This is a genomic window from Crocosphaera sp. (assembly GCF_030064895.1).
Classification (GTDB): Bacteria; Cyanobacteriota; Cyanobacteriia; order Cyanobacteriales; family Microcystaceae; genus Crocosphaera.
The window spans coordinates 1-57,671 of sequence record NZ_JASJEB010000061.1 but is presented as its reverse complement, the minus strand read 5'-3'; the positions used below and the strand labels follow the sequence as shown (position 1 = coordinate 57,671).

Genomic DNA, 57,671 nt, shown 5'->3' with positions numbered 1-57,671 from the left:
ATAATTCCTCAATTCTTGGTAAACCCTGAATAATATCCCCAGTTTTTGCCCGTTCGTACACCAGTAATACCAGGTTATCCCCCCGTTGGACCAGATCCCCATCAGCAATGTGTAAAATGGCTCCAGCAGACACCCGATAAGGACGGGCTAAGCGTAATTTAAGCTCATAACCCTCATCAACTTGGTTAATAGCCACCACTAAACTAGACTCAGTAGCCGCCACCCCAGGGGCTAACTCCTTACCAGCAACAATCAAATCACCGATGGCCACCGTTGGTTGATCTTGGACAATAATATTGTCTAGGTCTTCCTCTCGCACAACTAACACCCGACGAACCGCCTCGGCACCGCTTTTAATGCCTCGAATTTGTCCCTCTTCTTTACACTGAATTTCGGTTTTGGCTACCACTGCACCTGGAGCAATTTGATCCCCATCTGTCACTAAAACACTGGTGTTAATGATGCCACCGTGAGGATCGGTGTCGAGATCCCGACGCAAAATCAAAGACTCCAGGATAACTAACTGTAGCCGTTGACAATCTTCCTCTTCGTCGTTTTTTAGCTCAATATCCGCGGCCAAATTAGCGGCACTTTGTTCGCTTCCTGTGTCAATTTCTAGGACTAATTGGGTGCTTAAAAGAGGAATGCCGTCTACAGATTTTACCCGTTCCCCATCCTTATAGAAGAGACGTTGCACCGATCGCAGTTCGATCTGTCGTCCACCGTCTTCTTCGTTGATGGAACCTTGGGAGGGAGCGGCTGGTTCGTTACTAACAGGGTATTCTTCCACAGGACGTAATAACAATCCCATCCCCTCCGTACTTTCGATCCATTCTGCTTGACGCATATCCGTTGTCACCACCCCGGGTAAGACTTCGGTGCCTGGGGGAATCAAGTCCTCGTTTTTAAAAGAAACTTCATCGGGGTCCACATCTAAATGAAATTCTCCGGGTTTAACAATAATTTCTCGGAGAATATCGTTTTTCTGCACCACCTCGATCGCCCCTGAACTTTGGCAGAAGATATCTTTAACCACTTCGGTTCCGGCTTCTACATAAGCCCCATCTTCTACAACTAACAACGAAATATCTTTGTTGACTTCGTGTGTTTCTTCGGGAACCCAGAGTAAAGTTCCCCCTTCCACCACTTCATAACCAGTTTTACGGCTACCTTTAGCCACTTCGATGCCACCGTAGCGCAATATTCCGCCGGTGCTGGTTTGATAGCGATCGTCAATTAACTCGGCGATAATGGCGTGGTTTTGTACTTTGGTGTCGGGGGTGGCTTTTAATAAAAACTGTTGACCATCGGCTGTATCAATCACATATTGTTCATGACCTGCGGTACTTTCTTTGCGCACCTCAGCTTGATCCAACAACACAGAGGCGGTAATAATATCGATTTCACGGCTTTGGGGTTGATAACGAACCACCCCTCCATTTACGGAAACTAACTGAGTTTCTGCTAAGACAGTGCCTTCTGTAACTGTCTCTTCGTTATCTACCACCGCTTCGGCCCCTGGGGGTAAGTTATAAACTTCCCCTGATAACACCCAAACCAGTCCCCCTCTTTGGGCGATATGGGTGGTATTACCTTGGCGATCGGTTTTTTCTTCGGCGATCAAGTTAGCAAATAAGACTTCCCCGGCTAGATCGGTTGATACGTCTTTTGTTGCCCGTTCTGTGGAACGGGTTGACTTAGCTGCGGTTACCTCAGCTAACATCTGTTCTTTTTCTACTTTATCCCCGTCTGCTGCGAAGAGAACGGAACCTGGTGTAACTGAGTAGGTCATTTTCTTGCCACTACCCGAAGGAGTCCAGACTAAGTCTCCTGCCAGTTCAACTTGGAAAGCGTCTTCCCCGTGACGGGTTCTGACTTTACGGGTACTTAAACCTTTACCCCATTTAACGGTTCCTTCGTCGGGGGCTTTAATCTGTTCGGCAACTTCTCCGGTGAAGACCCCTCCTGTGTGGAAAGTCCGCATGGTTAGCTGGGTTCCGGGTTCTCCGATGGACTGTGCTGCAATAATACCGACCGCTTCTCCCAGGTCTACGGGTCGTCCTGTGGCTAAACTCCAACCGTAACAATAACGACAAACGGAGCGTGCTGCTTCACAGGTTAGGGGCGATCGCACCACCACCGATTCTACACTTTTGCCGATTTTAGCGGCTAAAGCTCCGTCGATATATTGGTTACGAGTGGCAATGACTTCATCTCCTGCTACCACATCTTCTGCCAAAACCCGTCCTAAGAGGCGATCGCCCAGGGCGATTTTCACCCGTTCACCGTCTTTCATGGCGGTTACTTTCAGGCCGCGATGGGTGCCACAGTCGATTTCGCGAACAATCACATCTTGGGAAACGTCTACTAAGCGTCGAGTTAAGTAACCTGAGTCTGCTGTCCGTAGGGCTGTATCTACTAACCCTTTACGCGCTCCATAGGAAGAGATGACGTATTCTGTTACGGTTAGTCCTTCGCGGAAGTTGGTTTTAATGGGTTGGTCGATAATTTGTCCTTGGGGATCTGCCATTAAGCCGCGCATTCCCACTAACTGACGCACTTGGCTCATGTTACCCCGCGCCCCGGAAAAGGCCATCATATAGACAGAGTTTAAGGGGTCGGTTTGTCGAAAGTTCTTTACTACCTCGTCTTTTAATTCTTCTGAGGTACTATTCCAGGTATCGATTACTTTTTGGAAACGTTCTACTTCGGTAATTTCTCCCCGGGCGTATTTCGCTTCTGTGGTGTTAATTTCTTTTTCTGCACTATCGAGCATTCCCCGTTTTGTGGGAGGGACGGTTAGATCGTCAATACTAATAGAAACACCGGCTCTTGTGGCGTAACGAAACCCTAAGTCTTTTAAATTATCCGCTACTTGAGAGCTACGGGCTGCACCATAATTACGATAGGCCCAAGCTACCAATTTTTTTAAACGGCCTTTGTCAACAATTTGGTTATAGAATGTCATCGCAGTTGTTAATGGATAGTTGATAGTTAATAATCGATAATTAATAGTTAATAAATGACGGTTAACTTTCACCATTAACTATTAATTATTCACGGGTCATTGTTAACTGTTTACGCTTCTTCTTCTTCGAGTTCCTCGTTGTTCAAAGATTCGTAGGTGGGACGGTTCGGGGCGCGACGTTGACTATCAATCATCAGGTCAACTTCTACATCTCGACTGCTTCCGTCTTCGGCAGTTTCTACTTTATGGACGGCGATATCCAAGCCTAAAGATTGTAATTCTCGCATTAACACTTTAAAGGACTCGGGGGTTCCTGGACGGGGAATGGGTTTCCCTTTAACAATGGCGTTTAAGGCTTCGTTACGTCCCTGCATATCGTCGGATTTCACCGTTAACAGTTCTTGTAGGGTATAGGCTGCTCCATAAGCTTCTAGGGCCCATACTTCCATTTCTCCGAACCTTTGTCCGCCCTGTTGTGCTTTACCACCAAGGGGTTGTTGGGTCACTAAGGAATAGGGACCGGTGGAACGGGCGTGGATCTTATCATCTACGAGGTGAACCAGTTTTAACATATAGGCTTCACCAACGGTGACGGGGCGATCAAATTTTTCTCCGGTTCGTCCGTCGTAAACGTCTATTTTCCCGGGGTGATCGGTGTTATAAACCCAATCTTTACGAGGTTTTTTGGAGGCTTTTTCCAATAACCCATGAACGGTTTTTCTTGATGATTCTTCGCCGTACATTTCGTCAAAGGGAGTAATTTTAAAGCGTACTCCTAAGTTTTCTCCTGCCCAACCGAGAAGACACTCAAACACTTGTCCCACATTCATCCGTGAGGGTACACCCAAGGGGTTGAGGACGATATCCATGGGGCGGCCATCGGGTAAATAGGGCATATCTTCGATGGGTAAAATACGGGAAATAATTCCTTTATTTCCGTGTCGCCCTGCCATTTTATCCCCAACTTGGATTTTGCGTTTTTGGGCAACATAAACCCTTACCACCATATTGGCACCTGGGGGTAATTCGTCTCCCTGTTCACGGGTAAACACGCGCACATCTACAACCCGGCCTTTTTCTCCGTTGGGAACTCTCAAGGAGTTATCCCGTACGTCTCTGGCTTTTTCCCCGAAAATAGCTCGTAAGAGTTTTTCTTCTGGGGGTTGATCGGATTCTCCTTTAGGGGTCACTTTACCCACCAAAATGTCTCCTGCTTCTACCCAGGCCCCAATGCGGATAATTCCTTGTTCATCGAGGTTTCTCAGGGAATCTTCCCCTACGTTGGGAATCTCACGGGTGATTTCTTCTGGTCCTAGTTTGGTTTGACGGGCTTCGATTTCAAATTTTTCGACGTGAATACTGGTATAAACGTCGTCATAGACCAATCTTTCACTAATCAAGATTGCGTCTTCGTAGTTATAGCCTTCCCAGGGCATATAAGCCACTAAGATATTTTGTCCTAAGGCTAGTTCTCCTCCTTCGGTGGCGGAACCATCGGCTAATACTTGACCGGGTACTACGTCTTCTCCTACATAAACCAAGGGACGTTGATTTAAACAGGTATCTTGGTTGGATCTTTGATATTTTTGCAGGATATATTGAATTTCCTGACCAACTTTTTCGTGGCCTTCGGGTCCTGTAACTTTAACGCGAATTTCGTTGGCATCGGCATAAGTAACAATACCTTCGGTTCTGGAAACAATAACCATCCCTGAGTCTCTGGCTGCTTGTGCCTCTAAACCGGTTCCCACTAAAGGACGTTCGGGACGTAATAAGGGTACGGCTTGCCGTTGCATATTAGATCCCATCAAGGCGCGGTTAGCGTCATCGTGTTCCAAGAAGGGGATCATTGATGTTGCTACAGAAATAATCTGTACGGGGGAAACTGCAACATAATCCACTTGATCGGGGCCGGTAATGAAGAATTCTTGCCGATAACGGGTCGGTACGGCGTTTCCTAATATATTGCCTTCTTCGTCGGTGCCAATGTCTCCTGGGGCTACCCGTAGATCGTCTTCTTCGTCTGCTGTTAGGTAAACTGGGTCTAAGTCTCGTCTTACCCGACCATTTTCCACACGGTAGTAAGGGGTTTCAATAAATCCGTAGTTGTTGACCCTTGCGTAGGTAGCCAAGGAACCGATTAAACCGGCGTTGGGTCCTTCTGGGGTCTCTACGGGGCAAATACGTCCATGATGGGAGGGGTGGATGTCTCGGACGGCAAACCCTGCTCTTTCTCTGGTAAGTCCTCCTGGTCCCAGGGCAGAAATACGCCGTTTGTGGGTTAATTCTGCTAGGGGGTTGGTTTGGTCCATAAATTGGGACAATTGAGATGAGCCAAAAAATTCTTTGATGGCTGCTACTAAGGGTTTGGGGTTAACCAAAGAGGCCGGGGTGAGACTATCGGACTCACTGACGGTCATTCTTTCGCGGATAATGCGTTCTAGGCGGTTTAATCCTACTCTGACTTGGTTTTGTAGCAGTTCTCCTACGGATCTCACCCGACGGTTACCTAAGTGATCGATGTCATCGACGGTACCGATATCAAATTCTAGGTTAATTAGATAGTCGATGGCTGACAAAATGTCTTCTGAACGCAGTGTCCGCATGGTATCGGCTGCATTCAGGCGTAATTTTTTGTTGAGTTTATATCTTCCTACTCGCCCTAAGTCATAGCGTTTACTATCAAAAAAGCGAGATTCTAGGAGTTGTTGTCCACCACTGACTGTGGGGGGTTCCCCTGGTCTTAGTTTGCGGTACAATTCCAGTAAGGCATCTTCTTCTGTGGGGTTGCCTTCTTTATCTAGGGTTCTTTGATAAAATTCGGGGTGACGTAGGGAGTCTAAGATTTCGTTATCACTGAGTCCTATGGCTTTGAGTAGGACTTGGGCGGATAATTTACGGGTTTTATCGATTCTCACCCATACTAAACCGTTTTTGTCTGTTTCAAATTTTAACCAAGCACCTCGGTTGGGTATTAAAGAAGCTGAGTAGGTTCTTCTACCGTTTTTGTCGGTTTCTGCTTTATAATAAACCCCTGGAGAGCGCACAATCTGATTAACGATCACCCTTTCTGCACCGTTGATGATGAAGGTTCCGCGATCGGTCATTAGGGGTAAATCACCTATAAATACTTCTTGTTCTTTGATTTCTCCTGTTTCTTTGTTGATTAAACGGGTTGGAACGTACATCTGCACGGAATAGCTGGCATCCCGTCGTTTGGCTTCGTCAACGTCGTATTTTGGCTCTTTTAGTTTATAATTTTCTCCTAAAAAGTGTAGTTCTAATTTTCCTGTATAGTCTGAAATTGGGGAAAAGCTATTGAGTTCTTCTATTAGTCCTTGTTCGAGAAACCAACGAAAACTCGCGTGTTGAATTTCAATTAGGTCTGGTAGCAGGTTATAGTTATAGATCAGATTTGTAGTCATGGGTTGCTCTATTGGCTGTTGTTATGGGGTATCCTTGTTAACCTGAGTTCGGAATTCAGAGTTGAGTCTTTTTTTTAGGAGACAATGGGTATTTGATACTCCTGATGTTGACAAGTTGTCTTAAAAATTCCCTTATATCGAATTCAGGTTATTAGGGTACAAGGGATAATTTAAACAGTTGACAAGCGTTCTGGGTTGTTTGTTGGGCTAAGTTTTCTAAGGGAACGTTACGTAATTCTGCCAAAAATTCGGCAACATGGCGAACGTTGGCTGGTTCGTTGCGTTTTCCTCGTTTGGGAACAGGGGCTAAAAAGGGACAGTCTGTTTCTACTAATAGGCGATCGCTGGGGACTATTTTGGCACTTTCTTGAATGGTTTTGGCGTTCTTGAAGGTGACAACTCCACTGAAACTGATGTAAAATCCCAGGTCTAAGAACCATTTTGTTTCTTCTGGTGTTCCACTCCAACAGTGCATAACTCCTCTTATTTGACCGATTTGCTGCCAAAATAATTCTAAAACATCTTTGAGTTTTTGGGCCGCGTCCCGGCAATGAATAATGACTGGTTTTTGCAGTTGGTGGGCAATTTTTAGTTGTGCTTCTAGAACTTCTTGTTGTTTTTCCTGATTACTAGCTTTGTAAAAGTCTAGCCCCATTTCTCCGATGGCTACTACTCGATGGTCCGATTTAGCATAGTCTAATATCTCTTTTCCCATGTTGTTTGTCCATTTCTCTGCGTCTAAGGGATGCAACCCCACGGCAAAGGATAGGTTGCCAAAGCGATCAGCCAATGCTTTAATGCTTGGAAATTCGCTAGGTTCGACACAGGAATGGACTAGGTGAACAACTTCTGCTTCTTGCCAACGAGTTTTGATGTCTTCGAGATCAGGCTCAAACACATCAAAATTAATATGAACATGGGTATCTATCAGTTGCATTGGTCTCCTCTGATTTGGTCTTATGCTAGTAATAATTGATAATTTATGGTTGAGATTGTCTCCTTATTCCCATTTAATTATCTCTTATTCGTAATTTAAGAGGCCCAACCGTGAGACATTTACATCTCATTACAGCTTCAAAAATGACCTATTTAGGGAGGTTTGACCGATTTTAAGAAGCTGGAGCAACTTTTTTTAGAGCTTTAGCTAAGCGGGCTTTTTTTCTGGCTCCGTTATTACGGTGTAAAACATTCCGTTTTACTGCTTTATCTATCTTACTGTAAGCGGCTGACATGCTTTGCTGTACCACTTTTCCTTTTTCTTCCTTTTCTTCGGTGGAAGAAGCAGCGTATTCCTCTACTGCTTGGAAGTATTTTTTCATTAGAGTTCTAACTGCCGACTTATAGCTTTTGTTGCGGAGTCGGTTGCGTTCGGCTATTTTAATACGTTTCAGTGCAGACTTTGAATTGGCCACAGTCTTTAATCCAGAAGAGGTTTGCTAGTTACAATGATAATTATTGCTATCGGATTTAATATCATAGCAAGTTTCTGGCTACTTTGGCAAATATTTTACGGTTTCTTTTGTCATCCATCATACTGTACTTTGACCTTTGACTTCTCCCCGTGATAAATCAACGGGGATTCTAAAAGGATACTCCGCAATGGGTTAAAACCCCCTTGCTTTACTCCTTGAATGATTTGAACGACTCCGCAACACTTCTTAATATTTTTTGTGCTGCTTGAGAGTATAAAACTTGATAATGCTTGTTGCTTTTATACTCTTTCTCTAAATCAAATTTACCAATAATTTTATAGGTTTTGAAATAAAGTTGACGAGCATAATAAATCCCACAGTTAGTTAGTTTATGAGACTCAGAACAAATAAATTCAAGGATAGCTTTTAGCTGTTTGTCTGGACTAATTAGATTTTGCTGGCATCCATACATCATATTTTTCCCTCCTGATGTTATACTAACACTGATGCACTAAATATGTATGTATGAAAACAAAGTCATTAACAATTCGTTTGTCTGAGCGCAGGAGAAATAAGCTATATTTATATGCTGCCCAAAAAGATAAAACAATCACAGCACTTATTGAGGATTGGATCGATAGTTTAGAATTACAGGAGAAGAATATAGATTAATGAAATGAGTAAAAAATTGTCTCTTTGGCGTAATCGTTTAATCTGTATTGGTTTAACTCTTGTTATCTTAGTGTTTCTCTCTGTTTCAGAATCAGTGTTTTCTTCATCAAAAAATGTGGTGACATCTCCTAATTTTCAAGAGAGACGAGGTGTGTGGTTAACTAATGTTGCTAGTGCGGTTTTATTTGTTCCTGGTAGCAGTCGTCGTGCGATTAAACAGTTAGCTGAACATAATTTTAATACGGTTTATCCTGTTGTTTGGAATCGTGGTTATACTTTTTATCCTAGTTCTTTGGCGAACGAAATGATTGGTAAACCTCAAGAACCTTTTCTAAATTGGACAAGGGGTAATGTCGATATTTTAAAGGTTATTATCGAGGAAAGTCATCGCAGAGGATTAGATGTTATTCCTTGGTTTGAGTATGGATTAATGATTCCTAAAAGTTCCCTTTTGGCTCGAAAACATCCAGATTGGTTAACCCAAAGTAAACAGGGTTCAGCTAATACATTATTTCAAGATGAGTTAGAGGCTAAAAATAAAAAAGAATCAGATAATTTAATTCAACGTTGGCGAAATTCTGCTTATCAAAAGCAAGTTAGTCAGTTAGTATGGTTAAATCCTCTTCACCCTGAAGTACAGCAATTAATCAAAGGATTAATGCTAGAAGTTGTTATGAATTATCAGGTAGATGGTGTACAGTTAGATGATCATTTTGGATTGCCTGTAGAATTAGGATACGATCTTTTGACGGTGAAAATTTATAAACAAGAACACAGAGGAAAAAGTCCACCAAAAGATCCCCATAATAGTGAATGGATGAGGTGGAGAGCAGCTAAACTTACCGCATTTATGACAGATTTAGTGAAAACAATAAAAACAGTTAATCCTGATATTATTGTTTCTTTATCTCCTAATTCTCATTCTTTTTCTTATCAAAATTATTTACAAGATTGGAAAACTTGGGTAAGACGGGGATTGATCGATGAATTAGTTTTACAAGTGTATCGAAATGACATCAAGAGTTTTAATAGAGAATTACATAAACCTGCTGTTAAATTAGCTCGTCAAAAAATTCCTGTTAGTATTGGCATTTTATCAGGAACTCTGAATAATACTGTGAAAATAGAACAAATTAAACAGCAAGTTGAGACAGTGAGAAAACAAGGATTTGATGGTGTTTCTTTTTTTTATTGGGAGTCTTTATGGGGTTATTTAACTCCTGAGTCTCCTTATAAACGTCGTCGTATCTTTGATGAATTATTTTCTGAGTAGGAAAAGATTTTTTTTCCTATTACTGTAGCACAACAGTTATAAACAGTTATAATAAGAGCGATCACAGTTTACTAATCTCGATAAACATCCCTACGATGACGACAACTTACCAGGATAATAATTAGTTCTGAATCATTAATTTCATATCGTACTCTATAATTACCAATTCTAATACGATATTCATTATTAAATCCTTTAAGTTTTTTAACACCTGCGGGACGGGGTTCATCTGCTAATTGTGATATTTTTGTAATTATTCTCTGATAAATTTCAGGAGATAATTGTTTTAACTGCTTTTGTACAGGTTTAGGAATGATGACAGTATAAGGCATTAACTTATCTAAGATTGACCTGCTATAAATTCTTCAAGAGTTAAATAATCTCCTGATTGATAAGCTTTTTTAGCTTCTTCAACTTCGGCAATAATTTCTGGACTATTTTCCCATTTTTCTTCTGATTCAAAAATTTGTTCTTCTAAAATTTCTAACACTTGTTGCTTTTGTTCTAAATCAAGGGATTTAATAGCTTTAACTAATGCTTCAAAGGGAATAGATAAATTAACACTGGTCATTTTTGTTTTATTTAAGTTTATGTTATCACCTCTAACTTATTATTACACATCATCAAAACCCGTAGGGACATAATATTATTATGCCCTCACACCAACAGAAATTAACCCCGTTTAACTCGTTTACTCAACAATAAACTACCACCAACCATTGCTAAGGAAATAATGGTACTGGGTTCAGGGACAGACTGAGCTACAGAATCTACTGATATAATGTAGATAAATTTGCACATAAAACACATTAAATTAAGCCATGCGAACCAATATTGACTTTGATGATCGCTTAGTGGAAGAAGCGTTTAGATTAACGAATTTGCGCACTAAGAAAGATTTAGTCAATTTTGCTCTTAAAGAACTGATTAGACATCATAAAAAGCGTAATTTGCTAGATTTAAGTGGTAAAATTCAGTTTTCTGATAATTACGATTATAAATCTACACGAGAAAATCAAAATGTTTCTGAATGTAATTAAGATCACAGTGATGATAGCAATTAACTAATACTATAGCAATAAAACTGTTTTTCTATGAAGATGAAGTCTAGTATAATCATTTCTGCTCCTCATATTGTTGTTCCTCAAAGTTATTGGAAACCCTTATTGGGAGAAATTTTACGGGATGCTGATTTAATTACAGAAGCACAACTACAAACTGTTTTAAGGGATCAACAAGAATATAAAGATCAAAAAATTGGTGAAATTTTAGCCTTACGAGGATGGTTAAAACAAGAAACAGTGGATTTTTTTGCCGAAGAATGGACTAGTTGTTTACAACAAGGGCCGAAATATCCTATTGGTGAATATTTAAAACAAGCTTCTTTATTAAAACAAAAAGATATTGAATATATTTTAGAATTACAACAAAAAATACCAGTTAAGTTTGGAGAAATCGCAGTTCATCAAGAATTAATCAAAGAAACAACTTTGAATTTTTTTCTTGATAATCTCTTTGGTCAAGCTTCTATTAACACTCTATTTTTAAGCTGATTTAATTGCTTTGATTTCCAAGGAAATCAAAGTTAAACATATATAGCAATCAGTTGTCAGTTTTGAGACAATGAGGAGAAGATAAAAATATAGTCAAATATGATACGTACTTATTTGGCAGATGTTCCCCTGACTGGTGAACCATAACACTACCTCAGTTATTTTAAAAATGTTTTAATTTTTTGTTATACTTAGTTCTCAAAACTGACGACTAACTGATATGGTCATTCAAGATTGACGATAAGAGATATCTTATCAATAATCACAGGTAACTTAACAATAATGTCTCAAAAAAACACATATTTTTCACAAATCAGAAAAGAAATCACTACTTTTTTACCTCATAAAGTTAACACAGTTCTCGAAATTGGATGTGGTGCTGGAGAAACATTGAAGTGGCTCAAAGATAATAACTATGTCACTCATACAATAGGTATCGAAATTAGCAAAGCTGCTGCCACTCAAGCAAGTTTGAAATGCGATGAAGTTATTGCAGCAAATATTGAAGAGTCAATTAATGTTTTAAATAAATTTGAAAAAAGTATTGATATACTCCTTTTGCTAGATGTTCTGGAACATTTGAATGATCCTTGGAGAATTTTAAGTCATTGTCAAAAATTACTTTCCTCAGAAGGTATTATAATTGCCAGTATTCCAAACGTTAGAAGCATTAAGGTTTTAACTTCCTTCATATTTTATGGGAAATGGAATTATCAATCTTCTGGTATTCTTGATAAAACACATCTTAGATTTTTTACAAAAAAAACCTGTATAAACCTATTTAAAGATACAGGCTATGAATTGGACGAGGGATCTAGAAAAAACAACAACTTCTGATGACTCGCCTTACTAATTTTTAGGAAACAGAGGGATTTAGATATTGATAGCTAACATCGGAGTTTTCCCATACTTTGCCGTCTAAAGCCATTTGCTCGATGGAACTGGCTAAACGCAAGGCTTTTAACGCCTGAGTTCCTCCGACAGAGGGTTGATCTCCTCCTCGCACACAATGAACAAAATGCTCCAATTCTGCGTGTAAAGGTTCTATTTTGGTGGTATGAACTTTTTCAATTAAACCGTCTTGACGATATAATACTTGCCCATAGTCGGTGCTGTAATTTGCGGTGGTTTGTCGATGAATTAAAATATCGTTGTTGAGAAAATCTGCTTCGGTTAAACAATTTTTGCAGTGGGCAGATAAACGGCGGATTTTACGATGAGTTACTTTACTGGCTGTTAGGGTAGCGACAATACCATTGGCAAAGCCTAGTGTGGCGGTTACATAATCAAGATGACGAGAATTTGAGCCACAACTGCCACTGGCGGTTAATTTAACTACTGGTGACTTAACTAACTCTAATAATAAGTCAATATCGTGGATCATTAAATCCAAAACCACAGACACATCATTAGCCCTTTGAGAATAAGGACTCATGCGATGGGCTTCTAGTGCTAAAACTTCTTCCGTTTTTAAGACTTTACTCAGTTCTTGGAAAGCAGGGTTAAAGCGTTCGATATGACCTACCTGTAAAATGCCATGAGAACTAGCAGCCTCGTTAACTAAAGATTCAGCTTCGGTGATACTAGCAGCGATGGGTTTTTCAATAAGGGTGTGAACACCAGCTTGTAAACATTCCATCCCAACGGAATGATGCAAACGAGTAGGAACAGCAATACAGACTGCATCGACATGAGGCAGCAGATCCTGGTAATGTTCAAAAAAACGGACTCGATACTTACTGGCAATATCGATCCCCCGTTCCACATTCACATCAGATACGCCGACTAACTCCACATCTTTGAGTAGGCTAAGAATTCGGCTATGATGTTGCCCCATGTTACCGACTCCGATAACACCAATGCGGATGGGGTCAAAGGTGCTTCGTTGGGATGTTAGGGGTTGTTGTGTCTCTGACATTTTTCGGGTTGCTCCTGTAAACTCCACCACCAATTTTGATTGTCTCGCCTCTAGGTAATTTTCTTTATTGAGTCAATCATCCAAGATATTAACACAGTTTGTCAAAATGTGAAGAATTTTATTAGTGAGCAGTTATCAGTTACCAGTGAGCAAATGCCAACATTGTTGAGCGATCGCCCAATCTTCTTCTGTATGGATCACTAAAATACTAATAGATGAGTCTTCGGTGGCGATGTCTTGGTCAATGGGGAAGGATTCATTTTTGTTTTTATCTAATTTGAGTCCTAGAAATTCAAAGGCTTCACAGGCTTTTTCTCGCACTAAAGCGGCATTTTCTCCCACTCCTGCGGTAAAAATCAAAGCGTCTAGTCCCCCTAAGACGGCTAACATGGCACCAATCTGCGATCGCAGGCGATGAATATACATATCAAAGGCTAATTGGGCGCGAAAATTATTTTCTTCCATTCCCTGTAATATGGCTCGCAGATCGGCTGAAATGCCGGAAACTCCTTTTAACCCGGATTCTTTGTTTAACAAGGTGTTTAAGTCTTCGGGTGTTAGGGCATATTTTCGCATTAAATAGAGTAAAATGGCTGGATCAATGGAACCGCTACGGGTTCCCATCATCAATCCTTCTAGAGGAGTAAATCCCATTGTTGTATCTAAACTTTTGCCGTCTTTGATAGCTGTTAATGAGCAACCATTACCGAGATGACAGTTAATTAATTTTAAGGAAGATAGGGGTTTATTTAAAATTTCGGCTGCACGATTAGCGCAATATTGATGACTAATGCCATGAAATCCATAACGACGAATTCCTTTTTCTACCCATTCAAAAGGAATGGGATAAGCTGCGTTTTCTAGAGGAATGGTCTGATGAAAAGCGGTATCGAACACTGCCACTTGAGGCACATTTTCTAAGACTTTTTCTATGGCTTCTATGCCTTGAATATGTGCGGGGTTATGATTGGGAGCAAGGGGTATTAATTCAGCAATTTTGGCTTTAACTTCAGGTGTAATTTTAGTGGCTTTGCTGTATTTTGTTCCTCCATGAACCACCCGATGACCAACTATATTAATATCACTCAATTGCTCAATAACTTTTGTTTCTCCTGTGATTAAAGTAGCCAGCATTTTAGGAATTGCTTCTGCTTTATCGGCAATATTAATGGTTATTTTTTGTTTAATATTATTGGCTTTTACTGTTAAGATACCGTGATCTTTAGCTGCAGTCCAATCAATATTTCCTGTCCATAGAGGTTCAGGGGAATGTTTGGGTAAGATGTTTTCTTCTATACTATATAAACAGGTTTTTTGACTGCTCGATCCTGCATTGAGTACCAAAATTTTCATGATCTTTTCTCATTAAAATCATGTTTTTATAATACCTCGGAAATTGGCGAATCGAGAAAAAATCAAGTTTTATATTGTTGACACGCCCTGGAGGACTTGAACCCCCGACATCAGGTTTTGGAGACCTGCGTTCTACCAACTGAACTAAGAGCGCATGGGAAGAGTCATGGTCAAAGACTATGCTCTAATCCTTAACTATTATAGCGCACTTTGTTACTTTTTCGCGTGATTATGTGCGCTATTTTCCAAAGTAATTCTAAACAGGACGATCAAAACGCTGACGAATTCTGGTCGCTTTACCCACTCTATCACGTAGATAATAGAGTTTTGCCCGACGAACTTTACCACGACGCATAATTTTAATATCGGCAATGCGTGGAGAATGGATAAGGAAAACCCTTTCTACACCTACACCTTGAAAGGTTTTGCGCACGGTAATGGTTTCGTTGATACCACCGTTACGCATACCAATAACGGTGCCTTCGTAGGGTTGAACCCGTTCTTTTCCACCTTCTCGGATACGTACACCGACTCGGACGGTATCACCAACATGAATAGTTGGTAAGTCCTTCTTTATATATTCGGATTCTATGTCTTTGATAATTTGTTCAGCATTCATGGCCTTAGCAAAAATTCACAATTTCCTATTATAGCCCAATTTTGATAACAAATCAAGTCTTTAGAATTCAATGCCGGGTTGAGCTTTGATCCCTTGTTCTTTGAAAGGATGTTTAATTAATTTCATTTCTGTGACGAGATCAGCGACTTCAATTAATTCGGTTGGCGCACCTCTTCCTGTTAAGATAACATGGGTTTGTTCTGGTTTTTGTTTAAGGGATTTAACGACGGTTTCTACCTCTAAATATCCTAATTTTAAGGCGACATTTACCTCATCGAGTAAGACTAATTGATAGTCAAGATTATTAATAAAAGCAACGGCTTTTTCCCAAGCTTGTTTGGCTTTTAAAATATCTCTTTCTCTATCTTGAGTTTCCCAGGTAAAACCTTCTCCCATGGCTAAAAATTCTAGTTGGTTTTCCCAGCGACTTAAAACTGCTTTTTCGGCAGGTTCCCAAGCTCCTTTAATAAACTGAATAATAGCTACTTTATACCCATGGCCGAGGGAGCGCATTACCATTCCTAAAGCTGCTGTAGTTTTACCTTTACCGTTCCCTGTATTAACAATAATTATTCCTTTTTCTTTGGATGCTTCTGCAAGACGTTTTTCTTGTATTTCTTTCCGTCTTTGCATTTTTTGTTGATATTTTTCTGGAGAGAGATTAGTGTCAGTGATCATGTTATTAAGTGATTGAATATTTACTAAAATACTGAGTGCATTAGTCCTCAGTAAAGATTATAACTGAAAGATTAGGTTTCTTCACCTCTAGTAGCTGTATCTAGCTCAGGTTGGTTGATATCTTCAACCTCTGATTGAACTTGGTTCAAATGAATATCATTAACTCGGTTAATAAAGGCTGCGATCGCTTGTTTTTCTATTGCTTGCTTTTCTTCTTTGCTTTTTTCTTTTTTCTCTATGTTTTCTCCTGTTTTTATAGATTTCATATCCAATTTTGTGATTTTTAGTATGAATTTTTCTTGTTCTGCTTCGAGATTTTCAACAACTTTATTGGCTTCTTTCCACCTATTTTCTAAGGGGAATGATGTTGCAAAACTGGCAAAAATCGAAGCAAATGCTGGTAGAATAACTGGTAACCAGTTTAACCATTCTGGACCAGTATCTAGCTTATCTACTAAGACTAATACTGGGGTAACACCAGAAAAAATAATGGTAGAAATTTGTAAAATATAGTAAAAGTTTCTAGAATTCTTTCTGGTACTACTGTAGTCTTCAACTAATTGTTGACAGTAGCGTAGAGCGTTTTCTCTTTCTAGTTGAAGTCGATTATCTGATAACTGTGAACTTCCCAAAAGTTCCTCATATTTACTTTCTCTTTCTGCTCTATCCTTGGCAGAAAAGTATTGAGAATTGAAGAGTAGCAAAAAAGTAAACCCCGCTAAAAATACCGCATCTAGGGTAATAAATAGTTGTTTATTCTTTGCGACAAAAGTAATGATAACAGTTGCTGCAAAAGCATCCAGAAATATGTATTCTAATACCTTTAGAAATCGACGAAGGCCAACCAGTGAACTTGGTTTTTCTTCTGGATTATTAGGAAGAGAAGATTCACTTAAGTTCATGACTAATCTGAGGTTTGCTGTTAACAGGAATAAGAATCAATTGAGTTAAAAAAGTATTTTTCAATCATATCAATTCTACCAGACTACCAAAAACTTTGAATAGAGTAATCGAGTTTTTGTAACATTTTTCTTAACAATGGTAAACTTAAACCAATAACATTACTGTGGCAGCCTTCTATTTTTTCAATAAACAAACTTCCTTTCCCTTCTAAGGCAAAACTTCCAGCACATTTTAGGGGTTCTCCTGTGTTAACATAAGCTTCAATTGTCTGATTATCGATATCAGCAAAATGAACTTTTGTTAGACCATAAGATATTAAAGTTTTTTGTTGTTTTCCATCTAACAATGCGTGACCGGTGTACAATTCTCCGTAGTTATTTCTCATGATTTGCCAACGGGCGATAGCTTCTTCTGGAGAGTGAGGTTTACCATAAATTTTACCATCAATAGCTAACACAGAATCACACCCTAATACTAAACAATTTTCGTATTTTTGAGCGACAATTTCTGCTTTACATTGTGCTAGAATTTGCACTAATTTCAGGGGATTGGTTTCTGTTATTTGAGACTCATCATAATTGCTAGAACAAACAATAGGTTCTATCCCTACAGTTCTCAGAAGTTTGAGACGTGCAGGGGAAGCGGAAGCAAGTACAAAAGGTGGAGATTGTTGCATTTTTTTGTCCTGCTATAGATACAATTAATAGACTGAAAAGGAATTGACTGAAGTTGTAAACAAGTCTTTAACTTTGTCCCAACGTTTTTGTACAGTGGATAAATTAAAGGTAAAAAGTTTGCCACGACTGACAGCAATACTAGCAAGATTATGGCGTTTTTGTTGATTGGGTAAAGTTACTTCATATTCTAAATTATAATAAGTGTTTCCTTCTACTTCCCGTGATTCAGCATTAATTAAATCTACTTCGCGGCCACTTTCTTCCTTATTATTCATTTGTTTTAATAAATAATAGCCTACTTCTGTCGGGGTTCCTAATGAGGTTAATGTTTTTTCTTTGTCTACATCACTGACGATAACGCTTAAGTTTTCACTCTCTTCTATGATATCTCGAAAAATTACATCAACCCCTTGAGAAGACTGTTTGACATCTACCCCAACCCAACCATTAGGATAAAGAAATTGATAACCATCAGCAGCATCGATATAGCTTTGTAAACCAGCTACACCTGTGGAACAACTAATTAAGGTTAAACTTATTAATGTAAGGACAAGGATTCTTAGTGACTGATACATGGATTTTTCATAATTGGATTATATCCATTGTCTCATTGTAAGGGTCATCTTGTCATATTAATTTATAACCAGTCAATCTCTTTAGCTTTTTCTGATAATTTTGCTGTTTTTTGTCCTTGACTTCTAGCATGAAAATTGAATAAATCAATGGGCATTTTTATTAAATCAAGGGGTATTGCTTTACCTTGTAAAATTTTAATACTATCTCTCGGTATTTCTTTTAATAACCAACGTGCGCAGCGATAAATAGCTTCTTTTGTGGTAAAGTCTCGCATTAAATCTACTCCATATAATTCGTGTAAATAAAGATTAGAACGCCCATAACGTTGCCATTGACTTTTCAATTCTTTAAAGTTAGAACGATGGCGATGACGAATAATTCCATTGGGTGTAAAGGTTAATTTATAGTCTGTTTGTTGTTGAATTCTCCAGCAAATATCGGCATCTCCTCCTGTGGTTAAATAGGGACGAAATAAACCAATATTTTTGAAAATAGTGCTTCTAATTGCTAAGTTTGCTGTTTGTCCGTAGGGTAAAAAAGGATGTTCTAATAAGAATTTTTGGGATAATACACTATTTCTTTCTGCATATTTTTCTAAAAAACTATTGCCTGGCAATGCGTCAATTTCTCCTACAACAATTCCTATTTTTTCGTCAACAAATGGTTTAACTAATTCTTCGAGCCAATTATTTAATGGTCGACAGTCAGCATCGGTAAAGGCTAAAATTTCTCCTTTTGCTTGGCGAATTCCTTGATTACGGGCAGCATAAGAACTTTGAATATTATTCTCATTTAATTCTTGTAAGTTAATGCCTATTTTTTGTGCCTCAAGGGTTGCTTGATTAAGAATTTTAGAGGTAGTATCTTGACTATTATTATTCACTAATAAGTATTCTACTTTATCTTTAGGATAGGTTTGATTTTTTATACAACTAATTAAATCTGGTAAGTCTTCTTCTCCGTTATAGATAGGTACAATGACAGAAACTTGAGGTAAAAATTGTTTATTTTGGTTCATAGTTTTTGAGTTTATCAATAATAAAAAATAGTGGAATTACACAAAAATATATAGTGTTTTTATTTTAGTAATCCATAGTTTAACACAAGTATTGTATTTATTACAGCCTGGAAGGTTGTGCTACTGATTTTGATATTATTTATTGTGTTAGTCTTTGTTTTAAAATAAACTCTGCGATCGCTAAATCTACAGGGGTAGTTACTTTCAAATTAGTTTCTTCTCCTTGTACAATTTTAACTGGTAATTGACATTTCTCAAATAAAGCTGCATCATCGGTGACTTGCCAACCTAGTTGCTTCCCTTTTTCATGACATTCTTTTAATAGATTGACATCAAATCCTTGGGGGGTTTGTGCAGCCCATAAATTGGAACGATTGGGAGTATCTTTAATAAATTGTTTACTATTAACAATTTTAATGGTATCTTTGACGGGAATGGCAGCAATTAATCCTTGACTATTTGCAATTTCTTCTGCACATTTATCGAATAAATTAGGGGTTACTAAACATCTAGCCCCATCATGAATTAACACACTTTCTGCTGTTTTTGGTAATGCTTGTAAGCCATTATAGACTGATTGTTGACGGGTTTCTCCTCCTGTAATTAATTCCACAGGTTTGTTAAGAGAAATTGTCTCTAAAATATTTTTAAATTCAGGGAAATCATAGGGTTGTCCGATAATACCAATCCACTCAATTTTTTGTGCTTTTTCTGCTGCGATAAGTGTCCAACTTAATAAAGGTTTTCCTAAAAGGGTTAGCAATAGTTTATTGCGATCGCTTCCCATTCGTTTACCCATTCCTGCTGCTGGAATTAATAGATACATACTCTAATATTTTAATAACTAACTCATTATATTTTACCAAAGAAGTGACCTTAAGCAGAACTAATAATTTTCTTGATTTCTGCTACTGTTTGATAATAGTTATTATCTTCTATTACGGGATAACTTTCTGACAAGGAAATATCCTGATTAAGTTCAATCCAAGAACGACACCCACTATAGTTTGAGTCATAAGGAATAATCACGGGGTTTGGTAACAAAAAAACACGCAATAATAAAACAAAAAGAGGTTGTTTTGGTTTCCAGTTAAATCGTTCTTCAACAAAGTTTTCAGTCCAGATATGATAAGGATAAAGTTGCTTAATTATTGAAAAATCTTTAACCTGAACAATATTAGTAATTTTAGCCCAACTACTAATATTAATAGTTTGAGGATGCCAACCGGAAGTAACAGAATTAACAAAAGTAGTATACTCTGATTTTAGGAGATTGGGTTTTTGATGTTCATAAGTAGGGTATAATAACACAGGATTATGATTAACTTTAAATTGTCCTAAACTTTCTTTGATTCCTCCTTTACGTAACAGTAAAATTGTGTTACCTTTTTCTAGTGCTTTAACAGCAATATTCCACTCTTTTAAAGCATCACTTAGGGTAGTTAACATAAGACAAAATACTCAATAATAATGATTGTTCAACAGTCAATAATTGTAGGTGTTTATGCTGTGATTACATATATTTTTATCACACTTAATCCATTAAAAACATCCATATTGTTCTAAAATATATCTATGAATAACATTGCTGCCGTCATCTTAGCAGGAGGATATGGAACTAGAGTTAAACATCTACTTCCTAATATTCCCAAACCTATGGCTTCCGTAGTCAATAAACCTTTTCTAGAATGGATAATTTGTTATCTTAAACAACAAGGAATTACCCAACAAATCATTTCAACTGGCCATTTAGGAGAAGTGATTGAGGAACATTTCAAAACCCATCAAGTCAAGGGGATAGACATGGATTGTTGCCGTGAAAATGAACCATTAGGAACAGCAGGAGGGTTTATCAATGCAGTGCAACAAGTTAAGTTATCTCCCAAAGCATGGTTAGTGATGAATGGGGACTCTTTAATTGTAGCCAATTTTGAGCAATTAGTTAATTATTTAGACGATCAAGAAGTTGGATGCGTCATTTTAGGGGTGTCAGTTGATGATGCTTCTCGTTATGGTTCTTTAGTTTTTGATCAGTCAAATACTCTGATAAACTTTGCTGAAAAAAGGGCTGGTAAAGGTGTTATTAATGGAGGGGTTTATTTATTTCGCCATGAAATTTTAGAACAGTTTCCTTCACACTTTCCCTTGAGTTTTGAATACGATGTTTTTCCTACTTTGCTCAACAAAAATATCAAAATTAAAGTGCATCCTGTTGAGGCACCATTCCTAGATATTGGAACTCCAGAAACCTTACCACAAGCTGAAACATTTATCAAAGAAAACTTTACAAATTTGTTAGAACAATGTTAATTTCACGTGCGCCAGTTAGGATTAGTTTTTTTGGAGGCGGAACAGACTATCCAGAGTATTTTTTACAACATGGAGGGGCTGTTTTAGCTACAGCAATTGATAAATTTTCTTATGTTACAGCTAGTCCTTTTCCTAGTCATTTATTTGACTATTTAATTCGAGTTTCTTACCGTAAAGTTGAGTTAGTCAAAACAGTTGAAGATATTGAACATAAAGTATATCGTGAGTGTTTAAAATTTTGCGGTTTAGATAAAGATATAGAACTGCATAATGTAGCCGACTTACCAGCATTTACAGGGTTAGGTTCATCCTCGGCTTTTACTGTATCAGTATTACAGGCATTACATAGTTTTAAAGGAGAATTTATTAAACCCTTAGACTTAGCTTATGAAGCTATTTATGTCGAACGTCATCTAGTTAATGATCGAGTTGGATGTCAAGATCAACTAATGTCAGCAATGGGAGGATTCAACTTAGTTGAATTTAGAACAGAAGAAGATATTATTGTTAACCGTGTTGCTATTTCTCCCCAAAGATTAGCAGAATTTGAGTCCCATATTTTTATTGTTTTCACAGGAATTAAAAGGCGTGCTGCTAAAGTTGTTGAAAAGCAATTAAAACGGGTTGCTGATAATACCGAAACCCTCAAAGAAATGAGAAAAATGGTGGATCAAGGTTGGAATATTTTAACAAGTAATCAATCTTTATGTGCTTTTGGTGAACTATTAGATAAAGCTTGGGTAGCGAAAAGAAGTCTAGATACGGTCATTTCTAATCCAGAAATTGATAATATGTATCAACTAGGACAAGAAGCAGGTGCTTGGGGTGGTAAACTATTAGGTGCTGGTGCAGGGGGTTTTATGCTATTTTTTGCACCCCCAGAAGTACATCCTAAACTAGCAAAAGCGTTTGCTAATCATCAGGTACTTTCTGTTAAAATTAATGCCCCAGGTTCGCAAATTATTTTTTCTTAAATTGCTTCAAAATAAAAGTTTCTTCCATGATAATTTTTGCCTATTTTTATAGTGAACCTTTACTAAAATCTGATTTAGAAGTATCTATTAATCACTTTAAAATAGAGCGACTTTATCATGATATAGGAGGCAGAAATGAATTAGAAAAACTACTTAAAGATTGTGAACAAATCACTCCAAATTATTTGTTAATTCGTCGCATTGAAGAGCTAGGAAATACCAGTGAAAGTGTCAAGAGTAATTATCAGAATTTAACAAAATTAGGAATTAAAATTATTGTTTTAGATCATCATAAATTCAAAAATATAGACGAATTAGGATGCTTAGAAAACACAATAGAAATTGATATCAATGATCCTAAACTATTAGAAAATATCAGTAAAAATAAAAGAGATGTATCACTTGAAAAAGGACAAGCTTTAAGAAGAATTAAAGCATTACCACCTCCAGGAAAAGCACCTTATGGATACCGTAGAGGAAAAGAATCTTATCTTATAGATCGTAGTACCTCCCCTATTATTAAAGACTTTTTTGAGCAATTTTTATTATTTGGTTCCTTAAGAGGTGCAGTTAATTATTTAGCCAAAAGATACGGTAAAAAAATTTCTGTTTCTACGGGAAGTCGCTGGTTAAAAAATCCAGTTTATCGAGGAGATTTAAGATATAAAAATAACGAAATTATTTCTAACACTCATTTACCCATTATTTCACGGGAAGAAGCAGCACAAATTGATCGTTTATTAGGTAGAAATAGAAAATTATCCTCAAAAACTGCCAGTGCAAAATATTCTTTAGTAGGTTTAGTAAGTTGTCAAAAATGTCATAATTCAATGATAATTAATCAGGTAACACAAAGAAACAAAAAAAAAGAATATCTCTATATTCGTCCTCAAAAATGTCCTTTAAAACCCCAATGTAAAGCCATTGCCTATCAACAAGTTTTAACAAAAACTATTGAGTATATTTGTGATCATTTTCCCAACAAAGTAAAAAAATTTGATCCTAAACAAATAGAAGCTTATAAAACTAATATTCAAGAGCAAATTACCGAAAAACAAGATATTATTAATCAATTATCGTCTTTAGTTCAATCAAATATCCTTGATGAACAAACAGCACAAATTAGACGCTATAATTTAAACATAGAAATTAGTAAATTAAGCTCTAAACTAGAACAACTTCCCCCAGAAAACTTAAAAAACATTGCCGAAGCTGTTTCCTTACCCAGATTTTGGCAAGATTTATCAGAAGCAGAAAGACGGTTTTATTTTCGAGAATTTATCCGTCAGATTTATATCGAACAAACTTCAAAATCGGAATGGAATTTAGAGATTACTTTTATTATTTAATTCCTTGGAAAATCGCTTAAGGATATTCTGAAAAATCCAACTATTTGTGAATATCCCTTGTTTTGTTATAGCACTACAAAAATTGCTTAAAACCTTACTGTAGGCCGATGCACTCCCCACCTTACTAACTAGGTTTCTAACTCTCTTGTTTATTTTACTTTCCCTACTTTTGATATACTATACATAGTTACTCTGTTGTTAGCTACCTGAGTTCGATATAAGGAAATTTATAGAAAACTAACTCAAATGAGAAGTCTGAAAAGTTCATTCTCTCATTAAGAAAATCATAACTCCGAACTCCGAACTCCGAACTCCGAACTCCGAACTCACGTTAGCTACCCTCGACTATAAACGACTCTCCAAATTAAATTGATAATGTCTCTTAAATAAAATATTATGTCATCAATTCCTATAGGTAGATTAATAGGGACTATCGCCAGTATCAGCAGTCCAATTATTAAAAATAAAGCAGAACGTAGTCAAACTGTCATCAAATTATTAAAACAATTTAATCTTGAACCTGATCATCCCCCTAATGATTTCACAGGTGTTTATGCTTATGCTTTGGTAGAGTACGGTGTTGGTAAACCAAAGCAATTTTTACAATTGTTCGAGCAAGAAACAATCAAAAAATCTTTTCGTAAAGCATTTGATCATTGCAATTCCTCAATTTTGCTCTCCGAGGTTGATCATTATGTGGAAGGTTATGCATTAGGAGATGAAGTTAAAAGTTTAGGCATTAATATTAAGCGAGAAATTGCAGCATTTCTCGTAATATTTATAAACGTCGTCAAATGCAGCCGAACTCCTGCTGACGTACTAACGAATCACAAAATAGACTCTTTGCACCAGACTATGATCAGTCTTCATGAAAAACTTGAAAGACTGCCAAATATAGAAGCTATAAGAACGGAAATAGCTCGATTGACTCTAGCAGAAAACGTAGATAAATTAACTCCATCCATACAAACAAATAAATTTCAAACGATCGCCCTTGCTCAAGAAATGCGTAGTTGGTTTGAAACCTTGGGTTATCGCTTTGAAAAAGATGAAATTTGGAGAGAAAACTTTTTTGAGTGGATTATTAATATTCCTGTACGGCGCAATCGATATGATCGGGTTCTTGTGCGAGGAATTGAAGGTGAGGTTGGACTCCGAGATGTAATGTGTTTACGTCAGTCAGTAGAAGAGCGACAGACTGATGAGGGGTGGTTGGTAACTACTCGTCGTATTGCACCAGCAGCACTTCATGAAGTTGAGAAAGAAGAAAATGATTTTTTAAGTTGCTATACCTTTGATGAAATTTTAGCCCAGGATGCCGACTTTAGTGGCTATCTTGACTGGTTAGAGAGAGAGATAGAACGGAGAAAAATTGACACAAAGTATGTTCCTCTTGCTTGTACTAAAGAAGAAATAGACATCAATACTCAAAAGAAAATTGCAGTCAGTTCTTATGGAGAAAAAGATGGTTGGATAGATGGTTATATCGACCGTTGGTTAGACGATCCTGTGAAAGAACATATCTCGATTTTAGGTGAATTTGGCACAGGAAAAACATGGTTTGCTCTACATTATGCCTGGGTTACAATACAACGCTATCGAGATTGTCAAAAACGCGGGGTTACACTTCCTCGTTTACCTTTGGTTATTCCTTTGCGAGACTATGCAAAAGCTGTCAGTGTGGAATCTTTGTTTTCAGAGTTTTTCTTTCGTAAATACAAAATACCTTTGCCTCATTACGATGCTTTTGAACAACTCAACCGTATGGGCAAATTACTGCTTATTTTTGATGGTTTTGATGAAATGGCAACACGAATTAGCCGTCAAGACATGATCAACAATTTTTGGGAACTAGCAAAGGTTGTTGTTCCAGGAACAAAAGTTATTCTCACCTGTCGAACAGAACACTTTCCAGAAGCGAAAGAAGGACGAGCTTTATTGAGTGGTGAATTACAAGCATCTACTACTGCTTTGATCGCAGAAGCTCCTCAATTTGAAGTGCTGGAACTTGAGAAATTTACCGAAGAACAAATCCAGCAAGTTTTGTCCTCTGAAGCTGAGCCAGAAACTGTTGACAAAGTGATGAGTAATCCCCAACTATTAGAATTAGCTAGTCGTCCGGTGATGAGCGATCTAATTTTGGAAGCATTACCAGATATTGAAGCCGAGAGACCAATAGATATATCACGAGTTTATCTCTATGCAGTTAAACAGAAAATGCAAAGAGATATCAAAGCTGAACGAACTTTTACTTCCCTATCAGATAAGCTTTACTTCTTGTGTGAATTGTCATGGGAGATGCTTTCAACAGATGCTATGAGTTTAAATTATCGGCTTTTTCCAGAGCGAATTCGTCGTCTTTTTGGTTCTATTGTGCAGGAAGAAAAGGACTTAGATCACTGGCATTATGACATGATGGGGCAAACTATGCTAATTCGTAATGCGCAAGGAGATTATAGTCCGGCTCATCGTTCTTTGTTAGAGTTTTTTGTTGCTTATAAGTTTGCGGCAGAGTTAGGAATTTTAGCACCAGATTTTATAGAACTAGCACAAGCAAAATCTAATTTGGGTGTAAATACTACGCCACAGAATTATAGTTGGTCATCCTATTTTCTGCCAGAATCAAAGAGAAATAATGCTAATCTGCAAGAGTTTGTGGCTGAAGATATTTGTTTATTGGCAGAAACTTTTGGCAAGCAAAAGCTAACTCCAGCAATTATTGTTTTAATGGAGGATATGCTTATTTCAGATCAAGAAGAACTTAAGATAAGGCTATTAAAAATAATTGAAAATACACGGGGCAAATCTGCAAAAGAAGTAGGATTTGTTGGAGGTAATATTATCACTTTGCTTTCTTTTATCAATCCAGATTCATTAAAAGATAATGACTTTTCAGATACAAATTTAACTGGTCTTGACCTCAGTTTATTAGATAATTATGACTTAAGAATTTACAGAGAGATTGAATTAGACTTATCAAATACTCGTTTTGAAAGGGCTAATTTAGAAGATTCTAACTTTGGTGATGTAAAAATTGCCAATTCAAACTTTCAATATACCAATTTAAGTGGAGTTGAATTTCAGATTCGTCAATTTGATGGAGCCTTTTCTCTTCATCCACATAAACCTCAATTGGCAATAGTTTCATTTGATGACATTATTTTATGGGACTTAAAGTTACAGTCAATAATAACGAGAATTGAAACAAAGATTACATGGAATGGGGATATAAAACATAGTCCAGATGGAAAATTTTTATTCAGCAGTGGATACAATAATTTTGAGATTAGAGACTCACAAACACTAGAAAAAATATCAACTATTCAAATTTCTGATGTAGAACTTAACTTAAATGGATTGACATCAGATTTTACTTTTACGTCTAATTCAAAATTGTTGTTTTTATTGTGTCAAAATTCTGATATTTATGTATACGATGTCTTGTTAAATAAAGAGATCAAAGTTCTCACAAAACACCAGGATACTATAACAAGTATTGCAATTATTCCTGATAAAAATCTATTAGCTAGTTCGAGCAGTTCTGAACTTATAGTATGGGATATTGACAGTTTAAAAGTAAAATCAAACAGAGCATGGAATAGATTCAATTCTAAAAATATTCTGTTTCATCCTTCAGGAAAATTGGTGGCTGTTCAATATTATTTCTTTAACAGAACTAATAAAGAAAAAGATAGAATTTTATTTTTAAATCCAAATGACCTTAGTATCATAGATGAACTTGCTGTTGATGGAGTAAGGAAAATTGCTATTAATGACGAGGGTTCATTAATTTGTGCGGCTTCTCATACATCATTTGTCTTGATTGATTTTATAACTAAACAAATTATTTATGATAGTAAATATAGTGATTGTGTAAATTTATATCACCCTAATATGATAGTCTCTGGTGTTAAAGAAGTCTTTTTTGATGTACCTACTCAGAATGTATTTATCTTACTTAGAAGCGGTCATGTGATAATATTTGACATTATTAAATTTAAAGTTGTAGATGTAATTCACCATTTTCAAAATGTTCTTAAAGCTGATTTTAGAAATGCAACTGGAATAAAACCAGAAATAGCAAAATGTCTTGAAAAACATGGTGCAATTATCTAGATTTTGCTAGAAAAATCAAAAATTAGGACATTACTGTAAGGTGGGGAGTGCATCGGCCTACAAGGTTTTGCTTTTGAGCTTTTTTCTATACTATTAAAAAGTAGTAGAAATAGCTTGTACTGGACAAGCAGGAATACACTGTTCACAAACGATACAAAGAGAACGCCGAAAGGATAACTTAAAGGTGTCTGGCTCAAGTATTAACGCTTCTGTAGGACAGACTCCAGTACACAAACCACAGTCAACACATTGTTCCTCATTAATGGTAATTTCACGACTAGCTAAAGAAACACCAATCTCTTGAGATTGCATCCAATCAATAGCTGCTTCGATCGCATCAATATCCCCCAACAATTCTAACACTAACTTTCCCACTTGATTGGGAGCAACTTGGGCGCGAATAATGTTAGAAGCAATATTAAAATCTTTAGCTAAACGATAAGTTAACGGCATTTGTACCGTACGCTTGGGGAAAGTAAGAGTAACTCGTTTTTTCATGATTGAATTTATGCCTAAGAATTAATATTAAGTTCACAAATAGATAAAATATTATAAAATAGATAAGAAGTTAAAATGCTTTTTGTTTAAAAACTTATATGTCTGAAATTGTTAATGCAAATCGTATCAGAAATACACTCATCGCTTTTGCTGCCATTACCCTTAGTATAGCGATATTTTTTGGCTTTCAAACCCAAACTGGTTCCGTTTCTCTAGAAAGCCAAGCCAAAAACTCAACCCCCATAGAAGTAGCGATCGCCAACGGTAAACCCACCTTAACGGAATTTTACGCCGATTGGTGTACCAGTTGCCAATCTATGGCCCCAGAATTAGCTCAATTGAAGCAAAAATACGCTGATTCGATCAACTTTGTTATGTTCAACGTAGATAATAATAAATGGTTGCCCGAGATTTTGCGTTACCGAGTGGATGGTATCCCTCATTTTGTCTTTATCGATGATCAAGGAAAAGAGATTGCCCAAGCGATCGGCGAACAACCTTCATCAGTTATGGAAGCCAACTTAGAGGCATTAATTGACCATCAAACCTTACCTTACGCTGCTGCTACGGGACAAACTTCGGAGTTAAAAAGTCCTAATAACCCTATTAGTGATCCCCGTAGTCATAGTTCTCAAGTTAAGTCTAATTAGAATTAGTTAAACCAAGGATTTTTGATACTGTTTTCATCAAAAATCCGACTCTCCTAAAGTTAAGTTACACATTTTTGTAGGGGTCAACGGCCGTTAACCCCTACAACGTTAATATTATTAATTGCTGAACATAACTACGAAATAGCAGATATTGATATTTGATTGCCCAATAGTAACCAAAAGACGAAGATTAATATTAAACTCATAACTCCGATCAAATGCTCAAACTGTTCAGCTACACGAGGCAGTTTAATAACTATTCGTTGTACAATCAAACTATAGGTTAACCATGCCAAAAAAATCGTAGCCAAAGGTTTAATAATATTACCGAGAGTATAGGCTTGATAATAAACCCCATTGGCGATCAATAAGCCAGTTAATAATATAATAATAGCTGGCCAAAATCCTTTTTTTATTTTACTTCCTCCATCTTTTTTGTGGGGCAAGAAAATAAATTTAGCAAAGGCTGTAGCCGTACCTAATGCAGCCACATTCATAGCAAAAACTTGCCAATCTAATAAGTTTTTCATGGTCAATACCTTAGCACCAAACCCCGATAATAAGGGAAATCCTGAAATTGAAAAACTGGCTATAACTAAAGGTATCCAAAGAGCAGTATTCATGGGTTTATTTTTCAGTTCTCTAAGGTTACGACTGGGTAAAGTTCCCGCCATCAAAAATAAAGAAGATTTCACCAAACCATGAGTCAAAGCATAAAATCCACCTACTTCTGGGGCTGCTAAAATAAAGCCTAATTGGGAAACAGTGGAAAAAGCTAACATTCGTTTGGCATCTTGTTCAAAAATGGCATAAAAAACACCTAATAATGCCGTTCCTACGCCAAAAATACGGACAATAGGATCAACTTCAGGAACCATTAATGTACAACGAACTAAAGGATAAATAGCCGCTTTAACTACCACTCCTGATAACATAGCAGAAACAGGAGTTTCTGATTCAGAATGGGTCAATGGTAACCATAAACCTACAACAAAAATACCCCCTTTAGCTAACAGTCCCAAAAAAATTAAAGCCACTGCTTCGAGGGGCGCACCTTTTAAACCTTCAAAGCTAAAAGAATGGTGTGCCTGATAGACTAAAACAGTACCTACCAGATAAAATAACATAGCAGTATTACTGACAAAAAGATAACGCAATGCTACCCAAATTGAGCGATCGCTTCTCGGATAAGCAATGAGTAAAAATGCAGCAATACTAATTACCTCTAAAGCGACATATAAACTGATAAAATCAGCACAAATAAAAGCAGCATTAACGCTTCCATGTAAGATAATTACTTGAGTATAAAAAAAGCTAGTTTTATCACTATGCCAACAATAAAGAATAACCCCTAATGTGACTAAAGCATTGGTTAAAATAAAAAAGCCGCTTAATTCATCAATTAATAAAATTACCCCGAAATTATCCAGTAAGTTTATATCTAGGGGGGCAGATAAGATGGATGTGTTTAAACCGTAAGCTAGGGAAATTATCCCTACTCCGAAAGCAAGATAGCGACATATTGAGGGAAGCAAATAAATACTAAACCCAATAAATAATGGTAAAGCGATCCAAATAATCGTTAAAGCATTCATTATATGTATAATTGACAATGGACAATGAACAATTAATAATCAATTATTAACACCTCGACTACCCTCGGTGTTAATAATACAAAAAATGTCCTGATTAATTTTTGTCCTAGTACAGTATGGATTATAGCATAGTCTAAAATCAATGGTAAATAAAATACCATTTATTTATATCAATGGAGGCTGCAAATTAATTTCGCGTAGCGGTATAGCTGACTATCAACCAGCCAGACTTAAAGAGGTTCCTTCGTTAGGCTCTGTCTGCAAACTATTAGAATATTAAAAATAAACTAATTTCCCCCTCTGCTTCCTCTGCTTTCTCTGCGTCCCTCAACTAAGATTTTTGAACTTTGCAGACAATCCCTAGTTTCCTCCGGATAGCGGTTTAATTTGATAGGGGTATTAATGTACAATGAAATATAAAAAAGTAAACGACTTATCTCTTAGGATAAATCATTAGGAATAATTTATTGATTAATGCTATATCTCAAAGATGTTATTTATCATCCCCCTGCAACAATTGAGCCGATTTTAAAGCCTACTAATTTAGAATTAGGAACACAAGAATTAGGACTTGTTGTCGGTCCGAGTGGTTCAGGAAAAACAACCTTATTAGAAATTTTAGCAGGACTAGCTCAACAAACAAAAGGACGTATTTTTTGGCGTGATCAAGAATTAACTTTTTTAGAATTACAAGAACTCTGTGGGCTAGTTTTTCAGTTTCCTGAACGTCATTTTTGTGGGAGTAATATCTTAGAAGAATTACGCTTGGGTCATCCAGAAATTACCACAGAAAATATTAGAAATGCTCTGGCAGAAGTTGGATTGCAAGACATTCCTCTTAATACCTCTCCCCATCGCTTAAGTGGAGGACAACAACGACGTTTGGCCCTAGCGGTTCAATTAATTCGTCAACCCAATTTATTGCTATTAGATGAACCTACAGCAGGTTTAGATTGGTCAATGCGACAACAGTTGGCTAAACTTTTGTCTAAATTAAAGCAACATTGGACTTTATTGATTGTTTCCCATGATCCCGATGAACTATTGGCGATCGCTGATCGATGTTGGCGCATTAATAAAGGGGAATTAGCCTTGGTTAACTAACCAATTATAGCGTTCATATTCTAACATCAGGAGACTGCTTTTTAGAGTCTAGAAGGCTATGTTACCATTTTTTCAAAAAATTTGGTATTTACTGTGATTCTTGTTAACAAAATGGGCATACTTTCAGTGTGTTCCCGTTCTTTGTGCGTATTTTAACTATCACGGACAGTTTCTAGATGGTAAATTTTTTTTAATCGCACTTGACTTCTATATAATACATAAGTATTATATGAATGTTGACTAAAAAATCAACATTTAAGCAAGACAAAGTGGGTCATTTCATTTATCATTTATCATTCGTTTGGAAGTAGGCTTGAAACCTCTCCCAAACTTCTTTCTCCCTTTAGGGAGAGGCTTGAAACCAAAATGTTCAATGTTCAATGTTTGGTCAACTTTTGCTATGGGTTGCTCAACTTTTCAGCACTTTTATCGAAGAAAATTAAGATTATGACACAAGAGACATTTCCAGAGACTAAAGAGCAAATTTTGTCTAATTTCAATCAATTTTTAGACAAATATAATCAACAAGAATCGAGTATTATTACCAAAGAGGAGGAATTAGAAAAGGAAAAAAATCAGCAATTACTAGACAAAGCAGGGGAATATACAGTTAACAATATTGTTAATAGTATGGCTTCTTTGCAACTAGATTTTGGCCAAATCATTCAAAATTTATCCGATAATTTAACAACAGAATCTACCAAATTAGATGAACTAAAAAAAGCTATTACAGTTAAACAAGAAGAACTTCAAAAATTACGTCAAGTTAGATTAGTAGCGGATTCTCTTTATATTCTAAGACAAGAACATCAAGAAAAATTGAGACGATTACGAGAAGACAGTAATCAGCAAAAAGAAACCATAGAAAAAGAACAAGAAAAAACTAGAGCTATTTGGGAAAAAGAGAACCAAGAAGTTACAACTAGAATAGAAGAGGAAGCTGAATTAATCAATAAACAACGGGAACAAGAAATAGCTAATCATCAATATGAAATTCAACTACTAAGAAAAGTTGAAAATGATGAATATGAGGAAAAAAAACGTAAACAAGAAAGAGAATTACAACTGTTGAATACGGCAAAAGAAAAAGCTTGGAACGAGCGAGAAAATGTCTTAAATCAACAAGCTACAGAATTTACAGAAAATGAGCAAAAAATTACTCAATTAGAGGAAAAAGTTAAAGAAGAATACAATAAAGCCAAAGGAGAAGCCATTAAAACAGCTGATAGAGATGCTCAAGTTAAAATTAACTTAATTGAAAAAGAGTGGGAATTAAGCAAACAAGGATATGAATTAAAAATCCAATCCTTAGAAACAAAAATAAACCAAAATAATGAACAAATTACCGAGTTAACTACCCAGTTACAAAATACAACAGAGCAATCACAAAACTTGGCTTTACGGGCATTTCAAGGCAATAACTAAAGATAATTTCACTAATTAAGAGGTAAAAATCATGGCTCAAAAAATCAACTCTAAAAGTACAAAAGCACAAATATTGGAAGCTTATGACGAACTAATGCAAGAAAAATCAGCATTAGAAAAACAAGTAAAACAACAAACACAAAAGTCTACAGTCAAATCAACAGTTTCTCAAGATAATAAACCCGATAACTCCTCTCAGAAAAAGATAATGAAAACTCAAACCGAAATCCCTAATAATAATATTACTTTAACCATTGAAAACTTAGAGAAATTACAAAGTAATTTTGGTAGTGCAGTTAGTCATTTATCGGAACAATTAATGACAGAAGCTGACTTATTAGCAGAACTCAATAAATTTTCCACAGAAGAGTTAGCAGAATTAGCAGAATTACATCAAATAGAAACCATTGAAAATGAAACTTTATCTCGCTTAGTAGAAGAATATCAAACTACAGCAAAAACCAATGAAGAAGAGTTTAATAAACAACAGGAAATTTTAACGAAGGAAATAGAAGACTTACGAAAAAATTGGCATAAAGAAAAACTAAATCGTAACCGAGAAATTCGAGAACGAGATCAGGAATATTTGACCAATAAAAAACGAGATGAAGAACAATATATTTATAACTTAGAACTCGAAAGACAAATAAATAAAGAAGAATATGAAGCCGAAAAACAAAACTTATATCAAGAATTAAAAGAGAGTAAAGAAACCCAGGAAAAACAATGGAAAGAAAGAGAAGATAGTATTATTGAACAAGAGAAAAAACAAGAAGAAGCAAAAGATAAAGTGAAAAAATTAGAAGAAGAATTAGAACAAAAAATAAAACAAGGTAAAGAAGAAGGTAAAGGTATAGGAAACTATCAAGCTAAAATAAAATCAGACTTAAGAACCAAAGAAATAGAAGGAGAAAAACAGAATTATGAATTAAGAATTGCTGCCTTAGAAGAAACCATACAAAATCAAGAAACTCGTCAACAAAGTCTCTCTCAACAATTAGAAGCATCCTTGAAACAAGTACAAGATTTAGCTGTGAAAGCTATTGAGGGAACCTCTAATCGAAATTCCTTTGAAGCGATGAAAGAAATAGCTATGGAACAAGCTAAAAATCAACAAAAAAGTAAATAAGACATGGAGAAGGCAAATCGACATAAAATACCATAACAAACCAATAACATAATTTGATTTGCCCCTCTTATTTAAACCTCACCGTTAACGGTGGGGTCTTATTAAACAGCAAAACCTCTTGATAAAAGTTCAAAAGATACTGCATAGTTTGGATTTTTTTTAAGTTGTAATTCTGATAAATTTTCTGTAATGGTGTTGTGTTTTAAGTAAGTTCCAATTACTCTAGTTTCGCTAAATCTTGCATTGGTAAAATCAGCATTTTCAACAATCGCGTTCGTTAAATCAGCCCCTTCTAAATCCGTATCCCTTAAATTTGCCCCTTGTAAATTAGCCTCACGCAAATTAATATAACGCAATTTAGCCCCTTGAAGATTTGCCCCTTGAAGATTTGCCCCTTCTAGGTTACTATAGCTAAGGCGCGAATTTTGAAAATTAACTTGTTCTAAGTTTGTATGTCTTAGATCGGCCTCTTTAATAAATGCAGAGCTTAAATTGCTGCCAAAAAATGATGCCTTTTGTAAGATAGTACAACTAAGACGGGCTTTAGATAGATTTGCCCAATTAAAATTAACCCCTGTTAGATTGGCTTCTCTCAGGTTAATTTGGTGAAGATTAGCCCCACAACAATTAGCATAAGATAAATTAGCAGCCCGAAAATTGCTATAAGATAAATTAGCCCCACTTAACTTAGCCGACTTTAAAATAGATTTAACCATAAACGCCCCGGTTAAATTAGCTTTAGTCAAATCTGTGTCAATCAATTGAGATTCACTCATTTTAGCGTAGGTTAAATCACTCCAATTCAAACTAGCTTGGCTTAAATTAGATTTAGTAAGAAATCCACGACTAAAGTTAATTCCCATTAAGTTTGATTTGGTTAAATTAACAGAAATCAACATGACTTTAGATAAATCAACCCCAGCTAAATTAAGTTCTGGGAAGTCTCGGCGGCCTTGTTCATATTGTCGTAGTAAGTGACTAATATTCATAATGGGGTTAGACACACTCAAAGATGGTAATTCACTAGAAGGCAGCAAATCGTACGGCTTGATTAATAGCAACTCAGATGCTTATCTTCGTTAAGACAAGAGGATAAAAGTGTTCATATATCTCATTCTACTCCCCAGAAAACAAGATTAGTGTCACCCAGTACCATTTGTTAAAAAACTTATTTGTTATTGAGTTTTACTCACATTATTTTGTAAAGTATTTTATCTAATTATGCGTATTCATATCTAATTTTTGACATCTCCTTGCAATAAATTTATGGAGATTCTAAAGGTATTCTAAAAAGGTGAAAACTTTGACAGGGAGATGGATAGATGGTTTTGTGGAAGCTTGGCGTACCAGAGGTAGTTTCATTCAAAGCTGACTCAGCTTTAGACAGTTCTTCTTTCGCTTTGCTAACTGCTTTATCTGCCTCTTCTCCCTCTTTAATAATTTGATTTTCTCGCTTAATCGCAATTTCTGCTGTACTAATTTCTACAGCTTTATCTTTGAGCAGCAGGAACCAAGCAGCGGCCTCTGTTTGTAGCTCTTCAAGGCTCAATGGTTTCACCAATAATTCTAGTTGATCCACTGGGATCTTAAGGTCTTCCACCGTCACTGCTTCTAATGGGTCAACATCCTCAGTAATAGTTGATTCGATTAAAATTGATTCTTCTTCTTTTTTTTGGGAAAGGGCAGGAGGACTTAATATAGCTATGATTGACACCATTCCTGCCATTATAAGTGTTTGACATCTCATCAAAATTACATTATTCATTGAAGGTCTTTTAGTTATTATCAATGTTAGTTTTAGCAAATTTTCAACTAAGTGATCAATAATCAGTAAAAATTAATAGACTATTATTATTTTCTAATTTGCAAATTAGAAATTTTTCCTAAAAGAAAATTTTTGGAAAAACTCTCTATAGTATTGGCTCATTATTTCCTATTTGTGGCACAATAAAAATTCTAGGTGTTCACTTCATCCATGACCATGGCATCAGAAAACCCCGACTGGATACGTTTAGATAAAGCTCTTTCTATTGAAGCTGAAAGAGGGTTTACCAATTTACAGGGTAATCAATATCAATTTAATGAATTTTTGTGCTTTAGTTTTGGTCAAAGTCCTCCCAGTGGGACTCCTATTAGCGATCGCCGTCGTTGGCAAGATTTCGCTACACAATACGCTAATTATTCCAACCTAACTGTTGCACAAAGAAAGACCCTAATTAGCCAAACCCGTCAATTTTTATATTCACTGAGAAAAACCTTAGAAACCCCAACGGAACCCCCATCCCCAAAGTTACCAAAAACCAAAGCTATTAAGGATAAAACATCGTCACTTCGTCCTATTACTTTAGATCAGTCTTTAAGCACCTTAGCAGAAGTAGGTTATTCCAGAGGAGACTTATTAAAAAAATTGGGTTTATATACAGTTAAAGATATTTTATTTTATTATCCCCGTGATCATATTGATTATGCGCGTCAAGTCTCTATTTGTCATCTAGTAGCCGGGGAAACAGTGACCATAATAGGAACAGTGAAACGCTGTAATTGTTTTACCAGTCCCAAAAACAAAAAATTGAGCATTTTTGAATTAATATTAAAAGATAATACCGGACAAATTAAACTAAATCGTTTTTTTGCTGGTGCTAGATTTACTAATAGGGGATGGCAAGAAAGACAAAAAAGATTGTATCCTATGGGTGCAGTGGTAGCAGCATCAGGATTAGTGAAACAAAACCGCTATGGAGTAACATTAGAAAATCCAGAAATTGAAGTTTTAGATAGCTTAGGGTCGAGTATTGATTCCCTAAAAATTGGTCGAGTTTTACCAGTATATCCCTTAACTGAAGGGGTTGGTGCTGATTTAATTCGTAAAGTAATTATTGCTAGTTTAGAAGCAATTAAACAAATTAGAGATCCCCTACCCAGAATATTGAGAGAAGAATATGGATTAATGGGATTAAAAGAAGCTATTAATAACATTCATTTTCCTGAAAATCCCGAATTATTAGCTCATGCAAGACGCAGGTTAGTATTTGATGAATTCTTTTATTTACAATTAGGATTTTTGCAACGTCGTCAAGAACAAAAACAGATCCATAATAGTGCAGTCTTTACCCCTCAAGGTAAATTAATTGAGCAGTTTAATAAGATATTACCCTTTAGTTTAACCAACGCTCAACAACGAGTTATCAATGAAATTTTAGAAGACTTAAACTCAGTTACGCCGATGAATCGCTTAGTACAAGGAGATGTCGGCGCAGGAAAAACAATTGTCGCAGTTTTTGCCATTTTAGCCGCATTACAATCTGGGTATCAAGCAGCATTAATGGCACCAACAGAAGTATTAGCAGAACAACATTATCGTAAATTAGTACCTTGGTTTAATCAGTTATATTTACCCGTAGAACTGTTAACTGGTTCTACAAAAAAAGCCAAAAGAGAAGAAATACATCGTCAATTAATCACAGCAGAATTACCTCTTTTAGTGGGAACCCATGCTTTAATTCAAGACCCCGTAAACTTTCAAAAATTGGGCTTAGTCGTCATCGATGAACAACATCGCTTTGGAGTACAACAACGGGCAAAACTATTAGCAAAAGGTAAATCTCCCCATGTTTTAACTATGACTGCAACCCCTATTCCTCGCACATTAGCTTTAACCTTACACGGGGATTTAGATGTTAGTCAAATTGATGAATTACCCCCCGGAAGACAAGCTATCCAAACTACAGCATTAACAGGAAAAGAACGTACCCAAGCTTATGATTTAATTCGCAGAGAAGTCGCCCAAGGAAGACAAGTTTATATCATTTTTCCCATGATTGAAGAATCCGAAAAATTAGATGTAAAAGCAGCCGTAGAAGAACATGAAAAACTCTCAGAAAAAGTGTTCCCAGACTTTAATATTGGACTGTTACACGGACGTATGACTTCAGCAGAAAAAGATGAAGTTTTGACCGCTTTTCGAGACAATGAATATCAGATTATTGTCTCAACAACTGTCATAGAAGTAGGGGTAGATGTCCCCAATGCAACCGTAATGTTAATCGAAAATGCAGAACGGTTCGGACTTTCACAACTCCATCAATTAAGAGGTAGAGTAGGAAGAGGTTCTCATAAGTCTTATTGTCTATTGATGAGTAGTAGTAAAACACCCGATGCTAAGCAAAGATTAAGTGTTCTAGAACAGTCCCAAGATGGCTTTTTCATATCAGAAATGGACTTAAGATTTCGTGGACCAGGAACAGTCTTAGGAACTCGTCAATCTGGTTTACCAGACTTTGCTTTAGCTAGTTTAGTCGAAGACCAAGAAGTGTTAGAATTAGCTAGAGTAGCAGCAGAAAAAATCATTGTAGCAGATAAAAATTTAGGGGGTTTACCCTCATTGAAAAAAGAATTAGAAAGTCGTTATAAAAAGTTAATGGGAGGAGAAATATTGACTTAATTATCAACAATTTTCCAGATAAAGTATTAATTAATTTAGAACTAATCATATTAACAAAATTATCTGTTGAGATAGGGATGGAGATGGTGAGACTGGGGGACGGGGATACTGGGAGATAGAGGATCAAAATATCACAAAATATAAATGTTTCTATTCTTCCCATACTCCCCACACTTCCCACACTTCCCACACCCCCTATCTAGTTTTCAGCAAAAATGTAACGATATAACTCCTTGGGATCGGGTTCAGGACTTTCTTCAGCAAATTTTACGGCATCATCAACAGATGCTTGAACCTTTTGCTTAATTTCATCCAACTCACTTTGATTAGCTAAATTATGCTCAATTAAATAAGCTTCTAAACGTTGAATAGGATCTTTGTTACCCCAAAACTGCTTTTCATCAGTTGATCGCAGTTCATCGGGATCGGCCAGGGAGTGACCTCGAAAACGATAGGTTAACGCTTCGATTAAAGTTGGGCCTTCTCCAGCACGGGCGCGGGCGATGGCCTCTTGGGCCACTTTTCTCACCGCCAGAACATCCATGCCGTCCACTTCTACCCCTACCATATCAAAGACACTGGCTTTTTTGTAAATTTCCTGTTGGGAAGTCGCGCGATCGTGGGCCATCCCGATCGCCCATTTATTATTTTCCACCACATAAATAATTGGTAACTTCCACAAAGCGGCCATATTCAAACATTCAAAAAATTGACCATTATTGCTGGCCCCATCTCCAAAGAAACAGGTCGTCACTTGATCGGCTGTATTATCTCCCATCATTTCTCGTCTATACTTACTTTGAAAGGCTGCACCTGTGGCCACAGGAATACCCTCAGCTACAAAAGCATAACCCCCTAACAGACGGTGTTTTTCCGAAAATAAGTGCATCGACCCCCCACGGCCTTTACTACAACCGGTTTCTTTGCCAAATAACTCGGCCATAACTTCTCGAGGGGGAACCCCACAACTAAGAGCATGAACGTGGTCCCGATAGGTACTCGATACATAGTCTTCATCGGGGCGTAACGCTTTAATAATACCAGTAGAAACCGCTTCCTGTCCGTTGTAGAGATGGACAAAGCCAAACATTCGACCCCGATAATACATCTCAGCACATTTATCCTCGAATAAGCGTCCTAAGGTCATATCTTCATACAACATTAACCCTTCTGCTTTGGTCAGTTGAATCGATACTGTATTAAATTCAGGCAAAGTACGTTCGGAAACCATAACAATTCTAACCGTATTTAAGAACAATTGAACTAAAAACTAAAGGAAGCTAACCAAGAATTAAAAATGTCGCTACAATGATAGATCGAGGTGAGCTTTTTGAACCTTTTGCGGAAAAAGCAATTTCCTTCTGTTCTAGTTTAAACTGAATGGGTATTCTCCGGTGAGGTGTATCAAGTTACCACAAATAAAAAAAATTTTTACTAAAATGAATCTTTGAGTTACAATCTTGCCAAACCTATTTTTGATTTTATAATCAAATCCCTTAAATATCATAGATGATTTTCTATAATCATCTTTGTTAATTATAAATAAATAAAGTTAAGTCACCCTGCTCTGAGGAAGTCAACCGTGCGCATACCGCTAGACTACTACAGGATATTAGGAATTTTTCCCCAAGCAACAGATGAGCAACTACAACAAGCTTATCGCGATCGTGGTGTTCAGTTACCCCGTCGCGAGTACAGTAACCAGGCCATAGAAGGCCGTAGACAGTTGCTCGAGCAAGCCTATAGTGTGTTATCGAATCCGACTCAAAAAGCTAAATATGAAGCCCAATTTTGGCAAGCCCAGTCTACTTACCAGGAGCAAGAGGAGGAAGCCTCTTCAGGGTCAGAGACAGAAGCCATAGGGAAAAGTTCCTTAGCAAAGACTTGGGAGATTGAGATTGAGTCAGAGCAATTACCTGGTAGTCTCCTTATTTTCCATGAATTAGGAGAATATGAGCTAGTAATCAATTACGGTGAAAGTTATTTATCAACACTCCCCACCTCCCCCTTATCTCTAGATATCGATGATACAGCCACAAAGCAGCGAACTGACACATTCTTAAGCATTGCTTTAGCTTATCTGGAAATTAGTCGCGAACAATGGCATCAACAAGCCTACGAGGGGGCGGACTCAGCAGGAAGACAAGGATTAGCCTTACTGGAAAAAAACCACCTGTTTCCCTCCATACAAACAGAAATTCGGACAGAACTAAATAAACTTCGCCCCTATCGAATTTTAGAATTATTAGCACTGCCCCTGAAAAATAAGAAGCCTCGTCAAACAGGGATTGAATTATTACAATCCATGTTAGAAGAGCGTCAGGGAATCGATGGCAAAGGAGACGATGGCTCTGGATTAGGGATTGACGATTTTTTACGCTTTATCCAGCAAATTCGCACTTATTTAACAGCAAAAGAACAAAAAGATATTTTTATGGAAGAGGCGCAGCGACCCTCTTCTGTGGCAGCTTATTTAGGGGTATATGCCCTTATTGCTCAGGGTTTTGCCCACAAACAACCCTCTTTAATCTTAGAAGCAAAAACAGTGCTTGAGGGACTAGAACCCCGTCAAGATGTGTCCATCGAACAATCCATTGTCGCTTTATTACTGGGACAAACCGAAGCCGCCGCACAGGCATTAGAGAGATGTCAAGATCAGGATGCTTTAAATTTTATTAAGGAAAAATCGAAAGGATCTCCTGATCTCTTGCCAGGATTGTGTTATTACGGTGAGCATTGGCTACAAACACAAGTTTTTGGACATTTTCGGGATTTAGAAGCAAAAAAAGCCTCCTTAAAAGATTATTTTGCCGATAAAGCTGTTCAAAACTATCTTGATCGCCTACTCACTCCCATTGCGCCGAAACCTCGGTCAGTGAACAAAAAAGAGCAGTTCCAACCACCCCGTCATAATACTTATAATCATGGAACTGCTGTCCCTGTTTCAGACCCCTTTCCCCCCTTACCAGTTCGCTCTCCTTCCCCTATCGATATTCGGGATGCCCGTCGTCGTAAGCGTTTGAGAAACTCCCAAAGACCTAAACCTGAACCCATACCAGAAACAGTTTCCGAACAATCCTCAAACCTCAAGCCAGCTAAGGCCCAGGACACTCCAGCAACTCAACCCTTAGCCAAAGAATCTCCAAGACGGCATCCTTCTCGAGTTAATCTGTTACGCCCGAAACTAGGTTTAATGGCCGTTGCAGTTTTAGGCGGAGTGGGATTGATCGGAATGGGAATAACTTGGCTCAATCAAGCTAATGCTCCTTTATCCGCTCTGGAAGAAGGACAATACTCTGTTGCTCTCCATCGACCTTTGATCGATATTCCGGCCGCTAATGCTCAAATGGTAACGGTGACAGGTATGTTAACCAAGGAAGGGGCGCAACAAGTTGTAGAAACCTGGTTAACTACTAAGTCACAAGCCCTCGGCAAAGATCATGAGATAGCATCCCTCAAGAAAATTTTAGCCAATCCTGTACTGACTCGATGGCAAAAACAGGCACAACAAGTAAAACAAAATCAAGGTTACTGGACTTATCAACACAAGGTTGAGGTTAATTCTTTCAATCCTAGTCCTAATAATCCCAATCAAGCGGTAGTAGATGCCAATGTTAGAGAGACTGCCCGATATTATCAAGGAAGTCGAGAGACTAGCTCCTATAACGAGAATTTACGGGTTCGTTATGATTTGGTTCGTCAAGGCGATCGCTGGTTAATTCAAGCAATCAATCTTATTAATTAAGATGTTTCAAAGTAAGTTACAATTGATAGGTTGGGCAAATATACCTTAACAACCTTGTTGGTGGCCCGCCGACGAGGATTGAAAATAAAACACACAAAACAGGAGGTGTAAAGTTAAATAATGACCCAAGTAGTTGTTGGTCAAAACGAACCCATCGAATCCGCGTTACGTCGATTTAAACGACAGGTTGCTAAAGCTGGAATTTATACAGACTATAAAAAGCACCAATTTTTTGAAACGCCACAAGAAAAACGCAAGCGCAAGGAAGCGACTCGGCGGAGACAGCGTTCCCGTCGCCACTAAACTAAACAATATTGTTTGCTAATGACACTTCCCATAGCATTTTAGGGAAGTAAAATGGCCCTAACCACCCAACTCGAGTTAGGGCTTTTCAATGTTGAGAAATAATCCCATTTTCTAGAATGTTGCCAGCAAGCAAAATATGGTAAAATCAGTACGGTCAGTACAAGACTTTAAAACCTACCGAAAGACTTTCGGAAAGTTTACGCCCAACACCTGAATCAGCAGGGTTTAAGGAAATATCACTGCGCCTAAATAGGGAAACGTGGTGAGCCTGGGAACTTGTGAAAACAAGATAATGACTCCCTATTGGGATACGTTATGAATCTCCTTACTAGAATTAAGGAGAGTGTCAATCTTCAGTGACTGCTTATGCCTACAATTCTAGTAGCCGATGATAGCCCTACTCAACTTCAAATAATTTCTGATTTACTCAAAGCAAATAACTTTTCTGTTACCACCGCCGTAAATGGGGATGAAGCACTAGATAAGGTGAAATCTCTAGCTTTCGATTTGATTATTCTAGATGTGGTAATGCCTAAAAAGAATGGTTATCAGGCTTGTCGTAGTATTAAAAGCGATCCTAAAACGGAAAATATTCCCGTAATTCTTTGTTCCACCAAAGACACACAGGTGGATAGTTATTGGGGTTTAAAACAGGGGGCTGATGCTTATATTATCAAGCCTTTTGATCATGATGAATTCTTAGGAACGGTGAAACAATTACTACGAAACTCTTAGGAGAAGCGATTGAGTACATGATTAATGGGACAATTTGCGGGTAATTATTGCCTCCTTTATTGGATGGATAACAAGAGGACAAATCGTAGTGATATCCGAGAACTTTGCTCTCAATTAGCTAAAAATAAAGAAATACCTTGGATGAAAGGGCTATTGGACTTCATATTGATCACATAAACATTTGATTTTCTCAAGATAACGAAGGCGTACATTTTCAGGTTCAATAATTACACAATCACCATAATAAGAAGCAATTTCACGAAAGAACCAAAAGGTATTGAAAATCTGTCTTGTAACTTTTCTTTTTGGTTGTGTCCCTTCAATATCTTCTATGTTTAAGTCATTTGGCTTACTTCGATAAGCAAATACCAGTCCTTCTCTTAACTCAAAAGACACTTCAATAAGTTCTAAATTATCTAACCAAGGTGTGTTAATAGGCGCAACAGTAGCATCTTCAATTCGATCTAATCGTAATGTCCAATTATGGGATAATTCCGGTATGTCTTGATTGCCTTCCGATTCATCAGTACGACAGACTAAATATTGTCGCTTCTCTATGAATTGAACAACAGCAAAACGGACGGTGAATTGCCAGTTAACTTCCCTTGCATCTTGGTATGTCAAGCAAAACGGTTGTTGACGACGGATAAAATTGTCTATTTTTTGTCGCCAAGATGGTTGAGGCGATTCTAAAAAGTTATAAATTTCCCGTTGAAAGGGAATAGTTAACTCACTACGCTCTTGTAGCATTTTTGCCATTTCAATAGCTTCGTCCATTTTCCCTGCATCAATCAACGCTTTTCTCGCAGTGTCTAATGCTCTAATACGTTCTTGTGTCCAATCATGATTAGGCGCAATGCGTAATTTACCTTGGGCGATCGCTTTCATTAGTCGGGAAATATTGGGTTTATCTCCCCAAGTCATTCCATAAGAGTCTGCTAAAGCTTCTAGTTGCTTTTTATCCTGTTCCCTAATTGATAGGGTGATCGATTCTCCTTTCCTTCCCATAAGTGTACGTATACTTTATTTAAAAAAGTCAGTAAATACTATTTACATTTCTATTTTGCCTGAGCATAATGGATATAGCAAGTAACTCGGTACAGTTTGTAAGGAAAAATCGATGACTCTCTATAGTGTCAATTTGAAACCAGTTTATTCTTGTCCAGCCGAAAATGTTCCTAATTCGCTGAAATTGCCTAAAAAATGGCGATTATCGTGGCATCAGTTGGAAACGTGGAAAGCCTTACAAGATCCTAATATTGATGTCATTGTTAATACAGCGATGACAGGAGATGGTAAAAGTCTGTCTGCTTATTTAGATGCAATGCAGGGAGAACAAGGAAATGGATGTATTCGCTATTCAATGGGACTTTACCCAACTAATGAACTAGCAAGGGATCAGGAAAGCCAAATTAAGAGTTATATAGAGCAATTTCAACCGAATGATCTTACCCGTGTTAATCGTTTGAGTGGTGCGTTATTGGAATTGTACGCAGAAAGGGAAAGTATAAAAAAAGCAGAAGCTATTTTGGACAAAGTTTATAATTCAGATATTCTCTTAACAAATCCCGATATTTTACACTATTTACATAGAAATGCTTATCTCACCCCTAAAGATGCTCCTGATAAGCTTTGGCGTTTTCTAGATGCCACTTTCACCATCTTAATTCATGATGAGTTTCATGTTCTTAGTGCGCCACAAGTAGGTAGTATTATCAATACTATGTTACTAATGCGTGTAACAGATAGAGATCATAAGCATTTATTTCTATCTGCAACGCCAGAAAATGCTTTAATTGAGCGATTAGATAAGGTAGGCTTTAATTATAAGATTATTAATCCCTATGAACAAGGAAAATATCGTTTTCCCGATACAAAAGCCCAAAAACAGCAATTAAAGTCTGAGGGTTGGCGACAGGTTGCAAGGGAGATTGATTTAACTTTTGTTCCCCTTACTTCTGGTTATGGCGCATCCGAGACATGGTTATGGGAAAATCGGGAATTAATACGCAATTATTTTAGTCAATATCCCCAAAGCAAAGGGGCAATCATTCTTAATTCTATTGCCTCGGTTAAGCGGTTGAAACCTAAGTTTGAGGAATTTTTGTATCCTCTGGTGGTTGCAGAGAATACGGGTTTAACGGGACAAAGTAATAAAAATGATTCTCTGAATGCAGATTTAGTCTTAGGAACGAGTACCATTGATGTTGGAGTGGATTTTAAGATAAATTTCTTAATTTTTGAATCAGCAGACTCAGGAAGTTTTATTCAACGCTTAGGACGACTAGGAAGACATGACGGGTATGAAAGGGAAGATAAAACGATTTTATTCCCTAATTTTACTGCTTATGCTTTAACATCTAACTTTTTGGTAGAAAGACTCTTTACCCAAACTGATCACCCTTTGGAATTTGAGGGAAGCTATGATCGTCCTTTCTTTCATAGTCAAATTCAAGATAAATATCGCAAAATTAATGATTTTAGGGGATATTATAGTCGATGGTCGGGAATACAATCTTGTTCGATTTATTCTAGCCTAAATCATAAAACCATTCGAGATCAATTTGCCGAAAGTCGAGAAGTCTTTAAACAACAATCTGAGACGGTATTTAATACCCGTTTTGGCAGAATGTGGGGATGTATCAAGCAATGGCGAGAAGAATGGGAACAATTATCAGGAAGACAAGAAAAAAGTCTAATTGAACTCGAAGCAAGTAGCTTTCGGGGTTCTAGTTCCCTTTTATGCGGTTTGTATGATTTAACAGAAGAATATGACTTAGATAAGTTTAAAACTTATGATTTACCAGGAATTTTAAGCAATTTAGACGTTGAACCCATCACCAAAGTAGAATTTATGCAACAGTTGGAAGCAACAGCAAAACGCATGAATCAACCCATTCCTAAAGGACGGTTTAACTATTGTTTGCGGTTTATGAAGTTACATCGTTATCGAGAAGAACGGATGAAATGGCGTTTTAGTTATGGGGGAGATTTACAAGAAGTTGCACAGAGTTGGAAAGTTTTGATGTTGAAAGGTATTCACGTTTATCAACCGAGTTACCGATGGGTAAATCACATCAATAAAAAATTGAAAAAACGGGGATTAGTTTGTTATATCGTTCCTTATAACGTGGAAACGGTCAAAAAAAGCCTACAATTACCGATTCATTTCCAAATTTACCCCATAGACGAGACGGGAAGGGATCAATTCACTGCACCCTATGCGATCGCTTTTGGACAGTCTGCATTGTTATTAGATACCTTATCTTACCGTCTTAAGTCAAAAGGGAGTGAATCATGGATTTGTTAGTGGTTTTTCAATCCCTCATAGGGATTAACTTGAGTTTAATCAACGTGAAGCTTCCACACATAAGTTCAGACTTATTTGTTTCAATCCCTCATAGGGACTTAAGTAAGTTTGCTTCACTAGACACAGGATACCACAGTTTATGTCTTGACTTATTTAACGGTTAAATAGTCTGAACTTATAAAAATTTTAAGCGATCCCTTGTTCTAATTAATTGACCTATGTTATTTTGAGATTGCTCATTTAAAAATTAATAAGGAGGACATATGAGCAAGAAAGAAAAAATACGTCAACTTTTATCTGACGGAAAACCTCATACTAAAGAGGAGTTAATTCCTATCACTCATCGATTCAGTTCAGCTATTGATTCTCTAAGAGATGATGATGGATGTCCCATTGAAACGATTAAAGTTTCTCATAATGTTTATGTCTATCAAATGAAAACAGCATAAACACCTTAATTGATTAGAAAAGTTGATTTTCATCGACCTTTCTCTATTCTATAAAAACCAGAGGGAAGCTAACAGGTAGCTTGCGGAGTTAAGGACAGACTTAGGTAGTCTTTACCCCCAATAATGGTTGGTCAAGTCCACTAATCTTAATTAACTTATATTCTAAATTTTATAGAATATCTACAGTATAAAAGCTTCCCTTTTCTTCCTCAAATGAACTTTAAGGAAATAAGACAATGATTAATTTATCAGTTGATAGGTTACACTCTCTATCTTCTCAACTTCCAGAAAAGATACCTTATCTTAAAATGTTAGTCTTATTTGGTTCACAAGCAACAGGTAAAACTCATACTAAGAGTGACTGGGATTTTGCAGTTTTGTATGATGAAACCTTAAAAGAAGACTATCTAAAAGGCGATGCTTGGAAAGAATTAGAGATACCTTTGATATTAGGAGATATTTTTAAGATTAATAGTGATAGGATTGATGTGGTCAATCTCAATCATTGTTCTCCTTTAGTTGGCTATCAAGTAGCTAAAAATGGTCAACTTATTTATGAATCTAGTTTAGGTCAATTTATTAAATTTAGGATTCAAGCATGGAAAAAATACGCTGATACTGCTCAATTTCGTCAAGCAGAAAAGCAAAGCATTTACTTATGGTTACAGCAAAGAGGATTATAAAAAATGGAAAGAGAAATTATTACAACTAGATTAACATTGATGATAAAGTATATAGATCGTTTTCAAAAGTTTGAATCAATCACTTTACCAGACTATCTTGATAACTTCGATTATCAGTTAATTGCTGAAAGACTAATTCAATTATTAGTAGAAGCTGCTTCAGATATTAATAGTTATCTGCTATTACAGTTACATAATATTACACCATCGACTTATTATGATTCTTTCATTGAAGCAGGAAAACAAGGAATAATTAGTTTAGAACTATCTCGAAAATTGGCACAATCAGCAGGAATGCGTAATCGTTTAGTTCATCAATATGAAGAAATTGATAATATAATTGTTTATCAATCTTTTCCTAAAGCTTTAACTCAATATACTCTTTATATCAAAGAAATTACCACTTACTTAGATTCTTTGGAATAACTATTATGGCTAAAAAATCTCACAACAAAAACCAAAACATTCAACAGTTAAGTTTATTTGATGAAGAAACAATGATGAATAGTCAACCATTTGACGATAATTATGACGATGAAGATTACAACGACGATTATGATGAGCTTCCTGATCCTACTCCAGATATAGACGATGATAGTTCTCAAAAAGAATGGATTCCTTTTAAGCTATTTAAAGACTCTATTATTAAAGAAAACAAAAATGATCCAGTAATGAGAGATTTTGCTGAATATGTGTTACCTCCCTTCTTAAAAGCAACCATTGGAGTAACAGCAAAAGGAGGTAAATTCATTGAAAAACAATTAGCTGAAGGAAAGAATGTAAACGCATTGGAAGATCAATCACTTAATACCCATATTCTTAATGGTTTATTTGCCGCTAATTTCATTGAACAAGAATTAGAAAAACTTAATACAACTATTAAACGTTGTATTAAAGAATTAGAAAGACGAATTGGTATAGCTGGATTTATTTTACATGATTTCGAGAAATTTAATTATGATCGCTTTCCTGAAATGCCAGAAAAGTATAAAAATATTGAATACATTCGTAAATCATCTAATCAAGAAGATGAAGAAAATTTAATACAAAAACATAAAGAAATTCTTGATATAATTATTCGTCAACTTCGCTTAGATTATTTTATTAATCCCAGTGATCCAGAAGCTTATAAAGAATATATAGATGATTTTTTAACTATAGCTTATAACACTCAAACCCGTTGGGATACTAACTGGAACTTTTCAGAATATAATGGGTTGTCTCCTAAATTACTTGAACACCGAAAAAAATTAGTATCATTAACAAGTTTAGCTTGTTTAGCAGATCGCTTATCTTCTATTATTAAACATCCTCAAGATGCGTTAAGTACAAGTTTAGATAATATTTTAGGACGATTAAGCGATCGCCAATTAAAATTAACCTATCATAATATTGCTGAAAATAGAGGGGTTTTAACCAACATCCTTAATAATGCACTGATTGATGAATATATAGGAATGAATTTAGATGATTGTCAATATTATAAACCGATTTTATATTTGCCTACAGGAGTTATATATTTAACCTATAAAAATGCGCCACCTATTTCTTTAGATAACATTCCTAATAAAGTAATTCAGAAAATGAAATCCCTTTGCGCAGAAAAATTACGGATTAGATATACTGGTTTTAACCGTGATGGAAAAGGAATAAAATATGCAGACTACTATAACCTTTTCTTTAATACTTCTGAACTTATGGAAGTAGGATTAAATGCAACTTTCAATATTCTAAACGATAATAAAAAGCCTGTTTCTAAAGCTAGAAGTGAAACTTTACAGAAATTTCAACAACAAAAAATTTTATCTAAAAACTATAATTTTGAATTCGGGGATAATCCTAATATTGATAGAATAGCAGAATTTTGTGATTTAATTAGTCGTAAAATTTGGGTAGTTAAGTTAAATGAAATTGAGAAGAATTGTAAACAAAATAAAGACTTACCTAAACCTCCCAAACTAAATTTAATCGATGAAGTTATTCAGTTTTGGGACTTATCTGACTATTTACCTGCTATTCGAGAAATTGAACGGATTAATGAAACTCTTAAAGAACATAAAATTAAAGGAAATACAGGAGGTTTACCCCTTGAATGGTATTATTTAGCTGCTAAATATTTAGAACATAATCAAGGAATTGAAGATGTGAAACCTCTCTGTAAAAAATTATTAATTCATCTGATTCAAAAGATTAATCCTATCTTAGAAAATTATGATCTTCCTGATGGTTGGGACGATTTACGGGAATGGGTAAAACGAGTTATTATGTTACCCAACCAAGAGACAAACAATATCTCACCTGATAAGTTTTTAGAAGAACTAAAACGTTATCAACTGGCTAAAAAATCAGGAAGAGGAAAACAACTAATCTGCTCAATTTCTCATTCTGCTTATACAGTAACTGAACAAATGGAATCTTCTGTTTTATTCACGCCTCAAGTTTATACCAATAAACAAATGTTGGGAGGATCAAATGCTAAAAGAAATATTGATAGTATTGCTGGAATTGAAATGATGTTACGACAAATTTTAATGAGTCAAACTGCATCAAGTGGGAAAAATTTTGAAGAAACTAAATATCGTTATCTCTACTTATATCCCACTTATTATTGTACCCCAGAAACGAATACTTTTTTGCATCAAGCTTATGAAACAATAAGACAATCTCGTTTTGATACAGGGATTCGGAATCATTTTGTTGACAAAGAACAAACCGCTAACTTGACTCTTGAAAATTATCAAAATTTAGATATTTTTCATCTGGAGGATACAACCAGAAAAAATAAAATATTTAAACTTTCTTATCCCGAAGATCAACCTCTCACCTTTTATTTTATGGCATTACCGCCAGAAATAAAGGGAAAAGATAATAAAACTACTGACACAGAATCATGGATTATGCCGGCATGGTTAGGGTTAGCATTTCCCATGATTTTAGATATCAAAGTGGTTGTATCTGAATCTCCTATTCCTCCTTTTAAAGAAGGTTCAGACTTTCCTGAAACAGTCTTTTTAGATAGCGCACCTCAAGCATTTAAGGCACTCTTAAAACAGGATAAATTTCGATTAGATTATATCTTAGAAAATTATCAAAACCCAGAAAATAAGCAAAATAATTCTGCACCTTTAAATGCTTTAACTGCTGCTTATACCATTCACCTTGATGTTAATTCTAAACAAGGAAAAGGAGGATATGATCCCAATTGGGGAAAATTAGCTGAACTCGCTAAAGACTTGGAAACCAGTCCTTTATATGTCTTTTCTTACCTGAAAAAAATAGCAAGAGGAAAAAATATAGAGTCACCAAGTATCAGAAAAATTAAGCTTTATGCTTATGACTTTTACCCCTGCTTTGATCCTTATATTCAATTTAATCCTAATAAGGAGAAATTTATCATGTTAAATGAAAACAATTTACCTTTAACTGATTCTAAAGAGTCCAAGTCACCTCTCAATCATCCTCTTAATTTAACCTTATTATACCGTGAATTTTATCGTGCTAAATCAGGTTATCCCATGAAAGCAAATGCCATTCTTAAACCCATTGATGAAGCTGCAAGTATTATTTTAAATGCAGATAATTCCATTTGTTCAGGAGAGGCTTTAATACATTTAGTTGCAGCAAGAATCTCTAAATTAATGGATCGAGTTCATTCTAGTACAGCAGAAGGACGCTGGATATTTTCAGGGAAAGAACGAGACAAAGAACGACAAAAAATCATGGAATTTTCTACCTACTTTGTAAGAGATGTTTTTCAAAATGCTTTTGGGGGCGATCGCGCACGTTTAGCTGGTCGTCAACTTAATATTATTCGTGATACCTGTGAGTTTCTTTATCGTTTAGAAGATGATAAAAACTATCAAAAACGTAAAGCTAATGGAGAGACAAAGACTTCTAAAAGTTCTAATAATTCAGAGTCAGAGGAGGAATAATCATGAAAATTATTCCTTAAGTTTTTAACTCTATTAAGCTTTCCCTAACCTAAATACTTTTGTGTCAATTCTATTCATTTTACGGAGACAACATCATGTGCTTACTCAAAACAATTGATCCTAAATTTTTTCATAGTGAGATACCTTATAAACCTATGGGAAAATATGTTCACTTTCTCACAATTCGCGTCACCGAATCTTATCCTTTATTCCAAACAGATGAAGAGTTAAATAAAGCAAAAGTTCGTGCTGGAATTGAGAAGAAAACTCCTATCAGTCGTCTGTCAATGTTCAAACGCAAACAATCAACCCCAGAACGTTTGGTTGGTCGAGAATTATTACGAAATTATGGCTTTATGACAGCAGAAGAATGTGAATATAACGTTCGTTTTGCAATGAATAATCCTGATTGTATTATTTACGGTTTTGCTATTGGTGATTCTGGTTCAGAAAAATCAAAAGTTGTAGTAGATACCGCTTATTCTATTACATCATTTGATAATTCTCATGAAACCTTTACTCTAAATGCACCCTATGAAAATGGGACAATGAGTGCAAAAGGAGAAAAGAAAGAACTGGCAAAAGGCAAGACTAAAGGAAAGTTAGATGGAGAAATTGGAACTACAACTTCTCGAATTAATCAACAAGATCATATTCGTCCTCAAGTGTTTTTTCCTAGTATTATTACTTTAACAGATCCGACAGAAGCTGGATTTTTATATGTATTTAATAATATTCTACGAACTCGTCATTATGGCGCACAAACAACCCGTACAGGACGAGTGAGAAATGAATTATTAGGTATTATTTGTGCCGATGGAGAAATTGTCAGTAATTTGCGTTGGACTCAAGGTATTTATGATCTAATTCCTGAAGATATTGTACAGTCAATTGATCCCTTAGAGGAAGATTTAGTTATAAATAAAGCAACTCAAGCAATTCAAGAATTAATGTCAGATGAATTTATCGTTCATACTGATTTTATTGGAGAGGATTTTCAACCTTTACTAAATGAAGTTAAAGCTTTAACTAGGACAGAAGAAGGTATTAAATCTATTCTTAATAAAGCCAATGAAGAAGCTAAATCATATTTTAAGAAACACATTGAGAAGAAAAAAGCCAAAAGTAACATTTAATTGATTAAGGTTTAGGTGGGCATTGCCCACCCTACTATCAACTATTAACTATTAACCATGAATGTTTATCGCTGCCAAATTGAACTCCATGATAGTCTTTATTTTGCCACTCGTGAAATAGGAAGACTTTATGAAACTGAACCTATTTTACATAATTATGCTTTGTGTTATGCCTTGGGATTAGTAGATAATGAAACCTATGGAACAACTGTCTCAGAAGAAGACTCTTATCGTTATTTTTGTTCTACTCAAATCCCTAAATATGAAGCACATTTAACTAAACTGAATGAAAAGGGAATTTATGTAACTCCTGGACGTTCAATTTCTCATAGTACAGTTCTGAATACCTGGAAATATGCTAATAATAATTATCATGTTAAAATGGAGAAAACGCAGAAAAATATACCTAGTTTTGGAAGAACTAAAGAAATTGCACCGGAAAGCAAATTTGAATGTTTTATATTATCAAAAGAAACTCTAAAAAAAGATAATAATAACAATAATTGGTCCTGGAAAATACCTAAATTTATTCGTCTTGGTAAATGGATGAGTAAAGCAGAAATTAGTTTAGAAAAATTAGAGGGTCTTCAAGAAACCCAGGGTCAATTTACTTTTCCTTATATGCTTAATCCTCTAGATATTATGTTTACAAATAAAGTTATTAGTTACGATGTGATTAATATGCCTCCTGTTAGTCTAATTCATAATGTAACTATGAATGGTAAATATTATAAAAAACTTAATCTTCCTGTCGATATGGAATATCGATTTTCTTGATGTAAATCAATATGAATAATAGCTTAATCAAGACATAAGAAATTAATATTCTCAATTATTAACTATTAACTATAGCGTTTCTCGGACTCATGAGGTACACCTAACTCTTGCCCCCTGCCTCCTGCCTCAAAGCGATAACCTCTGTACCTCACAAGCATGAGAAGTGCTATATTAACCATCAACTATCAACTAAAATGCCTCATAGTCTAATCATTAACTTCACTCCTTTATCTCCTATTTCACCTATTTACCTCAAGGGGAGACATATACACGCACTTTTTCTCACTTTAGTTAGTCATGTTGATCAACAATTAGGAAACAGCTTACACCATTCACAATCGGATAAAGCATTTAGTCTTTCTCCTTTACAAATAACAAGAAAAAATGGTAATCATAACAATCTAAAATGGACTCACGATAAATCAATTTCTCCTGGTGCTTCTTGTTGGTTTCGAGTCTCTTTATTAGATGACACATTATTTGGTCAATTAACTCAATTATGGCTAAATCTTAATCCTTATCAACCTTGGCATTTAGGGTCAGCAGATTTACAAATTACTAGCATTTTAGGCACTCCTCAATCAACTCAACCTTGGGCAAATGCTTGTCCTTATCAACAATTATATGAACAAGGTTCAGAAACAGAACGAACTTTTAAATTCATTTTTGCTACCCCTACTGCTTTTCGTCAAGGAAAATATGATACTCCTTTTCCTACTCCTGAATCAGTATTTAAAAGTCTCTTAAACAGATGGAATAAGTATAGTAGTACTAAAATAACTGACCTAAAAATAGATAGTTTATTTCCTAGTTATTTTGACATTAAAACTGAAATTTTTACCGATTATCGTAGTAAGTTTATTGGTTGTATTGGCAATGTTCAATATCGACTATTAGGAGAGGTTGCCTGTTTACAAATAAAACACTTTAATGTGTTAGCTGATTATGCACTTTATTGTGGCGTTGGACGGAAAACAACTATGGGAATGGGAATGACAAGAAGACTTATTAATTAAACTTTCTGTTGAGTATAAAACTTCTATAATTATCTTTTTATTAATTAACAATTAACTATCATGACAGACTATATTCCCATTGCTTCTCTTAACCATTACGCTTATTGTCATCATCGTTGTTGGCTGATGTTTTGTGCTTCGGAATTCATTGATAATCAATATACCATTGAAGGAACGACTTTGCATGAACGAGTTCATACAAATAGTGAAGAAAATCGAGGTGAAACTTATCAAATTAGGGCAATTTGGTTGAAGTCTGAACGTTATCGACTTATCGGTAAATCAGACTTAATTGAAAAAATTGATGGTCAACTTTATCCCATTGAATATAAAAGAGGGAAAAAAGGTCAATGGGATAATGATGAATTACAAGTTTGCGCTCAAGCTTTTTGTTTAGAAGAAATGACAGGACAATCTATTAATACAGGATATATTTATTATGCTCATTCTCATCAACGTCAAGAAGTCCCTATTTCTGAATCTTTACGACAACAAACTATCATGACTATTAATGCTATTCAAACCATGATGACAACTGGCAAAATGCCTCAAGCTAATTATACAAAACGATGTAAAGGCTGTAGTCTTTATACTTATTGTTTACCTCAAGCTGTCAAAAAAGTCAAAACTTATCGAGAAGAAAGTTAAACCGATAAATTATCAATTATTCACTATTCACTATTAACTAAAATGGGTACTGCTTACATTACACAAGAAGATGCTTTCATCGGCAAAACTGATGAACGTTTGGTTATCAAAGCTGATAAGAAAAAGCTGTTAGATATTCCTTTATTAAAGGTCGATGGTGTTGTTATTTTAGGACGTGCAACGGTATCACCAGCTGTTGTTAGAGAAATGTTAGAAAGACATATTCCTCTGAGTTTTCTAACGGCAACAGGAAAGTATTTAGGAAGACTTGAACCTGAAGTTACTAAGAACATTTTTGTTAGAAAAGCTCAATGGCAAGCTGCTGGTGAATCGGAGCAAGCGATTCATTTAGTTCAAGGTTTTGTTAGGGGTAAACTCAAAAACTATCGTAATAGTTTGATGCGTCGTCAACGTAATCATGAACATCTTGATCTCAGTAAAAGTATTACTACAATTGAACAAGCGATCGCTCCTATTAACGAAACGACTTCTATTAATTCCTTAAGAGGTTTAGAAGGGGCCGGTAGTGCTGCTTATTTTGGTAGTTTTGATCAGTTAATTACTAACAGAAATTTTCAATTTACTCATAGAAATCGTCGCCCACCTACTGACCCGATTAATGCTTTACTTAGTTTAGGATATTCTTTACTGCGTCATGATATTCAAAGTGCTATTAATATTGTTGGATTTGATCCTTATTTGGGTTATTTGCACGTTGAACGTTATGGTCGTCCTTCTTTAGCTTTAGATTTGATGGAGGAATTTCGTCCTTTGATTGTTGATGCGGTTGTTCTGAATATCATTAATCATGAACTTCTTAAACCTGAAGATTTTGAACAAGAATCTGTCAGTAAAGCTGTTTTCCTAAACAAAGAAAGTTTAAAAAAATTTTTAAGACTTTATGAACAAAAGAAACAAGCAAAATTCAAACATCCCGTTTTTAAAAGACAATGTACTTATCAAGAATCTTTTGAATGGCAAGCTCGCCTAATGGCTAAATATCTTATGGGAGAAACGGATAAATATCCTCCATTAATTCTTAAATAATATTTCTCCTAACTATTCACCATCAACTATTCACTATAAACTATTATGTTTGTTCTAGTTAGTTACGATATCACTGAAAATAAACGCCGAACTAAAATTCATAGCATCCTGAAATCTTATGGCCAATGGGTACAATATAGTATTTTTGAATGTGATTTAACTGAAACTCAATATGCTAAGCTCAGACAACGTTTAAGTAAATTAATTGAAGCTGATACTGATAGTATTCGTTTTTACTTTCTTTGTAAGTGTTGTCAAGGTAAAATTGAACGTATTGGTGGAGAAATGCCAAGGGATAATACTATTTTTGTCGTTTGAGCATTTTTGCGCTTTAGGGTAGGTGTAGAATTTGATTCACCCATCAAAACACCGTCAAACCCTGATTAGGCAAAGCTAAGAATACTGTTTTCCTATATCAACCTCAAGCGCACCAGTCACAATCAGGGTTTCAGCGATTTTATGTTATGATTGATATGCGTCAAGTCCAGTTTTTTGAGTCAGAAGCGCAAACGTACCTTGAAAACCGCATAATATATGGCTTTCAGTGTACCGCAGTTTCAACTATTATTAATCCTTATGAGGGATTGAAACTTAAGAATTAAAATAATATATTTTGTAGTAATGTTTCAACTATTATTAATCCTTATGAGGGATTGAAACATGAGAAATTATTAGATAATCATGAAAAACTATCTGGTTTCAACTATTATTAATCCTTATGAGGGATTGAAACCTGCTATCGTTGCTTCCTTCTTTATTTGGGCAATTGTTTCAACTATTATTAATCCTTATGAGGGATTGAAACGTTGCTCAGGATAATCCACCGCCTCCTTCTTCTCCTCCTGAGTTTCAACTATTATTAATCCTTATGAGGGATTGAAACTTATCCCTTTCTGGGAAGGAATTGGGCCACTCATGTTTCAACTATTATTAATCCTTATGAGGGATTGAAACTTCGTGCCGTCTGTTCCGAAAGGAACGGTGTAACTTTGCTCGTTTCAACTATTATTAATCCTTATGAGGGATTGAAACCGATCCCGAACTAAAGCTTTCATGGTGAAATTTTGGTTTCAACTATTATTAATCCTTATGAGGGATTGAAACTGACAAAATAACCGATGAAGAATTACAAGATATCTTGTTTCAACTATTATTAATCCTTATGAGGGATTGAAACATTACTTTTTCTTATGAAGATTAGCGACACTAAGTTTCAACTATTATTAATCCTTATGAGGGATTGAAACAGCA

Annotated in this window: 51 protein-coding genes, 1 tRNA gene, 1 pseudogene and 1 CRISPR repeat array (1 of these 54 running past the window's edge); of the genes and pseudogenes, 28 read left to right on the top strand and 25 right to left on the bottom strand. The window is 36.1% G+C overall.

What is annotated here, in order from left to right:
* From QNJ66_RS14510 to QNJ66_RS14490, 5 genes and pseudogenes are all read right to left on the bottom strand, one after another.
* Window positions 1-2,968: the 5' portion of a DNA-directed RNA polymerase subunit beta' gene (locus tag QNJ66_RS14510; RefSeq protein ID WP_300508127.1), read on the bottom strand. Its footprint begins 953 nt before the window's first position; the window shows 2,968 of its 3,921 coding nt (coding positions 1-2,968); it begins with the start codon at window positions 2,966-2,968; the stop codon falls past the left edge of the window.
* 110 nt (window positions 2,969-3,078) lie between these two features.
* Window positions 3,079-6,393 (bottom strand): DNA-directed RNA polymerase subunit beta, encoded by a 3,315-nt coding sequence (gene rpoB, locus QNJ66_RS14505; RefSeq protein WP_300508108.1) that lies wholly within the window; start codon window positions 6,391-6,393, stop codon window positions 3,079-3,081.
* A 151-nt stretch (window positions 6,394-6,544) separates the two neighbouring features.
* On the bottom strand, window positions 6,545-7,330 hold the full coding sequence (locus QNJ66_RS14500; RefSeq protein ID WP_300508106.1) for a TatD family hydrolase: 786 nt from the start codon (window positions 7,328-7,330) through the stop codon (window positions 6,545-6,547).
* A 172-nt stretch (window positions 7,331-7,502) separates the two neighbouring features.
* Window positions 7,503-7,805 (bottom strand): 30S ribosomal protein S20, encoded by a 303-nt coding sequence (rpsT, locus tag QNJ66_RS14495; protein WP_300508104.1) that lies wholly within the window; start codon window positions 7,803-7,805, stop codon window positions 7,503-7,505.
* Between the two features lie 211 nt (window positions 7,806-8,016).
* Window positions 8,017-8,277: pseudogene (locus QNJ66_RS14490) on the bottom strand (RNA-guided endonuclease TnpB family protein); the annotation flags it as partial.
* A gap of 53 nt (window positions 8,278-8,330) precedes the next feature.
* On the opposite strand from QNJ66_RS14490, the gene QNJ66_RS14485 reads away from it, so the two are divergent.
* A complete protein-coding gene (locus QNJ66_RS14485) occupies window positions 8,331-8,477 on the top strand; it encodes a hypothetical protein (RefSeq protein ID WP_300508101.1) in 147 nt (48 codons plus the stop codon).
* Window positions 8,478-8,481: 4 nt separating this feature from the next.
* Entirely contained in the window at window positions 8,482-9,750 is a 1,269-nt protein-coding gene (locus QNJ66_RS14480; RefSeq protein ID WP_300508099.1) for a family 10 glycosylhydrolase, read from the top strand.
* Window positions 9,751-9,821: 71 nt separating this feature from the next.
* Here QNJ66_RS14480 and QNJ66_RS14475 read toward each other — a convergent pair whose 3' ends face one another.
* The 3 genes from QNJ66_RS14475 to QNJ66_RS14465 all read right to left on the bottom strand — a co-directional run bounded on the left by QNJ66_RS14475 (window position 9,822) and on the right by QNJ66_RS14465 (window position 10,551).
* Window positions 9,822-10,082, bottom strand: a complete 261-nt coding sequence (locus tag QNJ66_RS14475; RefSeq protein WP_300508097.1) for a type II toxin-antitoxin system RelE/ParE family toxin — start codon at window positions 10,080-10,082, stop codon at window positions 9,822-9,824.
* A gap of 8 nt (window positions 10,083-10,090) precedes the next feature.
* Window positions 10,091-10,321, bottom strand: a complete 231-nt coding sequence (locus QNJ66_RS14470) for a hypothetical protein (protein WP_300508095.1) — start codon at window positions 10,319-10,321, stop codon at window positions 10,091-10,093.
* A gap of 101 nt (window positions 10,322-10,422) precedes the next feature.
* The gene (locus QNJ66_RS14465) at window positions 10,423-10,551 is read right to left on the bottom strand and encodes a PEP-CTERM sorting domain-containing protein (RefSeq protein WP_300508093.1); all 129 of its coding nucleotides are present in this window, start codon (window positions 10,549-10,551) and stop codon (window positions 10,423-10,425) included.
* A gap of 20 nt (window positions 10,552-10,571) precedes the next feature.
* Between QNJ66_RS14465 and QNJ66_RS14460 the strand changes: the two genes are divergently transcribed.
* The 3 genes from QNJ66_RS14460 (at window position 10,572) to QNJ66_RS14450 (ending at window position 12,140) form a co-directional block, all read left to right on the top strand.
* Window positions 10,572-10,790 carry a type II toxin-antitoxin system VapB family antitoxin gene (locus QNJ66_RS14460; RefSeq protein WP_300508091.1) on the top strand — a complete coding sequence of 73 codons (219 nt, stop codon included), beginning with the start codon at window positions 10,572-10,574 and terminating at the stop codon, window positions 10,788-10,790.
* A gap of 60 nt (window positions 10,791-10,850) precedes the next feature.
* Window positions 10,851-11,303 carry a hypothetical protein gene (locus tag QNJ66_RS14455; RefSeq protein ID WP_300508089.1) on the top strand — a complete coding sequence of 151 codons (453 nt, stop codon included), beginning with the start codon at window positions 10,851-10,853 and terminating at the stop codon, window positions 11,301-11,303.
* Between the two features lie 282 nt (window positions 11,304-11,585).
* Window positions 11,586-12,140, top strand: coding sequence for a methyltransferase domain-containing protein (locus QNJ66_RS14450; protein WP_366146287.1), 555 nt, complete (start codon window positions 11,586-11,588; stop codon window positions 12,138-12,140).
* Between the two features lie 19 nt (window positions 12,141-12,159).
* Here QNJ66_RS14450 and QNJ66_RS14445 read toward each other — a convergent pair whose 3' ends face one another.
* The 11 genes from QNJ66_RS14445 to QNJ66_RS14395 all read right to left on the bottom strand — a co-directional run bounded on the left by QNJ66_RS14445 (window position 12,160) and on the right by QNJ66_RS14395 (window position 20,494).
* Window positions 12,160-13,221: a Gfo/Idh/MocA family oxidoreductase gene (locus QNJ66_RS14445; protein ID WP_300508085.1), complete on the bottom strand. Its 1,062-nt coding sequence runs from the start codon at window positions 13,219-13,221 to the stop codon at window positions 12,160-12,162.
* A 135-nt stretch (window positions 13,222-13,356) separates the two neighbouring features.
* Window positions 13,357-14,574 (bottom strand): acetate kinase, encoded by a 1,218-nt coding sequence (locus QNJ66_RS14440; protein ID WP_300508083.1) that lies wholly within the window; start codon window positions 14,572-14,574, stop codon window positions 13,357-13,359.
* Between the two features lie 81 nt (window positions 14,575-14,655).
* Window positions 14,656-14,728 (bottom strand) — tRNA-Trp (locus tag QNJ66_RS14435).
* 102 nt (window positions 14,729-14,830) lie between these two features.
* On the bottom strand, window positions 14,831-15,193 hold the full coding sequence (gene rplS / locus QNJ66_RS14430) for a 50S ribosomal protein L19 (protein ID WP_300508081.1): 363 nt from the start codon (window positions 15,191-15,193) through the stop codon (window positions 14,831-14,833).
* 60 nt (window positions 15,194-15,253) lie between these two features.
* On the bottom strand, window positions 15,254-15,871 hold the full coding sequence (gene cobO, locus QNJ66_RS14425) for a cob(I)yrinic acid a,c-diamide adenosyltransferase (RefSeq protein WP_300508079.1): 618 nt from the start codon (window positions 15,869-15,871) through the stop codon (window positions 15,254-15,256).
* A gap of 71 nt (window positions 15,872-15,942) precedes the next feature.
* A complete protein-coding gene (locus QNJ66_RS14420; RefSeq protein ID WP_300508078.1) occupies window positions 15,943-16,773 on the bottom strand; it encodes a DUF4231 domain-containing protein in 831 nt (276 codons plus the stop codon).
* Window positions 16,774-16,856: 83 nt separating this feature from the next.
* Window positions 16,857-17,450, bottom strand: coding sequence for a nucleoside triphosphate pyrophosphatase (locus QNJ66_RS14415; RefSeq protein WP_300508077.1), 594 nt, complete (start codon window positions 17,448-17,450; stop codon window positions 16,857-16,859).
* 24 nt (window positions 17,451-17,474) lie between these two features.
* Entirely contained in the window at window positions 17,475-18,026 is a 552-nt protein-coding gene (psbP, locus tag QNJ66_RS14410; RefSeq protein WP_300508075.1) for a photosystem II reaction center PsbP, read from the bottom strand.
* Window positions 18,027-18,088: 62 nt separating this feature from the next.
* The gene (locus QNJ66_RS14405) at window positions 18,089-19,045 is read right to left on the bottom strand and encodes a glycosyltransferase (protein ID WP_300508073.1); all 957 of its coding nucleotides are present in this window, start codon (window positions 19,043-19,045) and stop codon (window positions 18,089-18,091) included.
* Window positions 19,046-19,184: 139 nt separating this feature from the next.
* Window positions 19,185-19,871, bottom strand: coding sequence for a 2-C-methyl-D-erythritol 4-phosphate cytidylyltransferase (ispD, locus tag QNJ66_RS14400; RefSeq protein WP_300508072.1), 687 nt, complete (start codon window positions 19,869-19,871; stop codon window positions 19,185-19,187).
* A gap of 50 nt (window positions 19,872-19,921) precedes the next feature.
* Window positions 19,922-20,494, bottom strand: coding sequence for a DUF1802 family protein (locus tag QNJ66_RS14395; protein ID WP_300508071.1), 573 nt, complete (start codon window positions 20,492-20,494; stop codon window positions 19,922-19,924).
* 126 nt (window positions 20,495-20,620) lie between these two features.
* On the opposite strand from QNJ66_RS14395, the gene QNJ66_RS14390 reads away from it, so the two are divergent.
* From QNJ66_RS14390 to QNJ66_RS14375, 4 genes are all read left to right on the top strand, one after another.
* Window positions 20,621-21,355, top strand: coding sequence for a nucleotidyltransferase family protein (locus QNJ66_RS14390; protein ID WP_300508069.1), 735 nt, complete (start codon window positions 20,621-20,623; stop codon window positions 21,353-21,355).
* On the top strand, window positions 21,349-22,329 hold the full coding sequence (locus QNJ66_RS14385; RefSeq protein ID WP_300508067.1) for a GHMP kinase: 981 nt from the start codon (window positions 21,349-21,351) through the stop codon (window positions 22,327-22,329). The genes QNJ66_RS14390 and QNJ66_RS14385 overlap by 7 nt, the downstream gene beginning before the upstream one ends.
* Window positions 22,330-22,355: 26 nt before the next feature.
* A complete protein-coding gene (locus QNJ66_RS14380) occupies window positions 22,356-23,678 on the top strand; it encodes a recombinase family protein (protein WP_300508066.1) in 1,323 nt (440 codons plus the stop codon).
* Between the two features lie 396 nt (window positions 23,679-24,074).
* On the top strand, window positions 24,075-27,794 hold the full coding sequence (locus tag QNJ66_RS14375) for an NACHT domain-containing protein (protein ID WP_300508064.1): 3,720 nt from the start codon (window positions 24,075-24,077) through the stop codon (window positions 27,792-27,794).
* 93 nt (window positions 27,795-27,887) lie between these two features.
* Here the strand turns inward: QNJ66_RS14375 and QNJ66_RS14370 are convergent, their stop codons facing one another.
* Window positions 27,888-28,292: an NIL domain-containing protein gene (locus tag QNJ66_RS14370; RefSeq protein ID WP_300508062.1), complete on the bottom strand. Its 405-nt coding sequence runs from the start codon at window positions 28,290-28,292 to the stop codon at window positions 27,888-27,890.
* 98 nt (window positions 28,293-28,390) lie between these two features.
* Here QNJ66_RS14370 and QNJ66_RS14365 point away from each other — a divergent pair, with 98 nt between their 5' ends.
* On the top strand, window positions 28,391-28,942 hold the full coding sequence (locus QNJ66_RS14365; protein ID WP_300508061.1) for a thioredoxin family protein: 552 nt from the start codon (window positions 28,391-28,393) through the stop codon (window positions 28,940-28,942).
* Window positions 28,943-29,076: 134 nt separating this feature from the next.
* Here QNJ66_RS14365 and QNJ66_RS14360 read toward each other — a convergent pair whose 3' ends face one another.
* Window positions 29,077-30,537 (bottom strand): cation:proton antiporter, encoded by a 1,461-nt coding sequence (locus tag QNJ66_RS14360; RefSeq protein WP_300508059.1) that lies wholly within the window; start codon window positions 30,535-30,537, stop codon window positions 29,077-29,079.
* Between the two features lie 474 nt (window positions 30,538-31,011).
* Between QNJ66_RS14360 and QNJ66_RS14355 the strand changes: the two genes are divergently transcribed.
* The 3 genes from QNJ66_RS14355 to QNJ66_RS14345 all read left to right on the top strand — a co-directional run bounded on the left by QNJ66_RS14355 (window position 31,012) and on the right by QNJ66_RS14345 (window position 34,195).
* Complete coding sequence (locus QNJ66_RS14355; protein ID WP_300508057.1) at window positions 31,012-31,641, top strand: ABC transporter ATP-binding protein; 630 nt, start codon at window positions 31,012-31,014, stop codon at window positions 31,639-31,641.
* A 447-nt stretch (window positions 31,642-32,088) separates the two neighbouring features.
* Window positions 32,089-33,066, top strand: a complete 978-nt coding sequence (locus QNJ66_RS14350; protein ID WP_300508055.1) for a hypothetical protein — start codon at window positions 32,089-32,091, stop codon at window positions 33,064-33,066.
* A 31-nt stretch (window positions 33,067-33,097) separates the two neighbouring features.
* Window positions 33,098-34,195, top strand: coding sequence for a hypothetical protein (locus tag QNJ66_RS14345; protein ID WP_300508054.1), 1,098 nt, complete (start codon window positions 33,098-33,100; stop codon window positions 34,193-34,195).
* Window positions 34,196-34,296: 101 nt separating this feature from the next.
* On the opposite strand, the gene QNJ66_RS14340 is transcribed toward QNJ66_RS14345, so the two are convergent.
* Complete coding sequence (locus QNJ66_RS14340; RefSeq protein WP_300508052.1) at window positions 34,297-35,184, bottom strand: pentapeptide repeat-containing protein; 888 nt, start codon at window positions 35,182-35,184, stop codon at window positions 34,297-34,299.
* 275 nt (window positions 35,185-35,459) lie between these two features.
* Window positions 35,460-35,960 (bottom strand): hypothetical protein, encoded by a 501-nt coding sequence (locus QNJ66_RS14335; RefSeq protein WP_300508050.1) that lies wholly within the window; start codon window positions 35,958-35,960, stop codon window positions 35,460-35,462.
* A 216-nt stretch (window positions 35,961-36,176) separates the two neighbouring features.
* Between QNJ66_RS14335 and recG the strand changes: the two genes are divergently transcribed.
* A complete protein-coding gene (gene recG / locus QNJ66_RS14330; protein ID WP_300508125.1) occupies window positions 36,177-38,636 on the top strand; it encodes an ATP-dependent DNA helicase RecG in 2,460 nt (819 codons plus the stop codon).
* A gap of 199 nt (window positions 38,637-38,835) precedes the next feature.
* Here the strand turns inward: recG and pdhA are convergent, their stop codons facing one another.
* Window positions 38,836-39,867 (bottom strand): pyruvate dehydrogenase (acetyl-transferring) E1 component subunit alpha, encoded by a 1,032-nt coding sequence (pdhA, locus tag QNJ66_RS14325; RefSeq protein ID WP_300508049.1) that lies wholly within the window; start codon window positions 39,865-39,867, stop codon window positions 38,836-38,838.
* 351 nt (window positions 39,868-40,218) lie between these two features.
* On the opposite strand from pdhA, the gene QNJ66_RS14320 reads away from it, so the two are divergent.
* The 3 genes from QNJ66_RS14320 (at window position 40,219) to QNJ66_RS14310 (ending at window position 43,422) form a co-directional block, all read left to right on the top strand.
* Window positions 40,219-42,381 (top strand): IMS domain-containing protein, encoded by a 2,163-nt coding sequence (locus QNJ66_RS14320; protein ID WP_300508047.1) that lies wholly within the window; start codon window positions 40,219-40,221, stop codon window positions 42,379-42,381.
* 120 nt (window positions 42,382-42,501) lie between these two features.
* A complete protein-coding gene (rpsU, locus tag QNJ66_RS14315) occupies window positions 42,502-42,684 on the top strand; it encodes a 30S ribosomal protein S21 (RefSeq protein ID WP_007307443.1) in 183 nt (60 codons plus the stop codon).
* A 369-nt stretch (window positions 42,685-43,053) separates the two neighbouring features.
* Entirely contained in the window at window positions 43,054-43,422 is a 369-nt protein-coding gene (locus QNJ66_RS14310) for a response regulator (RefSeq protein ID WP_300508046.1), read from the top strand.
* 150 nt (window positions 43,423-43,572) lie between these two features.
* On the opposite strand, the gene QNJ66_RS14305 is transcribed toward QNJ66_RS14310, so the two are convergent.
* Window positions 43,573-44,430, bottom strand: a complete 858-nt coding sequence (locus QNJ66_RS14305; RefSeq protein WP_300508045.1) for a WYL domain-containing protein — start codon at window positions 44,428-44,430, stop codon at window positions 43,573-43,575.
* Window positions 44,431-44,542: 112 nt separating this feature from the next.
* On the opposite strand from QNJ66_RS14305, the gene cas3 reads away from it, so the two are divergent.
* The 11 genes from cas3 (at window position 44,543) to cas2 (ending at window position 56,738) form a co-directional block, all read left to right on the top strand.
* Complete coding sequence (cas3, locus tag QNJ66_RS14300) at window positions 44,543-46,732, top strand: type I-D CRISPR-associated helicase Cas3' (RefSeq protein WP_300508044.1); 2,190 nt, start codon at window positions 44,543-44,545, stop codon at window positions 46,730-46,732.
* Between the two features lie 263 nt (window positions 46,733-46,995).
* Window positions 46,996-47,181, top strand: a complete 186-nt coding sequence (locus tag QNJ66_RS14295) for a hypothetical protein (protein WP_300508043.1) — start codon at window positions 46,996-46,998, stop codon at window positions 47,179-47,181.
* 236 nt (window positions 47,182-47,417) lie between these two features.
* Window positions 47,418-47,864, top strand: coding sequence for a nucleotidyltransferase domain-containing protein (locus tag QNJ66_RS14290; protein ID WP_300508042.1), 447 nt, complete (start codon window positions 47,418-47,420; stop codon window positions 47,862-47,864).
* Between the two features lie 3 nt (window positions 47,865-47,867).
* Entirely contained in the window at window positions 47,868-48,290 is a 423-nt protein-coding gene (locus QNJ66_RS14285; RefSeq protein ID WP_300508041.1) for a DUF86 domain-containing protein, read from the top strand.
* A gap of 5 nt (window positions 48,291-48,295) precedes the next feature.
* Window positions 48,296-51,796, top strand: a complete 3,501-nt coding sequence (gene cas10d / locus QNJ66_RS14280; RefSeq protein WP_300508040.1) for a type I-D CRISPR-associated protein Cas10d/Csc3 — start codon at window positions 48,296-48,298, stop codon at window positions 51,794-51,796.
* A 95-nt stretch (window positions 51,797-51,891) separates the two neighbouring features.
* A complete protein-coding gene (gene cas7d, locus QNJ66_RS14275; RefSeq protein WP_300508039.1) occupies window positions 51,892-52,932 on the top strand; it encodes a type I-D CRISPR-associated protein Cas7/Csc2 in 1,041 nt (346 codons plus the stop codon).
* A gap of 57 nt (window positions 52,933-52,989) precedes the next feature.
* On the top strand, window positions 52,990-53,709 hold the full coding sequence (gene cas5d, locus QNJ66_RS14270) for a type I-D CRISPR-associated protein Cas5/Csc1 (protein ID WP_300508037.1): 720 nt from the start codon (window positions 52,990-52,992) through the stop codon (window positions 53,707-53,709).
* 194 nt (window positions 53,710-53,903) lie between these two features.
* Entirely contained in the window at window positions 53,904-54,725 is an 822-nt protein-coding gene (cas6, locus tag QNJ66_RS14265) for a CRISPR-associated endoribonuclease Cas6 (RefSeq protein WP_300508035.1), read from the top strand.
* Between the two features lie 60 nt (window positions 54,726-54,785).
* Window positions 54,786-55,373 (top strand): CRISPR-associated protein Cas4, encoded by a 588-nt coding sequence (gene cas4, locus QNJ66_RS14260; protein ID WP_300508033.1) that lies wholly within the window; start codon window positions 54,786-54,788, stop codon window positions 55,371-55,373.
* Between the two features lie 42 nt (window positions 55,374-55,415).
* Window positions 55,416-56,420, top strand: coding sequence for a type I-D CRISPR-associated endonuclease Cas1d (gene cas1d / locus QNJ66_RS14255; RefSeq protein WP_300508031.1), 1,005 nt, complete (start codon window positions 55,416-55,418; stop codon window positions 56,418-56,420).
* 45 nt (window positions 56,421-56,465) lie between these two features.
* Window positions 56,466-56,738, top strand: a complete 273-nt coding sequence (gene cas2 / locus QNJ66_RS14250; protein ID WP_300508029.1) for a CRISPR-associated endonuclease Cas2 — start codon at window positions 56,466-56,468, stop codon at window positions 56,736-56,738.
* Window positions 56,739-56,974: 236 nt separating this feature from the next.
* Window positions 56,975-57,667: direct repeats of the CRISPR family, unit length 37 nt; unit sequence GTTTCAACTATTATTAATCCTTATGAGGGATTGAAAC.
* Window positions 57,668-57,671 lie beyond the last annotated feature (4 nt).

Bases quoted from the DNA above. Each gene is read 5' to 3' on its own strand.
- cas6 (WP_300508035.1), top strand. From the start codon at position 53,904: ATGCCTCATAGTCTAATCATTAACTTCACTCCTTTATCTCCTATTTCA.
- QNJ66_RS14335 (WP_300508050.1), bottom strand. From the start codon at position 35,960: ATGAATAATGTAATTTTGATGAGATGTCAAACACTTATAATGGCAGGA.
- QNJ66_RS14345 (WP_300508054.1), top strand. From the start codon at position 33,098: ATGGCTCAAAAAATCAACTCTAAAAGTACAAAAGCACAAATATTGGAA.
- QNJ66_RS14365 (WP_300508061.1), top strand. From the start codon at position 28,391: ATGTCTGAAATTGTTAATGCAAATCGTATCAGAAATACACTCATCGCT.
- cas5d (WP_300508037.1), top strand. From the start codon at position 52,990: ATGAATGTTTATCGCTGCCAAATTGAACTCCATGATAGTCTTTATTTT.
- recG (WP_300508125.1), top strand. From the start codon at position 36,177: ATGGCATCAGAAAACCCCGACTGGATACGTTTAGATAAAGCTCTTTCT.
- QNJ66_RS14305 (WP_300508045.1), bottom strand. From the start codon at position 44,430: ATGGGAAGGAAAGGAGAATCGATCACCCTATCAATTAGGGAACAGGAT.
- QNJ66_RS14405 (WP_300508073.1), bottom strand. From the start codon at position 19,045: ATGAACCAAAATAAACAATTTTTACCTCAAGTTTCTGTCATTGTACCT.
- rpoB (WP_300508108.1), bottom strand. From the start codon at position 6,393: ATGACTACAAATCTGATCTATAACTATAACCTGCTACCAGACCTAATT.
- cas2 (WP_300508029.1), top strand. From the start codon at position 56,466: ATGTTTGTTCTAGTTAGTTACGATATCACTGAAAATAAACGCCGAACT.
- cas3 (WP_300508044.1), top strand. From the start codon at position 44,543: ATGACTCTCTATAGTGTCAATTTGAAACCAGTTTATTCTTGTCCAGCC.
- QNJ66_RS14480 (WP_300508099.1), top strand. From the start codon at position 8,482: ATGAGTAAAAAATTGTCTCTTTGGCGTAATCGTTTAATCTGTATTGGT.
- QNJ66_RS14445 (WP_300508085.1), bottom strand. From the start codon at position 13,221: ATGTCAGAGACACAACAACCCCTAACATCCCAACGAAGCACCTTTGAC.
- QNJ66_RS14500 (WP_300508106.1), bottom strand. From the start codon at position 7,330: ATGCAACTGATAGATACCCATGTTCATATTAATTTTGATGTGTTTGAG.
- QNJ66_RS14475 (WP_300508097.1), bottom strand. From the start codon at position 10,082: ATGCCTTATACTGTCATCATTCCTAAACCTGTACAAAAGCAGTTAAAA.
- QNJ66_RS14285 (WP_300508041.1), top strand. From the start codon at position 47,868: ATGGAAAGAGAAATTATTACAACTAGATTAACATTGATGATAAAGTAT.
- cas1d (WP_300508031.1), top strand. From the start codon at position 55,416: ATGGGTACTGCTTACATTACACAAGAAGATGCTTTCATCGGCAAAACT.
- pdhA (WP_300508049.1), bottom strand. From the start codon at position 39,867: ATGGTTTCCGAACGTACTTTGCCTGAATTTAATACAGTATCGATTCAA.
- QNJ66_RS14450 (WP_366146287.1), top strand. From the start codon at position 11,586: ATGTCTCAAAAAAACACATATTTTTCACAAATCAGAAAAGAAATCACT.
- QNJ66_RS14370 (WP_300508062.1), bottom strand. From the start codon at position 28,292: ATGAAAAAACGAGTTACTCTTACTTTCCCCAAGCGTACGGTACAAATG.
- psbP (WP_300508075.1), bottom strand. From the start codon at position 18,026: ATGTATCAGTCACTAAGAATCCTTGTCCTTACATTAATAAGTTTAACC.
- cobO (WP_300508079.1), bottom strand. From the start codon at position 15,871: ATGATCACTGACACTAATCTCTCTCCAGAAAAATATCAACAAAAAATG.
- rplS (WP_300508081.1), bottom strand. From the start codon at position 15,193: ATGAATGCTGAACAAATTATCAAAGACATAGAATCCGAATATATAAAG.
- QNJ66_RS14340 (WP_300508052.1), bottom strand. From the start codon at position 35,184: ATGAATATTAGTCACTTACTACGACAATATGAACAAGGCCGCCGAGAC.
- QNJ66_RS14290 (WP_300508042.1), top strand. From the start codon at position 47,418: ATGATTAATTTATCAGTTGATAGGTTACACTCTCTATCTTCTCAACTT.
- rpsU (WP_007307443.1), top strand. From the start codon at position 42,502: ATGACCCAAGTAGTTGTTGGTCAAAACGAACCCATCGAATCCGCGTTA.
- QNJ66_RS14350 (WP_300508055.1), top strand. From the start codon at position 32,089: ATGACACAAGAGACATTTCCAGAGACTAAAGAGCAAATTTTGTCTAAT.
- QNJ66_RS14355 (WP_300508057.1), top strand. From the start codon at position 31,012: ATGCTATATCTCAAAGATGTTATTTATCATCCCCCTGCAACAATTGAG.
- QNJ66_RS14455 (WP_300508089.1), top strand. From the start codon at position 10,851: ATGAAGTCTAGTATAATCATTTCTGCTCCTCATATTGTTGTTCCTCAA.
- QNJ66_RS14310 (WP_300508046.1), top strand. From the start codon at position 43,054: ATGCCTACAATTCTAGTAGCCGATGATAGCCCTACTCAACTTCAAATA.
- QNJ66_RS14375 (WP_300508064.1), top strand. From the start codon at position 24,075: ATGTCATCAATTCCTATAGGTAGATTAATAGGGACTATCGCCAGTATC.
- QNJ66_RS14415 (WP_300508077.1), bottom strand. From the start codon at position 17,450: ATGCAACAATCTCCACCTTTTGTACTTGCTTCCGCTTCCCCTGCACGT.
- QNJ66_RS14465 (WP_300508093.1), bottom strand. From the start codon at position 10,551: ATGTGCAAATTTATCTACATTATATCAGTAGATTCTGTAGCTCAGTCT.
- QNJ66_RS14390 (WP_300508069.1), top strand. From the start codon at position 20,621: ATGAATAACATTGCTGCCGTCATCTTAGCAGGAGGATATGGAACTAGA.
- cas7d (WP_300508039.1), top strand. From the start codon at position 51,892: ATGTGCTTACTCAAAACAATTGATCCTAAATTTTTTCATAGTGAGATA.
- QNJ66_RS14420 (WP_300508078.1), bottom strand. From the start codon at position 16,773: ATGAACTTAAGTGAATCTTCTCTTCCTAATAATCCAGAAGAAAAACCA.
- QNJ66_RS14380 (WP_300508066.1), top strand. From the start codon at position 22,356: ATGATAATTTTTGCCTATTTTTATAGTGAACCTTTACTAAAATCTGAT.
- QNJ66_RS14485 (WP_300508101.1), top strand. From the start codon at position 8,331: ATGAAAACAAAGTCATTAACAATTCGTTTGTCTGAGCGCAGGAGAAAT.
- QNJ66_RS14360 (WP_300508059.1), bottom strand. From the start codon at position 30,537: ATGAATGCTTTAACGATTATTTGGATCGCTTTACCATTATTTATTGGG.
- QNJ66_RS14385 (WP_300508067.1), top strand. From the start codon at position 21,349: ATGTTAATTTCACGTGCGCCAGTTAGGATTAGTTTTTTTGGAGGCGGA.
- ispD (WP_300508072.1), bottom strand. From the start codon at position 19,871: ATGTATCTATTAATTCCAGCAGCAGGAATGGGTAAACGAATGGGAAGC.
- cas10d (WP_300508040.1), top strand. From the start codon at position 48,296: ATGGCTAAAAAATCTCACAACAAAAACCAAAACATTCAACAGTTAAGT.
- QNJ66_RS14460 (WP_300508091.1), top strand. From the start codon at position 10,572: ATGCGAACCAATATTGACTTTGATGATCGCTTAGTGGAAGAAGCGTTT.
- QNJ66_RS14395 (WP_300508071.1), bottom strand. From the start codon at position 20,494: ATGTTAACTACCCTAAGTGATGCTTTAAAAGAGTGGAATATTGCTGTT.
- cas4 (WP_300508033.1), top strand. From the start codon at position 54,786: ATGACAGACTATATTCCCATTGCTTCTCTTAACCATTACGCTTATTGT.
- QNJ66_RS14295 (WP_300508043.1), top strand. From the start codon at position 46,996: ATGAGCAAGAAAGAAAAAATACGTCAACTTTTATCTGACGGAAAACCT.
- QNJ66_RS14470 (WP_300508095.1), bottom strand. From the start codon at position 10,321: ATGACCAGTGTTAATTTATCTATTCCCTTTGAAGCATTAGTTAAAGCT.
- QNJ66_RS14440 (WP_300508083.1), bottom strand. From the start codon at position 14,574: ATGAAAATTTTGGTACTCAATGCAGGATCGAGCAGTCAAAAAACCTGT.